This window comes from Prevotella sp. C0026C3 (assembly GCF_056590795.1).
Genome location: NZ_JBWPWW010000005.1, coordinates 57,672 through 115,342, shown reverse-complemented (window position 1 = coordinate 115,342; position 57,671 = coordinate 57,672). Strand labels below are relative to the sequence as shown.

The following is a 57,671-nucleotide window of genomic DNA, read 5'->3' as shown; positions in this document are numbered from 1 at the left end:
CCGCGACGTAGCGCCCTTCTTCCTCGCGTCGGTGGTGGTGATGGGGCTGACCTATGTCGTTACGCTGCCTATCCGTCCTCTTCTGCTTTTGCTTATCGTCAGAATCGTGCTGGCAGGTGGTCTCTATTTCGCCGTCATGAAAGTGGCTCATGTCGCCATTCTGGAAGAGAGTATGGGGTATTTGAGGAAAAGGCGGTAAGAATAAGAGGTTTTATGTCTTATACATAATAAAGGTGAAAAAGTGGAATCATGCTGTTATGCACGATTCCACTTTTTGTGTTCGGTCGCTCAATAGTGCTTTTTATCTGATAAACATGAGTTCGCGGAACTTCGGCAGCGTCCAGAGTTCGTCGGCGACAATCAGTTCCAGCTTGTCTATCTGATAGCGTATCTCCTCCATTTTGGGAGCTATGTTGTCGTGATAAGCGATGGCTTTCTCGCGCTCGCAGTCTATCTTGTTGGCCACTTTGCGCTCGTTGATGAGTTCTTCCACCTTTGTTTCGATGGCTTGGGTGCGCTCTGCTATCTCGCGGATAATCTTCAAGTTGCGCTCAGAGAGCTTCAAGGCCTCCTCGCGCCCGAAGATGTCGATCATGTTCTGCACGTTCTTAGCCAACTGGCTCTGGTAATGTGTGGCCACGGGGATGATATGATTCATGGTCAAGTCGCCTATGACGCGCGCCTCTATCTGTATTTTCTTGGTGTAGGTTTCCCACTTCACCTCGTTGCGTGCTCCCAGTTCGTTGCGTTTCATCACGTTCATCGACTCGAACATCTTGATGCTCGAGTCGTCCATGTAGCGGTCGAAGACCACCGGGCAAGACGTCTCGCAGTCCAATCCGCGCTTTTTGGCCTCTTCCACCCATTCGTCACTGTATCCGTTTCCGTCGAAGTGAATAGGCTTGCAAGTGCGTATGTCCTCGCGAATCACGTCGATGATGGCTCCGTTCTTGCTCTCGCCCTTGGCGATGAGGGCGTCCACGCGCTCTTTGAAGTTGGTCAATGCCTCGGCCACAGCTGTGTTCAGCACAATCATAGACGACGCACAATTGGCTTCGGAACCTACTGCGCGGAACTCAAAGCGGTTTCCGGTGAAGGCAAAGGGGCTTGTACGGTTGCGGTCGGTATTGTCTATCATCAGTTCGGGTATTTCCGGAATGTCGAGCTTGAAGCCTTTTTTGCCGGCTACGGTGAACAGTTCGTCCTTGTCGGCTTTCTCGATATGCTCCAGCAGATCGGTGAGCTGCTTGCCCAAGAAACTGGAGATGATGGCGGGGGGAGCCTCGTTTCCGCCCAGTCGATGGGCGTTGGTGGCACTCATGATGCTGGCTTTGAGTACGCCGTTGTGGCGATAAACGCCCATCAGCGTCTCTACGATAAAGACCACGAAACGCAGGTTGTCTTCCGAATTTTTGCCTGCTGCATGCAGCAACACGCCCGTGTCGGTGGTCAGGCTCCAGTTGTTATGCTTGCCCGAACCGTTGACTCCGGCGAAAGGCTTTTCGTGCAGGAGGGCACGGAAACCGTGTTTGCGAGCCACACGTTTCATGAGCGACATGAGTAGCATGTTGTGGTCGACAGCCAGATTACACTCCTCAAAGATGGGTGCCAGCTCAAATTGGTTGGGAGCCACCTCGTTGTGGCGTGTCTTACAGGGAATACCCAGTTCGAGAGCTTGTACTTCCAAATCCTTCATGAAGGCTTGCACGCGCTCTGGAATGGTTCCGAAGTAGTGGTCTTCCATCTGTTGATTCTTTGCGGAGTCGTGTCCCATGAGGGTGCGACCGGTCAACATAAGATCCGGACGAGCCAAGTAGAGGCTGTCGTCGACGAGGAAATATTCTTGTTCCCAGCCAAGATTGGTCTGCACTTTCTTCACTTTCGGGTCGAAATACCGGCACACGGCCGTGGCAGCCACGTCGATGGCGTGGAGCGAGCGCAGCAGGGGAGCCTTGTAGTCGAGCGCCTCGCCGGTGTAAGAGATGAAGATCGTCGGGATACAGAGGGTGTCGTCGATGATGAAGACCGGCGATGTGGGATCCCAAGCCGAATATCCGCGAGCCTCGAACGTATTGCGGATACCGCCGTTGGGGAATGAACTGGCGTCGGGTTCCTGCTGTACGAGCAGCTTGCCGGAGAACTCTTCGAGCATACCACCCTTGCCGTCGTGTTCCACAAAGGCGTCGTGTTTCTCGGCAGTACCCTCGGTCAGGGGTTGAAACCAGTGGGTGTAGTGGGTTACACCGCACTCCTTGGCCCATTTCTTCATGCCGTGTGCCACCGCGTCGGCGATGCCACGATCCAGTCGTGCGCCGTTGTCCATCACGTCGATGAGCTTATTGTATACGTCGGTGGGCAGATACTTGTACATCTTGGCACGGTTGAAGACGTACTTGCCGAAGTACTCGGAAGGGCGTTCTTTGGGTAACTCTACCTCGACCGGCTTCTTTCTGAAGGCCTCGGCCACAACCTCAAATCTTAAATTCGTCATATCCTCTTATTGCTATTTGTTTCCTATTCGGTCTCTATCTCTTGATACTTGGTGGCAGAAAACGAAAAAGGATTCTCATGGGCGCATGAGAATCCGTATCCGATATTTACCAGAATTTATTGTTTACTTCGCTATATTCGAAACCGGCTGTGGCCAGTTTGGCTACCAATGCTGTTCGATCTACGTCCATGTCGTCGCATAGCTCGTCGAGCGAACTGTAGTTGTCGCGCAACAACATGTTGACCGTACTGAACAATATCATTGGATCTTGGGGTAATTTATCCATCTTTCGACAGTATGTTAGAATCAGATGCAAAGTTACAAAATAAAGATGAGATTTGTTGTTACTGTCACCAAAAAACGTTATGCATGTTTTTCTAGCTCTAAATAAAATCCTGCCATGTGTGTGGGCGAAGGGCATCCGACCGTATGACTTGTCACTTTTCCCTCCCAACTCGTCAGTTTGTTTACTTTTTGTCCATTTCCTTGGAACTTATCGATGTTTTTCCTAACTTGCGTCATGAATTGGGCAAACAGTATTTTTCGACCTTTATATAACCGTAATCAGTATGAATGTGATACTGACCTGTCTGATATATTTATCAGGCTGTCCATTATCGCAGCCTGTTCATGGTCTCTGTAATTTTCTGAAGACTCCCTACGCCGTCGATAGACTTTAATCGACCGGTAGACGACTCTGCCGTCTGATTGAGATATTCTATATACTTACAGTAATTATTTTCCGAAAAATTGAAACACAGAAATAATGAATAAATAATGATAATCCTTTTTATATCCAGCTTGTTAAGTGGGTATCAGGGGAGAGTAGAAGTTAAAGGGAAAAGGAATCAAAGCAAAGAAATACATTCTATAAGAACAAGGTGTGTCCGTAGAAAAATGAAAAAAGAGAACTTTAATTTCTTTATCAAGCGATTTATGAAGGATTCTACCTTTCAGAGGAGTCGTTTTGTTTTTCCACTTATAATTAAGACGTACGATCCTGATACCGATAGTTTTGCTGTCGAAGTAATCAGCGAAAAAAAGTGGAAGTTTAAGGATTTGTCAAATTTGCCCGACAATTACTTTGTGACGATAAATCGTATTTAGTGGAAATAATAGATGAAAGTACTTGATGCAACAGACTGTGTATGAAGAGAATAATAAGAAATTGAAGAAAAGAAAGAGGCAGATGGGAAATCGCACGTCAAGTTTTGTTTGTGAAATCGCATGTCGCCTTTAGCTATATATAATTCTAAGAGTTTGTTAAAACCGCTCGATAAAGTTATATATTGAATCGGCATGGATATAGCAGGAAAGGAAATGGTTAAAGATCTTGCCAAGCCTAATGTTGACGGCGAAGGACATTGGGTAAAGAAGATGGGCAAGTTACCCTTCGGATACTTAATTGTACGCATTACACATTTTCTTGATAAATCAATCGAACAACATGTTTTTTCTGAATATTGCTTACACACGGTGTCTGGATACAGCTTTTACCATGCAGTAACAACAGCACATTCGAGATGCACCGAGGACAAAGTCGTGATAAAATACCTATTTTAAGGTATTGTAAGCAAAATTCCTTTTAGGTAGTTTTGCACTTGTAAAAAAAATAAAAATATTCAAACATGTTTTTTAAAATTATTACTGCTATTCTTCTCTCAGCAACAATCACTTCGTACGCGATGGCGAATGACCAGACGCACAACATGATAGAGAAAGACAATAAGGAAATATCAATTTCTGGAAAAATCGTTGATTATGAAGGTAGACCTGTGATCGGTGCCAGTATCACGCTCAACGGCAAAAAAGCTGTTGCAACGAGCGACACTGATGGCAAATTCCATTTTCATGCCATCTCATTACCTGCCCCGTCTTACATACAAGTAACTTACTTAGGCATGGAAGCTAAAAAAATAACTCTGCAACCTCCATATCACGATCTTTTGATTAGGCTAAATGACAAAACCAATATGTTGGACGAAGTGGTTTCCACAGGATACAACAGACTTTTAAAAAGACGTTCGGCCGGTTCTTTTGCCGTAATCACACACGAGCAAATAGAAAATCAAGTATCTACGTCGATTGACAAGATTCTGCAAGGACAAATTGCTGGCATGCACGTAAGCGTTCCAAACGGGAAACCCGGAGAAAGCGCTCAAGTAAGGATACGCGGAATTAACACCGTCAATGGCTCGGCTGAACCACTGTGGGTGGTTGACGGAGTCATCATGCAGGACAACTTGCCGAAAATATTGGGAACTGGCATGATGGATGCAAGTGATTTCAACAATATCTTTCGAAACGGAATTGGAGATATCAATCCTAACGACATAGAAAGTATAACCATCTTGAAAGACGCCGTAGCCTCGGCTATCTATGGCTCAAGGTCAGCAGGTGGCGTAATCTCTATCACTACCAAGCATGGAAAAGTCGGTAAGCCACGTGTGAACTACTCCACTCTGTTTACCATCGGATTATACCCCCAACGGCAGGAAAATATTATGAATACGGAAGAAAAGATACGATGGGAGCAGGAATTATGGAACGAATTTTCAGCGAAACCTTTCAAATCGGGCAATGGCTGGTACCCCGTGATCGGTATTGTGGGGATGATCCATGCAGACAAAATTGGTAAAAATGGGAAATTATGGACTGAAAACGGTTTCGAAAAAATGACAGAGGAAGAAAAGAGTGCTTATATAGAAGGACTTAAAAGAAATAATGTCAACTGGTATGACGAGATCTTCAGGAATTCCCTATCGCAAAATCACAACCTATCGTTGTCAGGAGGAACAGGCAAGATGGATTATTATACCTCGCTATCGTACACAAAGAATATGGGATTGGTCAAAAGAAATGACTATCAACGTTATACCTTTAACATGAAAATCAACGTGAATCCCACTTCAAAGTTAAAGCTCGGGTTCAAGTCAACAGTTTCCTTTCAAAAAAGCGGCGATTTCGTATCAAGCGTCGACCCGTTTAGATACGCCTATTTTGCCAATCCTTACGAAACGCCATACAACGCTGACGGAAGCTATCGGGCAGATATGACCTATTTCAATCTCACCGAAATAAATGCAGGCGACGCATCACTCCCCTACATCCCTACAAATGGTTTCAACATACTGAGGGAGATGAATGAAACATCAAGTTGCAATACCAAATTGGGAATCAACATCCAAGGAACCTTCGATTATTTTCTTACCGATAATCTTAAATTTACGGGAATAGCAGCATACGGACGAAACAACATCAATGGTACTGACGAATTGGGCAAGAATACTTATGCTGCGTTCAAGAATCGGCTGCCATGGGACATGCAAAATAGAGAATGGAATGGTTATGGAATTCTGAGACAGAACTTCAGCGAAGGGAATAATTTCATGGGAAGGCTCATGCTTCGTTACGCACAAGACTTTCGGAAATTGCACCACATAGTCATGATCGGAGGCAGCGAAATCCGATCCTCTAAAAACCAAAGGTCTATTATGATGCAATATGGATATGATCCGGAGACAAAAATAACAGGTATGCCCGAACCTCCTGAGAATGGAAATATGTCTTACTCGAAGTGGATACAGTTGATCAATAATCTTTCCTCCTCGCAGTGGAACGAGCAAAAATATGCCTCTTTTTTCGCTACCGTGGACTATGACTTCAATAATACTTACACCCTCAATGCAGCTTTGAGAACTGATGGGTCAAATAACTTCGGTGCCAAGGAACAATTTAATCCAACATATTCTATAGGCGCGGCATGGAACATTGACAACGAAAGATTTTGGAGAAGCATAAAGCCTGTAATCAACCGACTAACCATGCGCGTATCCTATGGCTTTACAGGAAACGTAGTTCAAGGCATGTTGAAAAGCTTAGTCATAAGCACAGGGCGAAAAAAATGGAACGATCATATAACAGGAACGGTGAAAAACGCCCCAAATCCACATTTGCGGTGGGAACGGACACGCGACATGAAACTGGGCATCGACATGGGACTGTTCAACAACAGATTGAACATTAATACCGAGATTTATGAAAAACTCAGCTCCGACATCATCACCAGAGTGGGAACAGTGTCCACCACTGGATTCACGGCATACAGTTTCAATACTTCAAAAATACGGAACAGAGGCTTGGAAATATCCATCTATGGAACTCCCATAAAGACGAAGAAACTAACTTTATCGACATCGGTCAATCTATCATGGAACAGAAACGAACTCGTGAAATTTGTAGCACCTCTTTTTGGAGTCAGCGATGGGAAATATCAAGGTTACCCGCTTGACGCCATTTTCAACGGTATATCAACGGGAATAGACAAGGAAACAGGATATTACAACATGAAGACAGTTCCTAATGCAAAGTTCGAAACAATTGCCGACAAGAAGAACGTGGCAAACTACAAGTTCTATCTCGGTACCCGTAACGCTCCCTATTCAGGAGGCGGAAGTATAAATGTATCCTATGAAAGATTCACGTTCAGTGTACAAGCCGCCTATTCAATAGGGGGAAAGGCACTCAACGAAATTAATTCTCCTGTCAACTATTCCATGGTAGGATATTCTAGAAACAACACTCCCCAAACATCTTTCAGCGACATTTATACCAACCACCTCAACGTGGCGCGAGACAGGATGGACAGATGGACAACAGAGAATCGCGAAGGAACGAAATATCCTCGCATTGTAGATGCGTTCGGAGCACCCCTAAACCTTGAAGGCAATATGGTTACTGGTTCAAACATCATGGACGGAATTTATCTACAGGAAACATCATTCCTGCGCATAAGAAACATTTCTTTGAGCTACCTTTTTAATAAAAACGTGACAGAAACATTGGGACTTTCAAATCTTGGCATCACCTGCTCGGCACAGAACTTCTTCACTTTCACTAATTTTCGAGGCATTGACCCAGAACAACCGGGGCTTACCTATCCAATTACGAGATCAGTAACTTTCGGCTTGCAAATAGGTTTCTAACATCATTCAAAAAGATATATATATGAAGAACTATTATCACACGGGGATCTTAATTGCGATCACGCTAATCGTATCCTCATGTAGCGAATATCTCAAAGAGAACAATTATAACAACGTTTTGCCTAAAACACCAGAGGATTACGGCACATTAATATATGCGCAACTGTCATCATTGGAGACTACCCCCTCGTCCGTTACGCTGGAATCCTACAAGCGTGCCATCGAAAAGGAATTATATGCCGACAATCTGAACGCTTCCATGAATAAAGGTAGAAGTTTGAAAGTCTTTTATGTAGGCGACGGAGCCATAGGAAACATGTATGTTTTAATGAGAGGATACAAGGAAATCAAGGATTACAACATTGTTCTTGACGCACTGAATGCATCGGACTCCATCTCACGTACACTCAGCGTTACAGCTCGTATCATGCGTGCAGTCGCATACTATAACCTGATGCGCGATTATTGCGATCCATGGAATGCAAATTCACCGGAGAAACAGATGGGACTGCCTCTTGTTACCGAGTTCAATATGGAATCAAGACCCGGACGAAGCAGCTTGCAAAAAACGGCAGAATTTATCATCAAAGAATTACAGACCGCCATCAATGACAAGCAAGAGAATGAAGAGATGTACTTTACCACCGATGTAGCAAAAGCTTATTTGGCACGGACCTACTTTTGGAGTGAGAAATGGGAGAAAGCTTTGCCAATATGCTTAGAATTGCTCAATAAATATCCTTTGCTACAAGGCAAGGAATACACCAATATGCTTGAAAATAAACTACAACGCTCGGGAAATATATTAATCATGTCAAATACAGGCTATTCCGTTTACGCATATGACAGAGACGTGAACAAACTGAAGGAGCGTCCACTTTCCATCGGCTTTTATAAGTTATTTTCCGAAAAAGAAAAGGATATTAGATTCAAATACATAGACAAGAAACTTAGAACCACAAAAGCTGCATTTACAGGGATACGAGGTGCCGAGTTCGCACTAATGGGCATGGAATGTCTAGCTCATTTAGGACGCCTAGATAAGGCTCTAAAAATGCTTAACGACTTTCGCTCACATCGTATCACCGACTATTCACCTTATATAGTAGCCACTCTTCCATCCGTTGACCATTCCGCCCTTATAAAGATTGATGCCGAGGGAAAGCCTCTGACGCCACTGATGCAAGCCATACTGAATGAGCGCAGAAAGGAACTGATGCTAGAAAACGATCGATGGTATGAACTCAAGCGCAATGGAATGCCAGAATTTTGGGTGACAGACGGAAGAACAAAAAAGATTACCAAAAAGTATCTTTACAACTTCCCGTTCCAACTACGCGACTATTTAATAAATCCTGAATTGGAAATAAATCAGGGATATGTATATCAAAATTGACAGACCATTCAAAAAGGAAACGAACATGAGATTTTTACATTGCATTTACACTTTTTCGAGCATCCTTATTTTGGCTGCCATGTCATGCACCAGCATAGAAGAAGGTGTCGCACCAGAAGGACTAACTGAGGCTCACGACAAGGGGATGGGAAATATCTACATCAAACAAGACCCTCTGTCTGAGGAAGAAAAAGATTCCATAGAACGGCTCAAGCTACAATATGAAAAAATTGAACAACAGGAGCCACATGCCATCATAGATATCAATCAACGATAACGGCCATGATAGGCCCCCAACTCTATCCTCCTTGTTTAAGGTTAGTTGGTCATCGTCAGATCAAACAGCCCCTTTTCTCTCAACTCGATCAGCCAATCGATTGGAATCCCATCTGTGGACTAGTTGAGATTGCTTATACCAAAGATGACCGTCCCACCGGTCGTCCGAGCTATGACAGCCTTGTGTTATTCAAGACCGAACTCCTTCGTACATGGTACAGCCTGAGTGACGGCGGGGGCGAGGAGCAGGTCAATGCCCGCTTGTCTTTCAGTTGATTTGTCGGCTTAGGATTGGACGACTGCGCTCCAGATAGTACGACGGTGTGTCGTTTCCGCAACATTCTGCTTGAAACCGACCTTTACGACGATGTGCTGGAAGAGATTGATCGCCAGTTAGAGTCGGCCGGTGTTTTGGTTAAGCGTGGCACCATAGTTGACGCCAGTATCACGGACATCCCTCGTCATCCCCGCGGGCGTAAGGAATACGAAGTAGTCGAGGAACGCAATGAGGAGACAGGTATGGATATAGCAGGAAAGGCTATGGTTAAAGGCCTTGTCAAGCCTAATGTTGACGGCGAAGTATATTGGGTAAAGAAGATGGGCAAGTTACACTTCGGATACAAGCGACATTTGGTTACGGGCGAGATGGGTTTGGTGATTGCCTAGGAAACTACATCGGCTAACAAAGTGACATCAAACATTTGGAAAGGCCGTTAGCAAAAGCCAAACTTCCGCAGGGTACACCTGTTTATGCCGACAAGGGACATGACTCTGCGGGGAACAAGGGTGTACTTAAGCGTGTGAAGTTCAAGAGTCGTATCATGCACAAAGGAGTAAGAGGATGCAAGCTGACTGAAAGAGAGCAGCGTATCAATGTAGCCACCAGCAAGACAAAATACAAAGCGAAACGTACCTTTGGCTCTATTCGCAGGCGGTTTCATGGTGGCATTGCCAGATATGTACATTTTAATTCCGCCAACGGGTTATCCTTTTTATATCCAGCTTGTTAAGTGGATGTCAAGGAAAAGTAGAAGTTAAAGGAAAAAGGGGTCAAAGCAAAGAAATAATTTCTATAAGAAAAGGAGTATCTGTGGAGAAATAAAACAGACTAAGAAAGAAGTCATTTATGACTTTCAAATAGATGATACGGGAGTGAGCATCAAATATGTCTTTAGAATTTGTGACGATAAATGGTATTTAGTAGAGATAATAGATGAAAGTACTTGATGCAATAGATTGTATATGAAGAGAATAATAAGAAATTGAAGAGAAGGGAAAGGCAGATGGGAAATCGCACGCCAAGTTTGTTCGTGAAATCTCATGTCGCCTTTAGCTATATATAACTTTAAGAGTTTGGCAATATCGCTCAATAAAGTTATGAAAAGTGCGGCAGTGCAGACTGACGGTACGGTGGGGCAGATGAGTCTTTGTTTTCTCTTCATGCTCTATATATAATATGGTGGAAGTCTTGGATTATGAGTAAGGGGAGGGATGGAAGGGAGTCTGTGTTTGTTAACTATATTGTTTGGCAATTTACAAATTCAATAAGTTATAGGCTCATAAAACTCAATAACTCATAAGCTAGTACTTTTATATGATAGTTACAAATAACTTACTAAAGTTATATTTTGTTAAATATTTAATCTGTAAAAATATCGCGGCTTATATATGTTAGGTAATTCAAATAATTGTTCGTACCTTTGCAGCCCGAAATAGCATGTTGTATTGTGTCTGTTTCGTAACGGTTTGATAATAAACAAAATATATATAATTAAAAAGTAAAATTATGCCTACTATTTCACAATTGGTAAGAAAAGGCAGAAAGGACATCGTAGACAAGAGCAAGTCTCCGGCTTTGGACAATTGTCCTCAGCGCCGTGGCGTTTGTGTTCGTGTTTACACTACAACTCCTAAGAAGCCTAATTCGGCAATGCGTAAGGTTGCCCGTGTACGTTTGACAAACTCTAAGGAAGTGAACTCTTACATCCCCGGAGAAGGTCATAACTTGCAGGAGCACAGTATTGTGTTGGTACGCGGTGGTCGTGTAAAAGACCTCCCTGGTGTTCGTTATCACATCGTACGTGGTACTCTTGATACCGCAGGTGTAGCTAACCGTACCCAGCGTCGCTCTAAGTATGGAGCTAAGCGTCCTAAGGCAGCTAAAAAGTAATAAGCTGTAAAAGACATTGCGAGTAGGCTTGGTGCTAGTGTTTTTGCTAGCCTTCTTGTCTACTTGTTATTTAAAGAAAAATCGTTTTGCTGGAGAATTGTTAACGACAGGTTGAGTAAATGTCCGAGTGAGGATGTTGAAGAAGACAGAAGTACAGCCCCAAGCAGAATTTTATTTTAAAAACAAAAATGAGAAAAGCAAAACCAAAGAAGCGTGTGATCTTACCAGATCCAGTCTTCAATGACCAAAAGGTCTCTAAATTCGTGAATCATTTGATGTATGATGGTAAGAAGAATACATCTTATGAAATTTTCTACAAAGCTCTTGATGTGGTAACAGAGAAGATGGCTAAGGAAGAAAAGTCAGCTCTTGAAATCTGGAAGCAAGCTCTTGATAACATTACTCCTCAGGTAGAGGTAAAGAGTCGCCGTATCGGTGGTGCTACATTCCAGGTACCTACAGAAATTCGTCCCGATCGTAAAGAGAGTATTTCTATGAAGAATCTAATCCTCTTTGCTCGTAAGCGTGGTGGTAAGACGATGGCAGAGAAACTCGCTGCTGAGATTGCAGATGCTTACAACAATCAGGGTGGTGCTTATAAGCGTAAGGAAGATATGCATCGTATGGCTGAGGCTAACCGTGCATTTGCTCACTTCAGATTCTAATCATATTAATCAGGAAAAGAAAAAATGGCAAATCGCGATTTACATTTGACTCGTAATATCGGTATTATGGCTCACATTGATGCCGGTAAGACAACAACATCAGAGCGTATCCTTTTCTACACAGGAAAGACTCACAAGATTGGTGAGGTACATGATGGTGCTGCAACCATGGACTGGATGGCTCAGGAGCAGGAGCGTGGTATCACTATTACATCTGCTGCTACTACTTGTAACTGGAATTACAATGGTAAGTCATTCAAGATAAACCTGATTGATACTCCGGGACACGTTGACTTTACAGCAGAGGTTGAGCGTTCACTTCGTGTGCTTGATGGTGCTGTGGCTACATATTCTGCAGCTGATGGTGTTCAGCCTCAGTCTGAAACTGTATGGCGTCAGGCAGATAAGTACAATGTGCCTCGTCTCGGTTACGTAAACAAGATGGATCGTTCTGGTGCAGACTTCTTTGAGACTGTTCAGCAGATGAAGGATATCTTGGGTGCTAATCCATGTCCTGTTCAGATTCCTATTGGAGCTGAGGAAAACTTTAAGGGTGTTGTGGACTTGATCAAGATGAAGGCTATTCTGTGGCATGATGAGACCATGGGTGCTGAATATTCTTTGGAAGAAATTCCTACAGACCTCGTAGATGAAGCTAATGAGTGGAGAGAGAAGATGGTAGAAAGTGCTGCCAACTTTGACGACGAGCTGATGGAACTTTATCTTGAGGGTAAGGATATTCCTGAAGAGATGTTGATGAAGGCTATCCGCAAGGGTACTATCTCTATGGAGTTGACTCCGATGGTGCTCGGTTCTTCTTATAAGAATAAGGGTGTTCAGCCTTTGCTCGATTATGTTTGTGCTTTCCTTCCTTCACCACTGGATACAGAGAATATCGTTGGTACCAATCCTGATACTGATGAAGAAGAAGATCGTAAGCCTTCGGATGACGCTCCTACTTCTGCACTCGCATTTAAGATTGCTACTGATCCGTTTATGGGGCGTTTGGTATTCTTCCGCGTTTACTCTGGTAAGGTTGCAGCCGGTTCTTATGTTTATAACCCACGTTCGGGTAAGAAAGAGCGTATCAGCCGTCTGTTCCAGATGAACTCTAAGCAGGAGATTCCAATGGAGTCTATCGATGCTGGTGATATCGGAGCAGGTGTAGGTTTCAAGGATATCCGTACAGGTGATACACTCTGTGATGAGAATCATCCTATCGTATTGGAATCTATGACATTCCCTGATACTGTAATCTCTATTGCCGTAGAACCAAAGAGTCAGGCTGACGTAGCTAAGATGGATAATGGTCTTGCTAAGCTTGCAGAAGAAGACCCAACATTCACAGTACGTACTGACGAACAGAGTGGTCAGACTATTATCTCTGGTATGGGTGAGCTTCACTTGGATATTATTATCGACCGTTTGAAACGTGAGTTTAAGGTAGAATGTAACCAAGGTAAGCCTCAGGTTAACTATAAAGAAGCAATTACCAAACCTGTTACACTTCGCGAGGTTTATAAGAAGCAGAGTGGTGGTCGTGGTAAATTCGCTGACATCATTGTTACAATCGGTCCTAAGGACGAAGACTTTAATGAGGGCGATTTGCAGTTTGTTAACGAGGTGAAAGGTGGTAACGTTCCTAAGGAATTCATCCCCTCAGTACAGAAGGGTTTCCAAGATTCATTGAAGAATGGTGTACTTGGTGGTTATCCTATGACAGGTTTGAAGGTTACTTTGACCGATGGTAGCTTCCACCCGGTAGACTCAGACCAATTGTCGTTTGAACTTGCTGCACACAACGCATTCAAGAACGGATGTCCTAAGGCAGGCCCTGTTTTGATGGAGCCTATCATGAAGGTAGAAGTTGTAACTCCGGAAGAGAACATGGGTGATGTCATTGGTGACTTGAATAAGCGTCGTGGTATGGTTCAAGGTATGGATGAGGCTCGTAGCGGTGCTCGTATCGTAAAAGCTATGGTTCCTCTAGCAGAGATGTTCGGCTATGTAACAACTTTGCGTACCATCACTTCTGGTCGTGCTACTAGCTCTATGGAGTATGATCATCATGCAGCTCTTTCTTCAAGCATTGCTAAGGCTGTACTTGAGGAAAGTCACGGACACGCAGAACTTCTGTAATAAATAGAATAGGTGAGGAGAGACGTTGCTTAGCGAATGACTCTTAAGCAATGTATCTCTCTTCCTAATAATAACAACAATTATCATTTAAAGAAATGAGTCAGAAAATCAGAATTAAGCTGAAGTCTTACGACCACATGTTGGTAGACAAGTCAGCAGAGAAGATTGTTAAGGCCGTTAAGGCTACCGGTGCTATCGTGAGTGGTCCTATTCCATTGCCAACACGCAAGCGTATCTATACTGTAAACCGTAGTACTTTCGTTAATAAGAAAGCTCGTGAACAGTTCCAATTACAGGACTTTAAGCGTCTTATCGATATCTATAGCTCTACAGCTAAAACTGTTGATGCTTTGATGAAACTTGAGTTGCCTAGTGGTGTAGAAGTAGAGATTAAGGTATAAGAAAGGTTGACAGGCTGGGATGTAGCTGGATGATTTGTCGATAATTCGAGAGATAAAGGTTCTCCTAAGTCTACAAACTCATAAATCATTTTAAAATAAAAATTGAAATGCCAGGATTAATTGGAAGAAAAATCGGAATGACATCCGTTTTCAGTGTCGACGGTAAGAATGTACCGTGCACTGTTATCGAAGCTGGTCCTTGTGTTGTAACCCAGGTTAAGACCGTAGAAAAAGATGGTTACAAGGCTGTTCAGTTAGGTTTCGCAGAAGCTAAGGAGTCTCGTACTTCTCAGCCTATGAAAGGAATCTTTAAGAAAGCTGGCACAACACCGAAGAAGCACTTGGCCGAGTTCAAGTTTGACGAGGAATACAACCTCGGCGACACCATTACGGTTGAACTGTTCAACGGAGCAGAATTCGTTGACGTGGTCGGTACATCTAAAGGTAAAGGTTTCCAGGGAGTTGTTAAACGCCATGGATTTGGTGGTGTAGGCCAGAGTACTCACGGTCAGGATGACCGCGCTCGTAAGCCGGGTTCTATTGGTGCTTGTTCTTACCCTGCAAAGGTATTTAAGGGTATGCGCATGGGCGGCCAAATGGGAGGCGACAGAGTTACTACTCAGAACCTCAAAGTGTTAAAGGTAATTCCAGAGCAGAATCTTATCATTGTAAAAGGTTCATTCGCTGGATGCAAAGGTTCAACCGTATTAATAGAGAAATAATGGAAGTTAGCGTATTAAATATCAATGGTCAGGAGACCGGGAGAAAGGTTACGTTAAACGAATCTATCTTCGGAATTGAACCTAACGATCACGTGCTTTATCTTGATGTAAAGCAGTATCTCGCTAATCAGCGTCAGGGTACCGCTAAGTCGAAAGAGAGAAGTGAAGTTAGTGGTTCTACCCGTAAGTTGGGACGTCAGAAAGGTGGTGGCGGTGCTCGTCGCGGTGATATCAACTCACCTGTACTTGTTGGTGGTGGTCGTGTATTCGGTCCTAAGCCACGTGACTATCGTTTCAAATTGAACAAGCAAGTAAAGGCTCTTGCTCGTAAATCTGCTTTGTCTTACAAGGCTCAAGATAATGCGATTGTTGTTGTTGAGGACTTCAATTTTGATGCTCCAAAGACAAAAGATTTCGTAAACTTTGCTAAAAATATCAAAGTTGACGGTAAGAAGACACTCGTTCTTTTGCCAGAAGTAGATAAAAATGTATATTTGTCAGCTCGTAACTTGCAGCGTTCTGAAGTTATGCTCGCGTCTACACTCAATGCCTATAAAGTTTTGAATGCAGATGTTGTAGTCATTACTGAGAATTCACTGAAGACCATCGACGAGATCTTAACAAAGTAATCAAGGAGAAGTAAATTATGGCATTTATTGTAAAACCTCTGGTCACCGAGAAGATGACCAAAATTACAGAGAAGCGTCCGAACCGTTTCGGTTTTATCGTGCGCCCTGAGGCAAACAAGCTCCAAATCAAGAACGAGGTCGAAGGTCAGTACAATGTGAAAGTAGTGGATGTGAATACCGCTCGTTATGCTGGTAAGCGCCAAAGTCGTTATACCAAGGCCGGTCTTGTGAAAGGACAGAAGAACGCATTCAAGAAGGCAGTCGTTACGTTGAAAGAAGGCGACACAATTGATTTTTACAGCAATATTTAAATAAAAAATGGCAGTACGTAAATTAAAGCCCGTTACTCCGGGTCAAAGACACAAAGTTATTGGCACGTTCGAGGATATTACTGCATCCGTGCCAGAGAAGTCTCTCGTTTACGGTAAGCGTTCTACCGGTGGTCGAAACAACACCGGTAAGATGACCGTACGCTACATTGGCGGTGGCCATAAGCGTAAGTATCGTTTGATCGATTTCAAGCGAGAGAAAGATGGTGTTCCAGCTGTAGTAAAGACAATCGAATACGATCCGAACCGTTCGGCTCGTATCGCTTTGTTGTACTATGCTGATGGTGAAAAACGTTACATTATTGCTCCCAATGGACTGCAAGTGGGTACAACCTTGATGTCAGGTGCAGAAGCTGCTCCTGAGGTTGGTAACTCTCTGCCTTTGGCAAACATCCCCGTGGGTACTGTAATTCATAATATTGAGTTACGTCCGGGTCAGGGTGCTTTGCTCGTTCGTTCGGCTGGTAATTTTGCTCAGTTGACTTCTCGTGAGGGTAGTTATTGTGTAATCAAGCTCCCTTCTGGAGAGACTCGTAAAGTCCTCTCTGCTTGTAAGGCTACTGTAGGTAGTGTAGGTAACTCCGATCACGCATTGGAGCAGTCTGGTAAGGCTGGGCGCTCACGCTGGTTGGGTCGTCGTCCTCACAACCGTGGTGTTGTTATGAACCCTGTTGATCACCCAATGGGTGGTGGTGAAGGTCGCCAGAGTGGTGGTCACCCACGTTCACGTAAGGGCTTGTACGCTAAGGGTCTCAAGACTCGTGCACCTAAGAAGCTCTCTAACAAGTATATTATTGAAAGGGCTAATAAATAATTAAGTTAACTAAGAGTAAATTATGAGTCGTTCATTAAAAAAAGGTCCATATATCAACGTATCACTCGAGAAGAAAATTCTCGCCATGAATGAGAGTGGTAAAAAGAATGTCGTAAAGACATGGGCCAGAGCATCAATGATTTCCCCCGATTTCGTGGGACACACTGTTGCAGTTCATAACGGAAACAAATTTATCCCTGTTTACATTACTGAGAACATGGTAGGACACAAGCTCGGCGAATTTTCTCCGACACGTCGCTTCGGTGGTCACTCAGGTAACAACAAGAAGTAAGCGGGTTTAATCCATTTAAAAATTAGAAATAATAATGGGAGCAAGAAAACATATAGCAGCTGAAAGAAATAAAGAAGCTCGCAAAAATCTGTACTTCGCTAAGCTCAATGGCGTCCCCTCATCTCCCCGAAAGATGCGCTACGTGGTAGACATGGTTCGTGGTATGGAAGTGAATCGCGCCCTCGGAGTACTGAAGTTCTCTAAAAAGCAGGCTGCTGCAGACATTGAGAAATTGCTGCGCTCAGCTATCGCTAACTGGGAGACTAAGAATGACCGCAAGGCTGAAGACGGTGAACTCTATATCAGCAAAATCTTCGTAGATGAAGGTGTTACTATGAAGCGTATGCGCCCTGCACCTCAGGGTCGTGGTTATAGAATCCGCAAGCGCTCTAATCACGTGACATTGTTTGTTGATGCCAAAACTAACGACGAAAAATAATAAATAGAATGGGACAGAAAGTTAATCCAATAAGCAACCGTCTTGGTATTATCCGTGGTTGGGAATCAAATTGGTTTGGTGGCAAGGACTTCGGAGACAGCCTCGTAGAGGATATGAAAATCCGTAAGTATCTGAACGAGCGCTTGGCTAAAGCTAGCCTTTCTCGTATTGTCATTGAACGTACTTTGAAGCTCGTCACCATCACTATTTGTACTGCTCGTCCGGGTATCGTCATCGGTAAGGGTGGACAGGATGTAGACAAGCTCAAAGAGGAGTTGAAGAAACTTTATAAGAAAGATATTCAAATCAACATCTTTGAGGTTAAGAAACCTGAGTTGGACGCTAACATTGTAGGTTACAACATCGCTCGTCAAGTAGAGGGAAAGATTTCTTATCGTCGTGCCATCAAGATGGCAGTTCAAAATACAATGCGCGCTGGTGCAGAAGGTATTAAAGTTCAAATTACTGGTCGTCTGAACGGAGCTGAAATGGCTCGTAAGGAAATGTTTAAGGAAGGACGTACTCCACTCCATACATTCCGTGCAGACATCGATTATTGTCAGACCGAGGCGCTCACAAAGGTGGGTCTGCTGGGTATAAAGGTTTGGATTTGCCGTGGAGAAGTTTACGGAAAGAAAGACTTGACACCTAACTTCACACAGGAGAAGCAGAGTGCTGGCCGTCAGAATGGTGGCGCTCGTCAGGGTGGTCGCGGTAATCGCAAGAGAAACAATAACCGTTAAAAGTAGAAGCTATCATGTTACAGCCAAAAAGAGTAAAATATAGAAGGCCTCAAGATGGACGTGGCAATAAAGGCAACGCCCACAGAGGGACACAACTGGCTTTCGGTTCTTTTGGTATCAAGACTCTTGAACCAAAATGGATAGATAGCCGTCAGATAGAAGCTGCTCGTGTAGCCTTGAACCGCTACATGAATCGTCAGGGGCAGGTTTGGATTCGTATTTTCCCGGACAAGCCTATTACTCGTAAGCCTGCTGATGTCCGTATGGGTAAAGGTAAAGGTGATCCAGCAGGATGGGTAGCACCGGTAACTCCCGGGCGCATCCTCTTCGAAGTTGAAGGTGTAAGTTTTGACATTGCCAAAGAGGCTCTTCGTCTTGCTGCACAGAAACTACCTGTGAAGACTAAGTTTATTGTTAGACGTGATTACGATAAAAACGCTTAAGCTATGAAGATTAAAGAAGTAAGAGAACTCGAAACCAAGGAATTGGTTGAGAAATTGGAAGCTACCCGTGCCAAGCTTCAGCAGATGAAGTTGAATCATGCGATTGCTCCTCTTGAAAATCCATCACAGATTAAGGTTGCTCGTCGTGATATCGCGCGTATTGAGACCGAACTTCATCAGAGAGAACTTAATAAATAACAATGGTCCAGATGGAAACAAGAAATTTAAGAAAAGTAAGACAGGGTGTCGTTGTCAGCAACAAAATGGATAAAACCATTGTTATCGCTGCTAAGTTCAAGGAGAAGCACCCGATATATGGTAAGTTTGTCCAGAAGACAAAGAAATACCATGCTCATGATGAAAAGAACGAGGCCAATGTAGGCGATACCGTACTCATCATGGAAACTCGTCCTTTGTCAAGAACAAAGAGATGGAGATTAGTACAAATTGTTGAAAAAGCTAAGTAATTATGATACAAGCAGAATCAAGACTTACAGTATGTGATAACAGCGGTGCACGTGAGGCTCTTTGCATCCGTGTTCTCGGTGGTACCGGCCGTCGTTATGCAAGTGTTGGTGACGTGATTGTCGTTTCTGTCAAGAACGTTATCCCATCAAGTGATTTGAAAAAGGGTGCAGTATCTAAGGCTTTGATCGTACGCACAAAGAAGGAGATTCGTCGTGCCGACGGTTCTTATATTCGTTTTGACGATAATGCATGCGTGCTTTTGAACAACGCCGGTGAACTCCGCGGTAGCCGTATCTTTGGTCCGGTAGCTCGTGAGTTGCGTGCAGTGAATATGAAAGTGGTTTCTTTGGCACCTGAAGTTCTTTAATTTTTAATGAGTAGAGTAATGAATAAATTACATATAAAGAAAGGCGATACCGTTATCGTACTTGCTGGAGATCGCAAGGATAAGGGTAAATCAGGGAAGGTTCTTAAGATCTTGGTAGACGAGAATCGTGCCATCGTTGAAGGCCGTAATCTCGTTTCTAAGAGCGCGAAGCCTTCAGCAAAAAATCCTCAAGGAGGAATTGTTAAGCAAGAAGCTCCTATCCATATCTCTAATCTGAGCTTGATAGACCCTAAGAGTGGCAAGCCTACTCGTGTTGGTGTTAAGGTTACAGAGGATGGAAAGAAAGTTCGCATCGCTAAAAAGTCAGGGGAGGAAATTAAGTAATGGATACAGCACAGTTAAAGAAAGTCTATAAAGAGACTATCGCTCCTGAACTTCAGAAGCAATTCAACTATTCTTCAGCAATGCAGATTCCTGTACTGAAGAAGATTGTTATCAACCAAGGACTTGGCGATGCTACACAAGACAAGAAGATTGTTGACGTAGCTGTCAATGAGATTACTGCAATTACTGGTCAGAAGGCTGTGGCAACATATTCTAAGAAGGATATCGCCAACTTCAAACTTCGTAAGAAGATGCCTATCGGTGTGATGGTAACTCTTCGTCGCGAGCGTATGTATGAGTTCTTGGAGAAGCTTGTTCGCGTCGCTCTTCCTCGTATCCGTGACTTTAAGGGTATTGAGAGCAAGTTTGATGGTCGTGGTAACTATACATTGGGTATCACAGAACAGATTATCTTCCCAGAAATCAACCTCGATGAGATTGATCGTATTCAGGGTATGAATATTACATTCGTGACCTCAGCTAAAACCGATGAGGAGGGCTATGCTCTTCTTAAGGCATTTGGTCTTCCATTCAAGAACGCTAAAAAGGATTAAGCAATATGGCAAAAGAATCAATGAAAGCTCGCGAGGTAAAGCGTGCAAAACTTGTTGCTCGTTATGCTGAAAAGCGCGCAGCTCTGAAAAAGATTATAGCTACTTCTGAGGATTATGCAGAAGCTTATGAGGCAGCTCGTAAGCTTCAGGCTATTCCAAAGAATGCAAACCCTATCCGTCTTCATAACCGTTGCAAGGTGACTGGACGTCCAAAAGGATATATTCGTCAGTTCGGTCTCTCTCGTATTCAGTTCCGTGAGATGGCTTCAGCAGGTTTGATTCCCGGAGTGAAGAAAGCAAGCTGGTAATCCTTAAACGATTTAGTTCGTTCAAAACAAGATTATTTAATATTGTCGGGAAGGTCCCGATCAATTAAACTTTTATATAATATGACAGATCCAATAGCAGATTATCTGACTAGACTCAGAAATGCCATTATGGCTCACCACCGTGTGGTTGAAGTACCTGCGTCTAACTTGAAGAAAGAAATCACAAAGATTCTCTTCGAGAAGGGTTACATCCTGAACTATAAGTTCATAGAGGATGGTCCTCAGGGTTCTATTAAGGTTGCTCTTAAGTACAACCCAACAACAAAAGAGAGCGCTATCAAGAGTTTGAAGCGTGTATCAACTCCTGGTCTCCGTAAATATACGGGATACAAGGATATGCCGAGAGTTATTAACGGATTAGGTATTGCTATCTTATCTACATCCAAAGGTGTTATGACAGACAAAGAGGCTGCTGGTTTGAAAATTGGCGGTGAAGTTCTTTGCTACATTTATTAATTGGAGGATTTTATATGTCAAGAATAGGAAAATTGCCAATTAGTATTCCCGCTGGAGTTACTGTTAATTTCGATGAGAAGACAAATGTAGTATCTGTTAAAGGCCCTAAAGGTGAACTTTCGCAGCAGATTGATCCTTCTATCAAGTTTACAAATGAGAATGGCCAGATAATTTTCGATATTGATGAGAATAGCTCTGTAGATGTTAAGCAGAAACAGGCTTTCCATGGTCTATACCGTTCGTTGGTAAACAACATGATTGTTGGTGTAAGCGAGGGTTACAAGAAAGTTTTGGAACTGGTAGGTGTAGGTTACCGTGTTTCTAACCAAGGCAACTTGATTGAGTTGTCATTGGGTTATACACACCCTATCTTTATTGAATTGCCTTCTGAGGTGAAGGTTGAGACAAAGTCTGAAAGAAACCAGAATCCACTTCTTATTTTGGAAACTTGTGATAAGCAGTTGTTAGGACTTATCTGTGCAAAGATTCGTTCTTTCCGTATGCCTGAACCTTACAAGGGTAAGGGTATCCTTTTCCAAGGCGAGGTTATTCGCAGAAAGTCTGGTAAGACAGCTTCAGCTAAGTAATTTTAATTATTTACGATTATGACAACAAAGAAAGTTGAAAGACGAATTAAGATAAAGTTCCGTGTTCGTAAAAGAGTAAACGGAACAGCTGAGCGTCCTCGTCTTAGCGTATTCCGCTCTAACAAGCAAATCTACGCTCAGGTTATTGACGATTTGACAGGTACAACTCTTGCTGCTGCTTCTTCATTAGGTCTTGAGAAAATGGCTAAGTGCGAGCAGGCTGCTAAAGTAGGTGAGCTGGTTGCCGAAAAGGCTAAAGCTGCAGGTATAGAGTCTGTAGTGTTCGACCGTAATGGCTATCTTTATCATGGCCGTGTCAAGGAATTGGCAGATGGTGCACGTAAGGGTGGTCTTAAATTTTAAACGATTATGGCAATGAATAAAGTAAAAGTAAATAGTGACGTAGAATTGAAGGATCATCTGGTTGCTATCAACCGTGTAACCAAGGTTACTAAGGGTGGTCGTACATTCACATTCGCTGCTATCGTCGTTGTTGGTGATGGCAAAGGTGTTATCGGCTGGGGCCTCGGCAAAGCCGGTGAGGTAACTACTGCTATCGCTAAAGGCGTAGAATCTGCAAAGAAGAACCTTGTAAAAGTTCCTGTACTTAATGGAACCGTTCCTCATGAGATTGAGGTCTCATTTGGCGGAGCTCAAGTATTCTTGCGTCCGGCTGCTGCCGGTACAGGAATGGTTGCAGGAGGTGCTATGCGTGCCGTACTGGAATCAGCAGGTGTTACAGATGTTCTTGCAAAATCTAAGGGTTCATCAAATCCTCATAACCTTGTAAAGGCTACAATTCTAGCTTTAAGCCAGATGCGCGATGCCTATACAATTGCAGGTGCACGTGGTATCAGCATGCAAAAGGTGTTTAATGGTTAATAGGAAAGACAATGGCAACAATTAAGATCAAGCAGATTAAAAGTAAGATTGGTTATCCAGTTGACCAGAAGCGTACCCTCTTGGCTTTAGGACTTCGTAAAATCTCTCAGATTGTAGAGGTTGAAGATACCCCTAGCATCCGTGGTATGATCCGCAAGGTGCATCACCTGGTAACCGTAGTTGAATAATGAATCTTTAATATCGAATCGATTATGAAATTAAATAATTTGAAACCAGCAGAGGGTTCTACTCATTCTCGTCGTCGAATCGGTCGTGGTACCGGTTCTGGACTTGGTGGAACTTCTACCCGTGGTCACAAGGGTGCTAAGGCTCGTTCTGGTTATAAGAGAAAGATTGGTTTCGAAGGTGGTCAGATGCCACTACAGCGTCGTGTTCCGAAGGCTGGTTTCAAGAATATCAACCATAAGGAATATTTGGCAGTGAACTTGTCTACTCTTCAGAAGATTGCTGAGAGCAAGAATCTGGCAAAGATTGGAATCGCAGAACTCAAAGAAGCAGGACTTACCAATGGTAAGGAACTCGTTAAAATTTTGGGTAATGGCGAGTTGAAGGCTAAAATTGAAGTTGAAGCAAATGCTTTCTCTAAGACTGCCGAAGAAGCTATCAAGGCAGTTGGTGGTAACGCAACTATAATCTAACAAATGAAAAAGTTTATTGAGACACTAAAGAACTGTTGGAAGGTGGAGGACTTGCGTCAGCGACTCCTTATCACTCTTCTGTTTACGGCTATCTACCGTTTTGGGTCGTTCGTTGTACTTCCCGGTATCAATCCGGCTATGTTGGACAAACTTCAGTCGCAAACCTCAGGTGGCCTTATGTCACTTTTGGACATGTTCTCTGGTGGAGCATTTTCCAATGCATCTATCTTTGCACTTGGAATCATGCCCTACATCTCAGCTTCTATTGTTATGCAGCTGCTTGCTGTCGCTGTTCCTTATTTCCAGAAGATGCAGCGTGAAGGTGAAAGCGGTCATAAGAAAATTAACTGGTATACACGTGTGCTTACAGTAGCTATCCTGCTATTCCAAGCACCGTCTTACCTGTTGAATCTAAAGATGCAGGCAAGCCAAGCTTTGGCTTCCGGCATCTCTTGGACCGTCTTTATGATTCCTGCCACAATTATATTGGCAGCAGGCAGTATGTTTATCCTCTGGTTGGGTGAGCGTATCACGGATAAAGGTGTCGGAAACGGTATCTCTTTGATTATTATGCTCGGTATCATTGCACGTTTGCCACAGGCATTCGTACAGGAAATCGGCTCTAGATTCACTGCTATCTCTGGTGGTGGTCTAGTAATGTTCATTGTTGAGCTGTTGATACTGTATTTTGTGGTATGTGCATCTCTTCTGTTGGTTCAAGGAACTCGTAAGGTTCCTGTTCAGTATGCAAAGCGTCTTGTAGGAAACAAACAATATGGTGGTGCTCGTCAGTATATTCCTCTGAAACTTTTCGCAGCTAATGTGATGCCTATCATCTTTGCTCAGGCACTGATGTTCATCCCTTTGGCTATTGTTCAGTATCAGTCTGAAAGTACTTCTTGGGTTATCAGTTCTTTGATGGACAACCACAGCTTGTTGTACAATATCATTTATGTGACTTTAATCATCGCATTTACATATTTCTACACGGCTATTACATTGAATCCAACCCAGATGGCTGAGGATATGAAGCGTAACAATGGATTCATTCCGGGAATCAGACCCGGAAAGGAAACCGCTGATTATATAGACACCATAATGTCTCGTATTACTTTGCCGGGTTCATTATTCATTGCGTTCATTGCCGTCATGCCAGCTCTTGCTGGACTGTTGAATGTTCAGAATGCGTTTTCTCAGTTCTTCGGAGGAACATCATTATTGATTCTTGTCGGTGTGGTTATTGATACGCTACAGCAGATTGAAAGCCACTTGATGATGCGTCACTATGATGGATTGTTGAATTCTGGGCATACGCGCAATAACGGAGGTGTCTCAGCATACTAAGCTGTAAGATGAAGATATCTCTGAAAACGGATGATGAAATAGAACTGATGCGCAAGGCAAACCGACTCGTCGGGGAGACGCTTGCGGAATTAGCAAAACATATTAAGCCGGGTGTAACGACTCTCCATTTGGATAAGATTGCAGAAGAGTTCATTAGAGACCATGGGGCTGTCCCTACGTTCAAGAACTTTCCTAATCCTTATGGAGAGCCTTTTCCCGCCTCTATCTGCACTTCGGTGAATGAGGTTGTTGTTCATGGGATTCCCAATGAGCAAACTATATTGAAAGATGGTGACATTATATCAATAGACTGTGGCACGTTACTTGATGGATACAATGGAGACTCTGCCTATACTTTTTGTGTAGGTGAGGTCGTAGAAGAGACTAAACAATTGCTAAAGATTACAAAGGAGTCTCTTTATTTGGGTATCGAACAAGCAGTTGCTGGGAATAGAGTGGGAGACATTGGATATGCTGTTCAACATTATTGTGAAACCCAAGGATATGGAGTCGTCAGGGAATTGACTGGGCATGGAATTGGAAAGGAAATGCATGAACACCCTTCAATTCCAAACTATGGTTCTCGTGGTTCCGGTATCTTGCTGAAAGCAGGGATGTGTATTGCGATAGAGCCCATGATTACTCAGGGTGATCGACATATAGGGCTGTTGCCCGATCGATGGGGAATTATGACTCTTGATCGTAAGCCGGCAGCTCATTTCGAGCACACAATTGCAATTTGTAAGGGCAAAGCAGAGATTTTATCAACGTTCGAAGATATTGAACATTTTGAAAGAGATTTAAATTAGTTATGGCAAAACAATCCGCTATCGAACAGGACGGAACCATTTTGGAAAGTCTTTCCAATGCAATGTTCCGTGTGGAACTTGAAAACGGGGTTCAGATTATAGCGCATATCTCAGGTAAGATGAGAATGCATTACATTAAAATCCTTCCCGGAGACAAGGTTAAAGTAGAGATGAGTCCCTACGACCTGACAAAGGGCAGAATAGTTTTCAGATACAAGTAATATTTCAAGATATGAAGACAAGAGCATCATTAAAGAAGCGTACACCCGACTGCAAAATCGTTCGTCGTAAAGGTCGTTTGTTCGTTATCAACAAGAAAAACCCTAAGTACAAGTTGCGTCAGGGTTAATGTTAAAGTATTGTAAAAGTAAAAAGATATACAATTTTATCTTTAACTTTGCAAACTCTTTAGCAAGAAATCAGATTTTATTAATTTATTTTTATTCAATTAAGAATGGCAATAAGAATTGTTGGAGTAGATTTGCCCCAGAATAAGCGTGGCGAAATCGCATTGACCTATATCTATGGTATCGGTCGAAGTAGTTCAGCAAAGATATTGGATAAAGCCGGCGTAAGCCGCGACCTGAAGGTCAGCGAATGGACTGATGATCAGGCAGCTAGTATCCGTGAAATTATCGGCGCTGAATTCAAAGTAGAAGGTGATCTCCGTTCTGAGATCCAGATGAATATCAAGCGACTGATGGATATTGGTTGCTATCGTGGAGTTCGTCATCGTAATGGTCTTCCTGTTCGTGGTCAGAGCACCAAGAATAATGCACGTACCCGTAAGGGAAAGAAGAAGACTGTTGCTAACAAGAAGAAAGCTACTAAGTAAAATTTAGTTTTCGGTTCTTTAGTTTTTTTGTCGATTGCTTCATAAGCTAAACTCAAAAACTCAAAAACTTAAAACTCAAAACTAAAAAAGATTATGGCAAAAACAAAAGCAACATCTAAGAAAAGAAATGTAAGAGTTGACGCTATCGGCCAGCTCCATGTGCACAGCTCTTTCAATAATATCATTGTGTCTTTAGCAAATAGCGAGGGTCAGGTTATCTCTTGGTCTTCTGCTGGTAAGATGGGATTCCGTGGCTCAAAGAAGAATACTCCTTATGCTGCTCAGATGGCAGGTGAGGATTGTGCGAAAGTAGCTTTCGATTTGGGTCTACGCAAGGTGAAGGCATACGTTAAAGGTCCGGGTAATGGACGTGAATCAGCTATCCGCGCCGTACATGGTGCAGGTATCGAAGTGACAGAGATTGTCGATGTTACTCCATTACCACACAACGGTTGCCGTCCTCCCAAGCGTCGTAAGGTCTAATCCTTCTTGAGAAGATTGCACTATCACAGATACAATTAAATTATAAGCATATTTTTATTTTATGGCTAGATACATAGGTCCGAAATCTAAGATTGCACGTCGATTTGGTGAACCCATCTTCGGCGCTGACAAAGTTTTGTCCAAGAGAAACTTCCCTCCTGGACAGCATGGCAACAACCGTCGCAGAAAAGTTTCTGAGTACGGTGTCATGTTGGCAGAGAAGCAAAAAGCCAAGTACACTTATGGAGTACTTGAGCGTCAGTTCCGTAATATGTTTGATAAGGCAGCTAAGGCTGAGGGTATTACCGGTGAGGTTCTGCTCCAAAACTTGGAGAGCCGTCTCGACAACGTAGTGTTCCGTTTGGGAATCGCTCCTACTCGTGCTGCTGCACGTCAGTTGGTTGGTCACAAACATATCGTTGTTGACGGTCAGGTAGTAAATATTCCCTCTTACGCTGTAGCACCGGGTCAAGTTATTGGTGTTCGTGAGAAGTCTAAGTCACTCGAAGTTATCGAAGCAGCTCTTGCTGGTTTCAACCACAGCAAATATCCATGGATGGAGTGGGATGATAATACAAAGAGTGGTAAGTTCCTGCACAAGCCGGAGCGTGCTGACATTCCAGAGAATATTAAGGAACAGTTAATCGTTGAGTTGTACTCTAAATAAATCATTAAATTAATGGCGATATTAGCATTTCAAAAACCTGATAAAGTTGTAATGCTGGAGGCTGATGATAAGTTCGGAAAGTTTGAATTCCGTCCTTTAGAGCCGGGCTTCGGAGTTACCATTGGTAACTCTTTGCGCCGCATTCTTCTTTCATCCCTCGAAGGCTATGCTATCAATACCATCCGTATCGCTGGTGTTGAGCATGAGTTCTCTTCGGTACCGGGGGTCAAGGAGGATGTTACCAACATTATCTTGAATTTGAAACAAGTAAGATTCAAGCAAGTAGTAGAAGAATTCGAGAACGAGAAAGTTAGTATCACTGTTGAGAATTCAACCGAGTTCAAGGCAGGAGATATAGGCAAGTATCTGACTGGATTTGAAGTGTTAAACCCTGATTTGGTGATTTGTCATTTAGATGTCAAAGCTTCAATGCAGATAGATCTTACTGTTAACAAGGGGCGTGGCTATGTGCCGGCTGACGAGAATCGTGAGTTCTGTACAGACGTCAACGTCCTTCCTATAGATTCTATCTACACCCCAATCCGTAACGTAAAGTATTCAGTTGAGCCATATCGTGTTGAACAAAAGACCGACTATGATAAACTGGTTATCGAAGTTACAACAGATGGTTCCATATCTCCTAAGGATGCACTGAAAGAGGCCGCTAAGATTTTGATTTACCATTTCATGCTCTTCTCTGATGAGAAGATTACTTTGGAAAATCCTGATCAAGATGGTAACCAAGAGTTCGACGAAGAAGTTCTTCACATGCGCCAGCTTCTCAAGACAAAGTTGATTGATATGAACCTTAGTGTTCGTGCTCTTAACTGCTTGAAAGCAGCTGATGTTGAGACGCTCGGCGACTTGGTACAGTACAACAAGACCGACCTCTTGAAGTTCCGCAACTTTGGTAAGAAATCGCTTTCTGAGCTTGATGATTTGCTCGAAGGTCTGAATCTGTCATTTGGAACCGACATCACAAAGTATAAACTGGATAAGGAATAAAGACAGTTTTGAGTTCTTTAGTTTCTGAGTTGACGAGTAATAAGCTCATAACAGAGCTAGTTGACAAGTTAATAAATAGACTAGAACAATATAATTTCTAAATTCCATCCATCAAAGTAAAAAACAAAAATGAGACATAATAAAAAATTCAACCACCTAGGTCGTACTGCATCTCATCGTGATGCCATGCTCGCAAATATGGCTATCTCTTTGATTATGCACAAAAGAATCACTACGACCCTTGCTAAGGCTAAGGCCTTGAAGAAGTATGTAGAACCCCTTATCACCCGTTCAAAGGATGATAGCACAAACTCTCGTCGTGTAGTCTTCCGCTATTTACAAAATAAGGAAGCTGTGAAGGCATTGTTTGGTGAGGTAGCTGCAAAGGTGGCTGATCGTCCCGGTGGTTATACACGTGTTATCAAGTTGGGTACTCGTCAGGGTGATGCAGCTGAGATTGCTTTCATCGAACTCGTAGACTTCGATGAGAACATGGCAAAAACTCCTGCAGCAGCTAAGAAGACACGTCGTAGTCGCAAGTCTACTGCTACCGCAACAGAGGCTGCTCCTGTAGCAGAAGAAGTTAAGGCAGAGTCTGCAGCAGAAGAAACCAAGACAGCAGAATAATCACACGCTGATTATTACAACAATAAAGCGCTTCCATTCGAAAGAGTGGAGGCGCTTTTTTATTCTATGTCTCATCTCTTTATTTCTTTTTATTGCTGTCCGCTAAAAAAATATGATTCTGGGCTAAGTGCTTAAAGTACAAGGTTCTGCGATTAAATGCAGGTCGTATAGGTAACGATTTAGAAATGAGCGATATGCTTGAAAGTTCATTGCTTTGTATAACCAAAGAACGCTCACTATTTCAGTTGCAAAGGTAACACTTTGCGTGGAAAAGTGAGCGTTATTTCGTGTTTTTCTTCTTGCCAGTGAAAGAAAAAAGCAATCTATCTACCTTATAGTGGAAGTCTGATTTTTGAATATTTTCTAGATATTATTGTTATATGGTGCTTTTTTGTTTCTTAGTTATTGATAGTCTGTAACTTTTTTGCTTTTAAATATAAAAAAAAACATTCGACGATTTGTTGGTATCAATTGAAAATATTATTTTTGCTACGATTGAGTGAGAATAATAGCGGTGGGAATAACCCTCAAAAACGTTTCTTAAGTGAATATTCCCAGCGATGATACAAACCTTTTAATCAAGGAAAGGAGGTCAATACCATCAGAAAGATTCTATGAGCGCATGCGAAAATGCGCTATATCATTGATGAACACTTAGAGCGTCATGTTGTTATTATTAAAGTCTAATTATAATCTAATAATGTAAAACCTAATATACTATGCTTCATTACAAAATCAAAAGGTATGGTTTGTTAGCACTTTGTGCGGCCGGTGTCATTACGCCATTCGGTCAAAACCAAAACAATCTGTTGGCCGGAAACACCCGTGTGGGCGTTCTTCATTCGCAAAATATGCGCTATGAAGTTCGTAAGGGAGCCGATGCCATTCTTGCGAACAATATAGAAAGTGAGAAAATACAGACTCACTCTGTCAACAATACACAACAAACGAAAAGAATCACCGGTCGCGTGGTCGACTCAAAAGGAGAACCGCTGATAGGGGCAGCTGTCAAAGTGAAAGGCGGAACAGCTGCTGCTGTGACCGATATTGATGGTAATTTTGTCCTAACCGGTGCTCCCGACAATGCTACGCTGGTCATCACTTATGTGGGATATACTGCCAAGACTGTGGTTGCCAAAGCCGGTTCAAATCTGGAAGTGGTTATGGATGAAGATTCACAATCGCTCGAAGAGTTGGTTGTTGTGGGGTATGGTACACAGAAGAAAGCCAATCTGACCGGTGCCGTGGCTCAGGTTAATGGCAAGGTGTTGGCCGATCGCCCCATCACTAATATCGGTCAAGGACTTCAAGGTGTGGTTCCTAATTTGAATATCACGATGAATTCGGGTGGTGCTCCGGGTTCTAGCTCGGCTTTCAACATCCGTGGTACCACGTCATTGAATGGTGGTGGGCCACTCGTATTGGTCGACAATGTTCAGATGGATGCCAATTTGGTGAATCCGGATGACATCGAATCCATTTCAGTATTAAAGGATGCGGCCTCGGCAGCCATCTATGGTGCCCGTGCAGCTTATGGCGTTATCTTGATTACTACCAAGAAAGGACATTCCGGTAAGCCCACAGTTTCATTGAATGCAACGGGCTATTGGCAGAATCCGGCGCGTTCTATGCACAATATTAACTCTGTAGATTTCCTGAAAATGAAAGATCTTGCCAATGAGGGAAACGCCTATTATCCTTCGCAAATCTACAAGTACACCAATGATTATTTCAACGGGAATTACGACTCTCCGGTATTTTTCGATCCCTCTATGGGCGGTGATGCTACTTATAAGTATCAGTATTGCGGTAACACCGACTGGTGGAAAGAACTTTATAAGACTTCTTTCTCACAGATTTATAATGCCAATATCAGTGGTGGCAGCGAGAAGACCACTTATTATATGTCTGTCGGTATGAACGATCAGGGTGGTATTCTCAAGGCAGCCAATGACCAATACAAGAAGTACAACGCCAATATCAATGTGTCTACGCAGGTTACTCCTTGGTTGAATGTATCCGGAAAGATTGCTCATACTTATACCACGGAGTTGCATCCAACCGGTGGTACCACTGCCATGAACTCTACTGCTTACAGTGGATTGTCGGCTTATAGCGGCATGTTGAAGAGCGACTTGAGTCCATTGATGCCGGTTAGGCATCCCGATGGGCACTATGCTGGACAGGGTAGCTATACCAATCCGGTGGCTTTACAGGCTCAAGGTGGTAACGCCAATTACAGGAATAACGACCTTTGGATGACCGGTGCCGTGCGAATCACGCCAATAAAAGGGTTGGTCATTAATGCCGATTATACTTGGAACTACTATGGATATTCTTCTCAAGAGCATGTCAGAAACTTCTACGACTATACGGCTGTTGCCGGAACAGAGAATTATTATCCTTGGACTAATCCAAGTAGTGTCACCTTGGCCAATGAAGACGATTACTACAATGCCTTCAATGCCTTTGCCGAGTATTCTTTCTCATTGCAAGATGTGCATAATTTTAAGGTGATGATGGGTTATAACCAAGAGAAGAAACACACCAGATATCATTATACAGGGCGCGCTAATCTGATTGATGCAGAGAATCCATCGCTTAATTTAGCGACCGGTGACATGCGTATGAGTTCTAAAGAGAGCCAGTGGGCGGTCAATGGTATGTTCACAAGAATCAATTATGACTATCGTGGTCGTTACTTGCTGGAACTCGATGGTCGTTACGATGGTTCCTCTAAATTTGCTAAAGGTAACCGCTACTCTTTCTTCCCCTCGGCATCAGCAGCTTGGCGTGTATCCGAAGAAAAATTCTGGGAACCGCTCCGTAGTTGGTGGGATAATTTGAAGGTTCGCGTTTCCTACGGCTCACTGGGTAACCAAGTGGTCGATGGCGACTTTCCTTATTTGGCTACGTATGGTGTCAATAGCTCTTATGGTATTTTGTTGAACGAGGTTCGCCCGGTTGCTATTACGGCTCCGGGGCTTGTAAGTCCTACCTTCACATGGGAGACTGTCAATCAGATAGATTTCGGTTTCGATGTCAATATGTTCCGTAATCGCTTCAATCTCTCTTTCGATTGGTATCGCCGTAACACCAAAGATATGTTGACCACTGGTCAGGTTCTACCCGCAACTTTGGGTGCTGCCGTTCCTCGTGAGAATGCTGCCGACCTGAAAACTGTGGGTTGGGAACTCTCAGCAGGGTGGCAAGACCAGTTGAAGAATGGCTTGAGTTACCACATCAAGGCTGTTCTTTCCGACTATCAGTCTACCATTACGCGCTTCTCCAATCCTACCGGTTTGATTAGCAATTACTATGTTGGCCACAAGATAGGCGAAATTTGGGGATACGTCTCTAACGGTTTGTTCCAGACAGATGCTGAAGCAGCCTCTCAAGACCAGTCTTACCTCTATGGTGGTAAATGGCAGGCCGGCGACGTGAAGTACGAAGATTTGAACGGCGATAAGAAGATTAATGTGGGTAAGAATACTATCGACGATCCGGGCGACCGTAAGATAATTGGTAATAACACACCTCGTTATGCCTTTGGTATCACAGCCGGTTTGGAGTATAAGGGCTTCGACTTCGATATGTTTTGGCAGGGTATAGGCAAGCGCGACTATGCCGTGGGTGGTTCAGCATTCTGGGGATTCACCGACGAATGGCAGACTCCGCTTACCACCGCACTCGATTATTGGACCAAGGACAATCCGAATGCTTACTTCCCACGTCCAAGTTGGCGTAATGGTGGTAACCGCCAGACAAGTTCACGCTATCTCCAAAATGCCCGTTACGTGCGATTGAAGAATATCGTTCTCGGCTATACGATTCCGCGTACCATCACTTCCAAGGTAGGTATTCAGCGTCTCAGAGTATTTGTTCAGGGCGAGAATTTGCTTACATTCACTCCGTTGATTAAGGCGTTCGATCCCGAAACGTTGAGCAATATGACCTATCCTATCAACAAAAAAATCTCTGTTGGATTGAATCTTACTTTCTAATCTTAAATATCAAATACTGAAATGATGAAACTAAAATATATAATCCTTGTGGCATCAGTCGTTTCGGGAACGATACTGACTTCATGCAACTATACGGACTTATCGCCTATCGACTCGTTCACCGACGAATCTTATTGGCACACGCCCAACGACTTGAAGCTTTATGCCAATGGTCTTTATGGGTACTTGAGTAGTCCTACGGCTACCGGAGATAATACTAGTGACAACTTCGTAACCAATAGTTATGTGGGCTATTTGTTCGATGAATATACGATACCTACCGATGCCAACTCTGGTAATGGATGGTATTGGAATGATATTCGTTCTTGTAACTACTTCTTGAAGCGTTATCATACAGTCACCGGGACAGAAGCCGAAATCAATAAATATGTAGCCGAAGTGAGATTCTTTAGAGCACTTCTCTATTATGATAAGCTGCGTATGTTTGGCGATGTGCCTTGGTACGATGCCGACTTGACGACTACCGACACCGAGCAGTTGTACAAAGCACGCGATAAGGCTGACTTTGTATTGGGCAAGGTGATTGAAGACTTGGAGTTTGCCGTGACCAATTTGCCTGAAGCAGGTAATGAGGAGAAAGGGCGTTTGAATAAAGAAGCAGCCCGTACACAGTTGGCTCGTGTGTGTCTCTTCTTTGGTACTTATAAGAAATACCACAAACAGTCGGGCGACCTTACAGCCGAATCGCTTCTCAAGAAAGCTGCCGATGTCACCGATGCTATCATGGCTACCGGTAAATTCGATATTGTTAAGGGAGCTGATAATGGCGCCGGACAGTTGGCATTTGAAGGTTATCCGCTGTATTATGGCAACCAGTTTGTACAAGAAGATCTCACAGGTAACAAGGAGGTAATTCTTGCTCGTTATTATGCATCGGGCGTATTGACTCATGAGACAGGCCGTCAGGTATCGCAAAATGGTATGGGGTTGTCTAAAGATTTCGTGGAATCGTTCTTGATGAAAGACGGTACTCCTATTTATAATAGTGGTTCAGGCTACCAAGGCGACGACGATCAAGAGAAAGAGTTTGCTAATCGCGACCCACGTATCTACCAGATTATCGACAACGTCCATCGTCCGTTTACCGTACAGAATGGTGTCCGTGAATCGCACGTTGGCAACGTTAATTCCAACAGTGGCGTTACGGGTTATCCCTGTGTGAAGTATCGTTCGGCCAATACCAAGCAAGCCGAGGCTCGTAATACGTCTTACGATTGGTTTGTATATCGCTATGCTGAAGTCTTGTTAATCAATGCCGAGGCTAAAGCCGAGCTTGGTACTTGTACCCAAGATGTACTCGACAAGACCGTCAACAAACTTCGCGACCGTGTGGAAATGGCTCATTTGACAGTGAATCCGGTGGCTGATGCCAAACCTGTCGCTTATGGTTATGCCCTGTCTAACCTTCTTTATGAGATTCGTCGCGAGCGCAGAATAGAGTTGGTAGCAGAGGGGCAACGCCTCGATGACCTCAAGCGTTGGAATGCCATGAAGTTGTTGGAGAATCCCAAGACCATGTTTGGTTTGAAGATAACAGACGCAGTCAAGACTACTTATGCTAAGCAGAATGTGACCTTTGGTGGCGAGAATGGGCGTCCGGTTATTAACTATGATGGTGCTACCTACCTTTATCAGTATGCTTCTTCCAAAGCTCTCGATGACAAGGGACGCAAGTGGACCGATACCGACCGACGTTGGTTCTATCCGATACCGACCAACGAATTGACGCTGAACAAGAATCTGATACAGAATCCGGGTTGGAAATAGAGTGCGGTATATGTATGAATACGAGAGAGCAGGTGACCATGTCCCTGCTCTCTTTTTGTTAGATGACTCCCAATCTCTAGTATCGGGTATGTGCAATTAACGTATTTCTCGCTTCAAACACGCCCCTACTTCTCACTCTAAACTCGTCTACTTATCCACTTAAAACCATCTCCCTCCCCTTTTGGGGAGGGCTGGGGTGGGGCTGTTGCAACGGCTTCTCAGCATCGCTGCCTCGACTTTTCAGCATTTCGGAATAGGCTTGGCAGTAGAGCTGCTGAGCCCTTGCAGTAACCTCACCTCAACCCTCTCTCAAGGAGAGGGAGATGGTTTTAAGTTGACAAGTAGACGAGTTTAGAGTAAGAAGTGAGGAGTTATGAGTGATGAGTAGGGGCGAATTGTATTCGCCCAATAACAGTTTTGATTGAGGGGGAGTACCTAAAGGCATTCAATTTTTGTATCCCTATTAGTCCGCCAGCCGTCATTTCATTCCGGCAAGCGGCTAACGCAGAGGGTAGCCATGTTGTGGCTGGTTGCTGTAGTGAGGAGTTTCTTATCCTCATTACTTGGTATTTTTCCTTAATGTGTATGTCATATATTCTTTGATATGAAGAAATGGTGTTACCTTTGTAGTTCGATTTCCTGTCGGATGAAATCTTTACAGAGGATAAAGATGCTTCTCGGACAGATGAGATGACATAACTATAGAGGTATACAGATTTTATTTTTTCACTCAATAATATTAAGGATAATGAAGAATGAATGGAGAAGTTTCGTAGGACATCAGTGGACAACCGAAGTCAATGTGCGAGATTTTATTCAAAACAATTACACAGGCTTTGACGGAAACGAAGATTTCTTGGCGGCTCCAACGGCTGCTACGGATAAGCTTTGGGGTATTTTGCAGCAGTTACAGAAAGAAGAACGTGCCAAAGGTGGTGTACTTGATATGGAGACTGAAGTCGTTTCGAGTATGACAGCTTATGGTTCGGCTTATATAGACAGCCAATTGAAAGACCTTGAAAAGGTGGTTGGACTTCAGACAGACAAACCTTTGAAGCGTGCTTTCATGCCTTATGGCGGTATTAAGATGGCAGAACAGGCTTGTACCACCTATGGCTATACACCGTCTGAGAAGTTGCACGAAATCTTTACGAAATATTGTAAGACTCATAATGATGGAGTTTTCGATGCGTATACCGACGAGATGAAGTTGGTACGCCACAATCATATTCTTACAGGATTGCCCGATACGTACGGTCGTGGACGCATTGTGGGCGACTATCGCCGTGTAGCTCTGTATGGTGTTGACTTCTTGATAGAAGAGAAGAAGAACGATTTGAATCTCTGTGGAGACGGTACGATGACCGATAATGTCATTCGTCAGCGCGAAGAAATATCAATGCAGATAAAGGCACTCAAAGAGATGAAGGCTATGGCTGAACTCTATGGGTATGATATTTCACAACCTGCACAGAATGCTCGTGAAGCTGTTCAATGGCTTTATTTCGGTTATCTGGCTGCCATCAAGACGCAGAATGGTGCAGCAATGTCTGTAGGTCGTATTTCAACATTCCTTGATATTTATATTGAGCGCGACTTCCGTGAAGGTACTCTTACCGAAGATGAGGCTCAAGAATTGATAGATCACCTTGTGATGAAGTTCCGCATGGTGAAGTTTGCTCGCATTCCTTCATACAATCAACTATTCAGTGGAGACCCCGTATGGGCTACATTAGAGGTGGCAGGTATGGGTATGGACGGGCGTTCGATGGTGACGAAGAGCGACTTCCGCTTCCTTCACACGCTTGAGAATATGGGACCATCGCCCGAACCTAACCTCACTGTGCTCTATAGTCCGCGTTTACCCGAAGGTTTCAAGAAGTATACAGCTGCTATTTCGGTGAAGACAAGTTCTATTCAGTATGAGAACGACGAGGTGATGCGTCCGGTATGGGGTGACGACTACAGTATTTGTTGTTGCGTATCTGCTACCCAGACCGGTAAGGAAATGCAATTCTTTGGTGCTCGTGCCAACTTGGCTAAATGTCTCACTTATGCAATTAGCGGTGGTGTAGATGCTAGAACACGCGAGCAATGTGGTCCTGCTTTGCGCCCAATAGAGGGTGACGTGGTGACTTACGATGAGTTTATGCCTCGCTTCATGGATATGATGGAATGGTTGGCAGGTGTATATGTGAATACCCTCAACCTCATTCATTATATGCACGATAAATACTTTTATGAGGCAGCGGAGATGGCTCTTATTGATACCGATGTACGTAGAACATTCGCAACAGGTATTGCTGGCTTCAGCCATGTGGTCGATTCTATCAGCGCTATCAAGTATGCCAAGGTCAATATCCTGCGTGATGAGACTGGATTCCCACTCGAATTTAAGACCGAAGGCGACTTCCCCCGTTACGGAAATGATGACGATCGTGCGGATGATATTGCTGTATGGTTGCTCAAGACGTTTATCGGCATGATTAAGAAGCACCATACCTATCGTGAATCCGAACCTACTACCAGTATCCTTACCATTACTTCTAATGTGGTTTATGGTAAGTTTACCAGTAATATGCCGGATGGTCGTCCGGCCGGAACACCCCTTGCGCCTGGTGCAAATCCATCGTATGGTGCCGAGAAGAACGGATTGTTGGCATCGCTCAATTCTGTGGCTAAGTTGCCTTATGAGTATGCGCTCGATGGAATTAGCAATACACAGACTATCAGCCCCGATACATTAGGACACGATGATGAAGAACGCGCTCGTACACTTGTGGGTGTCATGGATGGTTATTTCAGTCGTGGTGCTCATCATCTCAACGTAAATGTATTTGGTGTAGATAAGTTGAAAGATGCCATGGAGCATCCTGAGAAACCTGAATATGCTAATTTTACCATTCGTGTGAGTGGTTATGCCGTGAAATTCATCGACTTAACGCGCGAGCAACAAGAAGATGTGATAGCACGTCAGGCACACGACAAGATGTAAAAACGAGAAAAACTGTAGTTTACTCTATATCAAATGAGGGAGCTATGGTCATATGCTCGGATATGAAAAAGAAACGGAGCGCCTCAACAGCGCTCCGTTTCTAATTGGCAAATAGAGAGGATAAGAAATGGAAAAGAACAAGTTAAATATACAAGAACAGAAAAAATGTATGTCGGCGAATGGCGATTTGCATGGCATTCCGGATGATATGGACAGTCCGAAAGTGGGCTTTCTGCATTCTACCGAGTCGTTTGGTTCGGTAGATGGCCCCGGTATTCGCTTCGTCATCTTTTTACAGGGCTGTCCCATGCGTTGTCGCTATTGTCATAATCCGGACTCTTGGAAAAAAGAAAAGCAGCAGAGCGTTACGGCAGAAGAGTTGCTTGGCCGTGCCGAACGCTACCGAAGTTATTGGGGAAAAGACGGGGGGATTACGGTGAGTGGGGGTGAGGCGTTGCTCCAAATCGATTTTCTGATAGAACTGTTTAGCAAAGCTCATGAGCGAGGTATCAATACATGTCTTGATACTTCTGCCCAACCATTCTCTCGACAGTCGCCCTTTTATGATAAGTTTGTACATCTCATGGAGCATACCGATTTGGTGTTACTCGATATCAAGCATATTGATAGCGAGGCTCATCGTATGTTGACAGGGCATCCTAATGAGAATATTCTTGATGCAGCTCGTTGCCTTTCAGACATGGGTAAGCCTGTATGGATTCGTCATGTATTGGTTCCGGGCATTACCGATGATGAAGATGCACTTCGAAGATTGGCTGCTTTTATTCAAACATTAAGCAATGTGCAGCGTATAGAAGTGTTGCCCTACCATGCATTGGGCATTTATAAATGGGAGAATCTGGGTATTCCCTATAGCTTGAAAGATGTGTCTACGCCTGCGAAAGAGCAGGTAGAGTGGGCTGGGAAGATACTTCGTGGTGAGCAGTAAACGTAGGTTGTGGATGCTTATCGAAGGAAGTCATGAGCCAATCTTATGCTTTCTTGGAAAGCAGATTCTTGCCCTTTAACGGTAATAAACAGGTGGACGCTACCTGGTAATACTTCTCGTCGGGCATCGACGCCTAATTGTTGAATGCGCCCGACGAAGGTTTCCCCTTGAGAACATAGAATATCGCGCTCGGCAGCAACCAATAATAGTTTTGGCAATTGTGCCAGTAATGTGTCTGAAGCCATAGAGGGTGAAACCAACGGATGGCATTCCCGACCCTTGGCGTAGGCTTGGTTGAATGCTTCCATGATACTTCCGTCTAAGGCAAATCCTTTTTGATAGGCCTTCCACGATGCCGACTGATCGTTCCAAGCAGATATTACGGGATAGAAAAGGAGCAGCGAATGGAGAGGTGATGTTCCTTTTTGCAAGAAGTTTAATGTGGTGGTGAGGGCTAAATTTCCCCCTGCGCTGTCGCCACCGATAGATATTCGGCAACTATCTGCGCCCCATTCAGAGGCTTTCTCTTTTGCCATACGCACCGCATTGATACAGTCTTGCAGTCCGGCAGGGAAGGGATGTTTGGGTGCTAACCTATAGTTGAGAGCCAATACCATCACTTCGCCTTGGGCAACCAGTTGCTGACAGAAGCGAGCACAGCTGTTGATACTGCCGAATGTCCATCCACCACCGTGCAGATAGATGAGGAGTGGGAGCGTCTTTTGTTTCTTGTTACGGGGAGTATATAGACAGAGTGTATTGCTGATGTAAGATGTTATGACCTCATTACATACTTCTGGAACTTGGTTGCGTGAATTTCTAATAGCGGCAAGTGGGGCAGTATTGCCTTCTATGGCTTTACGAATAGCTGCTGTTTGTTTTACTTGTAGTCCTTCAGGCATCTGTTGCAAGAACAAATCGGCTTCTTTCTTGAAATTATATTCAGTAGTGATATTCTTTTGTTGTGCAAAAGATGGGAGGTTGGATATCATTATCAGACAGCTTATAAATAGTAAGATACGTTGCATGATGAAACTGTTTTGAACTTCGGAATGCAAAACTACAATAAAAAGAGAAGCCAGCAAAGCTTTCATATAAATTGCCTGTAAATTTCGTTATTATCTTCTATTTACGTTATCTTTGCCTATGACTAAAGTAACAATTATGAGCGGAGATACCGAGCAAAAGAAGTTTCTGAATAAGTTTTATCTCAAAGATGTGACGTTTGTCAACCTGATGATGCGTCGTATTTATAATGTTCTCATTGTGGCCAATCCCTATGATGCGTTCATGTTGGAGGACGATGGACGCGTAGAAGAGAAGATATACAATGAGTATATGCAGTTGGGATTACGTTATCCGCCTACGTTTACGCAGGTGAGTACGATAGAAGAAGCTTCAAAAGTGCTACAGACAACGAACATAGACTTGGTGATCTGTATGCCGGGTAACGCCGATAATGATGCTTTCACCGTGGCTCATGCCATCAAAGATGAATTCCCCGCCATTCATTGTATCGTACTGACGCCTTTCTCTCACGGTATTACCCGTCGCATGCAGAATGAAGATTTGAGTATCTTTGATTATGTGTTTTGCTGGTTGGGCAATACCAATCTCATCCTTTCTATCATCAAATTGATAGAAGACAAGATGAACATAGAGCACGATATACGCGAGGGTGGGGTGCAGATGATTCTCTTGGTGGAAGACAGTATCCGTTTCTATTCGTCTATTTTGCCCAATCTCTACAATTATATATTGTTGCAGAGCCAGCGGTTCTCTACCGAAGCGTTGAACAAACACACGGCTACGTTGCGTATGCGAGGTCGTCCGAAGGTGGTATTGGCACGAACTTACGAAGAAGCGTTGGCCATGTATGAAAAATATAAGGACAATACGTTGGGCGTTATCAGCGACGTTCGTTTCCCACGAGGCGGTGTGAAGGATGGCGAGGCTGGTCTCTCATTGTTGAGAGAAATCAGAAGCCGTAACGAGTATGTGCCGCTTATCATGGAGAGTTCGGAGTCGGCAAACCGCCAAATGGCTGAGGCTGCAGGCTTCCACTTTGTAGATAAGAATTCGAAGAAGATGAGTATAGACCTCCGTCATTTGATGGAAGAGCACATGGGATTTGGAGATTTCATCTTCCGTAACCCGAAGACACATGAAGAAGTGATGCGTGTGAGCTCGCTCAAGGAACTGCAAGACAACATTTTCAAGATTCCCGATGACTCCATGCTCTACCATGTGAGTCGCAATCACATGAGTCGTTGGCTCTCGGCGCGTGCCATTTTCCCGGTATCGGCGTTCCTTAAGAATATCACTTGGCACGAGTTGCAGGATGTAGAAGCACACCGTCAGATTATATTCGACGCCATTGTGCAGTATCGACACATGAAGAACATCGGTGTGGTAGCCGTGTTCGACCGTATGAAGTTCGACCGTTACGCCCATTTCGCACGTATCGGTGAAGGTTCGTTGGGTGGTAAAGGGCGCGGACTTGCATTCTTGGACAATGTTGTGAAGATGCATCCGGAGTTTAATGCCTACGAGAATATAAAGGTACAGATACCCAAGACGGTAGTATTGTGCACCGATGTGTTCGACCAATTCATGGAGCAGAACAACCTATACCAAATAGCTTTGAGCGATGCAACGGACGAAGTGATACTTCAACACTTCTTGCGAGCGCAGTTGCCCGACTCGTTGATAGTCGATTTCTTCACATTCTTCGAGGCTACGAAACGCCCTATTGCTATTCGTTCGAGTTCGTTGTTGGAGGATAGTCACTATCAACCATTTGCCGGAATCTACAGTACTTACATGATACCTTACTTGGATGACAAGTATGCCATGCTGCATATGTTGGCCGCAGCCATCAAGAGTGTGTATGCATCTGTGTACTATCGCGATTCTAAAGCGTACATGACGGCCACCAGCAACGTGATAGACCAAGAGAAGATGGCCGTGATATTACAGGAAGTAGTGGGAAAACAATACGGTACTCACTATTATCCGAATATCAGTGGAGTGCTGCGTTCGCTCAATTATTATCCCATTGGCGACGAAACGGCCGAAGAAGGAATCGCCTCTTTGGCTCTCGGACTGGGTAAGTATATCGTGGATGGAGGGCAGACTTTACGTGTATCTCCTTATCATCCCGACCAAGTGTTGCAGATGAGTGAATTGGAAATAGCCCTGCGTGAGACGCAGACGCAGTTCTATGCACTTGATATGGCGCACGTAAGCGACGACTTCAATGTAGACGATGGGTTCAATATCAGTCGTCGGAAAGTGAAAGAAGCCGACAAAGATGGCTCGCTTTACCTGATAGCATCGACCTTTGATCCCTACGATCAAGTGATACGTGACGGGCTATATGAGGGTGGACGAAAAATCATTTCGTTTGCCGGTGTATTGCAACAAGGAGTGATTCCGTTTGCCGAAGTGATGCAAATGTCGATGAAGTATGGCTCTGAAGCCATGCGAAGGCCGGTAGAAATAGAGTTCGCCTGCAATATCTCGGAAGATAATGCTGCCGAATTCAACCTGTTACAGGTACGTCCAATCGTCGACGCCAAGCAAATGTTGGATGAGGATGTGTGTGGTATTACCGATGAGGAATGCCTGTTGCGCTCGCATCACTCGTTGGGACATGGTATTTCGGAAGATGTTGTCGACGTGGTATACGTGAAGTACGACGACACGTTCTCGGCCATGAACAATTATTATGTGGCCGACGATATAGAGCGAATCAACCGCAAGTTCCTGACAGAAGGGAAGAACTACATCCTTGTAGGACCCGGTAGGTGGGGTTCAAGCGACCACTATCTAGGCGTACCGGTGAAGTGGCCGCATATCAGTGCAGCCCGTGTTATTGTGGAAGTGGCGCTCAAAGATTATCGGGTAGATCCTAGTCAGGGTACCCATTTCTTCCAAAATCTGACAAGTTTCGGCGTAGGCTATTTTACCATAGATATGAATACAGAGGATGGCGGACTCATTCGGAAGGAGTTATTGGATAGCTTGCCTGCCGTGGAAGAGACGCCGTATGTACGCCATGTACGCTTCGGCCATCCGCTACGCATTCTCATGGACGGTAAGAAACAAGAGGGAGTGGTGTTGAGGTAAGTAACTGTTAATAAGCCTTTTGAAGACAATAAAAAACTAAAGAAACAGACCTTTTATCACAAAATATTTGGAAGCAATTTGTTTTCATATTATCTTTGCATCGTGTTTTTCATGGTATTAGATTTAAGGTTAACAAAGGTTGGGACTCAGCGGAGCCCCTTTTTTTATGCCCTTACGTTTGTATGGCGATTTTCTAGTATCTTATTGGCTTGGTTAGGCTTGTGAATTTCAGTTTTTTTACTTACTTTTGCTGTCAATAATACAATACGGATTGTAGTATGATAATGCTGTGCTTAATCCCTCATCTACACGGATATAATGACCGATTTTGAAAGACTTTATATCACATGGTATGCTCGTGTGAAGAACTTCGCACTTGTCTATGTGAAGCGTGAAGCCGATGCGGAGGATATAGTGCAGGATGTTTTCGCGAGAATATACGAACGTGAAGACTTGTTTAATAAGGATATAAACATCACAAGTTATCTGTTTATATCGGTCAAGCATGCTTGCTTGAATCATTTGCGCGAACGATTGACGGTGTCGGAAGCTTATTCCAAGTATTACGAAACGCAACGACTGGAGATGCAACTCATGTATGACTCGTTGGAACAGTTGGATATGAACTTCTCGGACGAGTCTATAGAGACGATGTTGGAAAATGCCATTAACCATCTACCGGATAAATGTAGGCAGATATTTATCATGAGTAAGCTCAAAGGCACGAAGCAAAAAGCCATCGCACAGGAGTTAGGTGTGTCGGTAAATACGGTGGAAGTGCAGATGAGCATTGCTTATAAGAAGCTACGAGAAGAACTCAAAAACTGCATTCCTTTGTTGGCGTTCCTGTATATGATGCCTTAGAATGGTAGCCTCGTGCCTTAGTTTGAATGTCTTACTCAGATTTCATAACTTGGTAGTCAACGGATTTTGAATTTCACCAATACGCCTTTATGGTCGGTGGGCCATAGTCCTGTGGGAAGCACAAAAGAGTCTTTGGTATCTTCCTTGAGAGCTGTTGAGCGGTAGGCAGACATGTCGGGACCGAATATCTGAGCCGATATGGGCGTCACACCTTTACCTTTATAGTAGATGAAGTCGATGCGTTCGCGCTCGTCGGCCTTTGGTGCCCACGTTAATTGTTCCATCTTTACAGCCGGATTATAGCTTGGATAAGTGAAGCCGGGATGCGTGATGGCACTGGGATAAACCTCGCGATAGGCATCTCGGAAGCCGTTTTTGTAGAGCATGGTAGACACGGTCCAAGGTACGATCATGCCATGATGGTCGTAAAGGTCTTTGGTTTGGGCAGTCCAATCCAAATGAGACGGTTCGTTGAAGTCGCCTCCGAAGACTACACAATGACCTGCTTTGATGTCATGGCGAGCCTCGTTGATAAACGTCTGTACCTCATTGTCACGCCAAGAGAGGTCGTTCAACTTCAAAAGTTCGGCCACCGACTGTGGTCGTTCGCACTCCTTCCATGTGCAACCATCGTATCCGTAAACATTGTAATAAGCACAATCAAGGTAGTCTAAATGTCCTGTATAGACGCTGACCTTGCGCCCTTGCACCTCGGCTGTGAGTTTATAGATGCTCCCATGATCCTTGTTGAGGGTTGAAACGTAAACAGAATCAAGGATAGGATAGCGACTCAAAAGGCCAGAATCGTCTGTGCGGAAAGAATAATAGGTTAGTCCTTTGGCCTTCAAATCGTTGACGAGTCGGCGCGTAAAGTTTACGTTATGGTAGTTACGCACTTCACTCAGCGTGACGAAGTCGGGTTTCAGACGGCACAACTCGTTGACGATGGCATCGTAACCGCCCGGTACCACCGTGCCTTCCTGCCATATATTCCATTGCAATACGGTAATCTCAACATCCTTACGAGCCTGAACGTTGAGGCTCATCAGTACCACTAAAAGGGTAAATAAAATCTTTTTCATTTTGTTATTTCTGCTTTGTAAGTATTAGTTTCATGGTTTATGTCGAAGCAATTGTAACCCTTGCTTCGCAGATAGGATTCGATATGGAGCACGCGTTTCCTAAAGTCGGTATAGGATGACTTGGTTCCCCAAGCTGTTTCGGCAATGGCTAAGAGACGTGGATACATCATGTATTCAACGTGAGAGGGTGTTTCTATATATTCCGCCCATAGGTTTCCTTGTATTCCATCAATGTATTTCTCTACGTTGCTTCCTTTTAGTTCGGCAGGAATAGGGTCGTAAGAATAGACCTTTTCCAAAGGTGAATAACCGCCAAGAGCCTTTGGCTGTGTTTCAGGCTTATCTTGATAATGGTCTAGATAGTAGTATTTAGATGGACATATCACAACATGATGTCCCATTTTGGAGGCTTTGATGCCACCTTTTTCGCCACGCCATGACATGACAAGTGTTTGTGGCGAAAGTGTAGTACCATCGAGAATTTCGTCCCAACCTATCATTCTGCGACCGTGAGCCGTAAGGAAACTGTCGATTCTACTGATGAGATAGCCTTGTATCTGTGCCGTATCGTTCATGTTCATACGATTGTATAGTCCGATACATTTGGGACATTTCTTCCAATAACGCATCGTCGCTTCATCGCCACCGATATGGATTACTTTTGAAGGGAAGACACGCATCACCTCTTGTAAGATGTCGGTAAGGAACTTAAACGTATGCCCATTGCCCACACAAAGGTCGAACCCATCACCTTGTCCGGTACAAGACAGGTCTTTAAACACCTGCATCACCTCGTAGCTATGGCCGGGCATCTCGATTTCAGGGACGATATTGATGTATCGACTGCGTGCATACGCTACGATTTCTTTTAAATCTTTTTGTGTATAATAGCCTCCGTAAGCCCCCGGTGTGTCTTTTTTACAAAACTTACGTCCTTCGTCTATCCACTGGTCGCGACTGCATTGCGTGCGATAAGCCGCCCCGTCGGTGAGTTGTGGATACTTCTTAATCTGCATTCGCCACCCTTCGCAATCGGTAAGATGCAGATGTAAGGTGTTCAATTTGAAGTAGGCTAGAGCGTCAATCTGTTTCTTGATGAAGTCTTTTGACCAAAAATGGCGCGATGTATCAAGCATGAATCCGCGATGAGCAAAGCGCGGGCTGTCGGTTATCTCGGTACATGGAATATGCTTCTGCTGCTCCATTTGGCGTAAAGTCTGTATTGCATAGAATATACCGGATGCTGTGGAAGCCTCTATCCGAATTGTATCGAGCCCCACATTCAGTTTATATCCTTCGGCGCGAAAGGCTCCTTGGGTGAGCCGAAGTACAATGACGCCTTTTGGTTGTGCTTGTGTTGTCTGTTTGGGCGTGCCCATCAACATTGCCACCTGTTCTTTAATGTACTTCGAGTCCTTACCTTTTAAGTTGCTCACTATCTTGTAATGTCTATCGACTGCAAAAGTTCCATTACCTATTTGTTGCTGTACGGGCAATGGCAGTAGCGTCTGTGCATTGAGACCAAGGCAGTAAAAGAGACCGAGATAAAATAGAAACTGTTTCATGTTAGTATATTTATTGTACGGTAGGCGGCTTACTTAAGATGCCACCCTCATTGTATTGCTGATTATTGGGGAGTCCTTGACCTCCTATCCCTTTCTTCATAAGCTGCTTTAGGAGACTGAGATACCGTGTATAAATGTCGCGTGGAAGTGCTTGATGCTGTTTGCAGAGCGATGCTGCCATTCCTACAACCTCGCCCATCATGCCCGTTGTGCGCATGACACGAACCGAACCGAGGGCTATATGTGTCACGCTGATGTCGCGACCAGCCATAAAGAGATTGTCAATATTTCTAGAATATAGGCATCGATAAGGTACGCCATAAGGATAAATTACCTTTTGTTTCGATATGGCTTTATACTCATTGCCGGGGAAATAAATGCCGTTGAGTGAGTCGGGATAATGCAAATCAATACTCCACGTGGTGGTGAACGATGCATCTTCGTGCGAAACATGTTTTATAAGATCTTGTTCACTCAGTACATAGTCGCCTAGTAGACGACGCGACTCGCGTTTTCCGGCAACATAAGCCACCCATCCCAACTGTTCTTTCTCAAACTTTTTTCTCTTTGAATATTGGTTTTTCAGGTAGCTCCAGTTAGAATATACCACCATCAGACCGTAGTCTCTGATTCGTTCAAAGTCGGTTATCTGATTTTTGTTGAGCCCTGTCTCCCATGTCCATTCGCCCTTTTTGATGGGTTCACAACTCTCTTCGGTGAATGAGATACCATAGTTGAATGGGCGGAATGTATTGGTTTTCTTCGTTGGTTGGGCATACCATTGTACCGAAGCCCCCATGGTCATCTCGTCGGCCTGCTTCGGTGCTAATGGCTCTTCGAACTCATTGTAGGCTTCACGTCCCATCTTATAGTCGGCTCCGGCTAAATATCCCACTGTAGCATCGCCCGTACAGTCGGCAAACAGTGGCGCCTTGAAGATCAGTGGTTGCGATGTCTGTGTGTTTAGGGCTATGACACAGGCTATTTTATTACCTTCCATCTGCACCTTGTTCACGTGGTAATTGGTAAAAAGAGAAATGTTTGGTTCACGCTGAACGATGTCCATCTTCTTGTGGTCGGCATAGTTTTCGGCTGGCATGGCATTGCCCTCTTCCGTTGGGCCAAACTCTTTTTGGAGTCCACCGAGGTTTGGAAACTTTCCTGTTTCGATTCTTCCACCTAGATGGACTCGTACTTCTGAACTGTTATTGCCACCCAAGATGGGGCGATCTTGCACCAAAGCTACTCGCATTCCTAGTCGGGCTGCTGATACAGCCGCGCTGATTCCGGCCACACCACCACCTACAACAACAAAATCGAATGTTCCTGCCGAAGAGGCAACGCTAGGTAGTTGGAGCAGTCGTTGGCGCATATTGGCTAATGCTAGCGAATCATCGGACGGTAAGTTGTTGCCAGTTGTGAGATAAATGGCATCACAGCGACCGTCAAATCCAGTTAGGTCTTTTAGTCGGAGCGTTGCTTTTCCTTTTTTCAGAGTCACCTTACCGGCCTTTTGCCACATCCATTGTGTGCCGATATTTCCAAGTGTTGGCGACAATCTCTTACCATTAATCCATAGCGAGAAAGCCCCTGCACCCTGCCCATGATGCCACGGTGATGTCCAGTTATAGGTTCTAACGAATGCATAGTATGTGCCATCGTGTGGCACGGTGATGTGGGTTGATGCGTCGGCAACAGGCACTCCCATGCCGTGGGCGATGAGATAAGGCGACCCCATTTGGTCCATAAACTGTTGGTCGACCGCCCATCCGCCTTTTACTTCAAAGCTCTCTGCCTCTACAAGTATGTCTGCGGCTAGTGCTGAAGTTGTGACGAGTAGGGGTAATAAAAGGGTTGATAGAATTTTTATCATGCGTATGTATTAGTATAATATGATTTCGTTTTTCTCGGCATTGTGGCTGATATGGAACGGATATACCTTCGAAATAAGCTGTAGAATCGACGTAACACCATCGTGTAGACGGAATTTTCCTGTGTATTCTTGTTTGGCAATATCGTCGTTTTTGATGATGATGTCGACATGGTAATACTGGTGTAGGCGTTCGGCCACTTCTTGCATGCTGGCCGACTTAAACGAGATGATGCCATCGCGCCATAGTATATCGTCTTGGTCTACGGCTAGAATCTTTTGTTGGTTGCCGGCTATAATGAGTTGCTGATGGGGCGTTAGTATTGTTCCTTGAGCTTCCTTGCTAGGTTGATAGACTCTGACCGAGCCTTCATAGAGGGATACGTCTAGTGTAGTGGGGGTATAGCAACGCACGTTGAATTCCGTACCAAGCGCTTTTACCTGTCTATTGCCTGCTTGAACAATGAATGGATGACTCTCGTCTTTGGCTACATCGAAGTAAGCTTCGCCATGCAGCAAGACGGTTCGTTCGTCCCCAAAGGTCGATGGATAAGTGATAGTAGAACCGGAGTTGACCCATACCGAGGTGCCGTCGGGAAGTGTAATCTGTGCCCGTTGTCCCTCCGGTACATTTAGTTTCTGATAAGCTATGGGTTGCTGAGAACCTATGTGGTATTTGAAGATAGCGGCTGTACCGATGATGCCAAGTATCAATATGGCTGCGTAGCGAAGCAGTTGTCGAGCCAGCAATTTCATGGTATCTCTTTTTTGAGCCTTCTGTCTCTGTAGTAGACTTTCTCTGCCGGCTTCCTCATTGGTGAGATCGGGGTGGAGAGATATCAGTGCTTTCATATTGATAGCACGGGTTAGTTCGGCCTTTAATGTTGTCGACGACTGTGCATCTTGTAATAGCTGTTCGGTATCTTGGCTATTGAGAGTTCCTTCCAAATATTGATTGATGCGTTCATCCATTTGTTCCTGTTTTTATGATATAGACAAGCAAATATAAGAAAACCACTAAACAAAAGAGCTAGAAAATGTATCTAATTTGCTATAATTTACTCTTTTGTGGGTAGATTGGGTGTTTTAGACGAATATAGTTTACCTTAGCGACATGAGATAATTGATACTTTGAGTATTTAAATGAGTCATGAGTTATCTCAAGTGTCCATCTTCTTAAATTGCTGCAAGGCTCTTGCAGTAATGTTGAATGGGCCATGCAGCATTACTGCCAAGTTGAGACAGAAATGTTGCCTAGCCTAGGCAGTAAACACAAAAAAAGAGAGACAGCGTGTCACCACGCCATCTCTCGTGTCTAATATAACCTTAACGTCGTATATTTGAGTTCAAAGAGGCATCGTCGGCAGGGTAAGGTAGGTAGATGCTCTTGTCTCCATTCCATGTCACATTATCAGGAATGAGGACGTTTTCTTTTTCCATTACACCTGTTGTAATTTCGATAGGAGCATTCTTCTTGCGATAGTTGAAGAGCGATTCCAAGCGGTTGAGACGGAACAAGTCTTGACGTCGGCAAACCAAAGCAGGCCAATATCCAGCAATTTCCCAACCATGCTCCTTCACACAAGCTTCGGCAAACTCGTTTCCTGACATGCCTGTTGGGAGATTCTCCAGACCTGCTCTATGCCTAACTTGGTTGATACAGTCGTAAGCTAAAGCGTTGGGAGTACCCTCTGAACGGGCTTGTGATTCGGCATACCACAGCAATACTTCAGCGTAACGAACCAAGCGATGGCGATGGCTATTGGTGCTTTTGCCACCTGCTGGTTTTGTATAGTCATAGTCGGTGAAGCCGGTTCCAGTGAGTAGATTGCAGTACATGGGGTGCTTCTCCTCTACTTCCCACCAGTCTATCAGTTCTGTTTCGCCGTTTCGCCCGTTATTTTTAACTATTTTCGGACTAATGGTGGCGTCTTTACGAGCGCCTGCGGGGAAGTCTTTCCAGAACTTGTATTCGCTCCAACCATCGCCCCATCCACCGAGAGATTCAAACAAATCGCTGACAGCCATCTCGGAATCTTCGTCCCAAACATACGAGCCATTGTAGTTGATACCTACGATGGTCTCGTTGGTATAGTTGTGGCTGGGAGCATAGACCATGTTGTAGCTAGGCTCAAGCATGTATTCATACTTGCCGGCTTTTACTCCGTCGATGACTGCTTTTGCACTGGCGGCCGCTTCTTTGTAATATTCGGTCTTGTTAAGGGGCCATCCTGCCATTCCCATATAGACTGCTGCGAGTACAGATTGTGCTGCTTGCTTGGTGATATAGATATTGGCTCCATTCATCTTCCGGGGTGCTTTGGCGTAAGAGGTGGGCAATATCTCGACACAATCTTTCAAGTCTGCGACAATTTGATTATATATTTCTTCGACCGAAGCAAGAGGACGCGAATAGTCAACTTCACCGCTTAGGTTCATAGGAACGGGGCCAAATACTCTTACAAGTTTGAAGTAGCTCACGGCACGCCAAAACTTTGCTTGTCCGATAGCAATGTTTACTTCCTCTTGAGTAGTCGGAGTTTTCTCTGCATTGTTGATGAGATAGTTGGCAGCCTTAATCACTTTATATCCCGAATTCCATACAGCTGCAGCGCCTTTATTGCCGTCTGTGGGGTGGAAAGCATCTACATCAGCATACGCTTGCTTGTTGCTTCCGGGGTGTGTAGTGATGTCGTCGCCTTGCCAAGCAATGATTAATGGGTTGGTGTTGTTTTGAGAATTCATTACTTGGCGGTACAAAGCGTAGGTGCCCATGTCTAGTTCTTCTTGGGTAGAAAAGAATGTATCGGCAGTCAACCTACCCTTAGGATCTTCGTCAAGGAAGTTTTGGCATGAAGTCATCAGTGCCAAGCAGGCACTTAATCCGGCTATAATATAAGTCTTTTTCATATTGTCTGTGTCTATTAGAAGTTAACTTTCAATCCAAATGTTACGGTTCTTGATAAGGGGTAAGCACCCATATCGATACCATCATTGAGGTCGGTGCTGCCCAATTCAGAACTCATGAATGAGACACCGGCAGGATCCATACCTTTATATTTGGTAATGGTAAACAGGTTTTGAACGCTTAATGAGAGGGTGGCATCGGCAAAACGAAGCACCTTCTTGGGTAGGGCGTACGACAGAGATAGATTGTCCAACCTGAGATAATCGGCGTTCTCCAGCCATTTAGTAGATGCTGCCTCGTAGTCGTTGTCGGTGACTGTGACTGATGGGTATATGGGGTTAGCGCTCTTTCCAAATGAGTTGTAGTAGGCATCACGCAGAGTGATGAATTTAGAGTTGCCATTGAAGGAGGCTGCCGTATAGCGAATGAGGTTTAGGCGCTGTACACCAATGGCTCCGGTGAAGAACGCGCTGAGAGTCCAGTTGCGCCACGTGACGATGTTGTTCCATCCGAAACTGAAGTCGGGAGTAGCTTTGCCGGTCACAATTTTGTCGCCTTCGGAGAGCGTACCGCTGTTATCATAGTCGGCATACGTATCATGTCCATTTGCATCGATGCCTGTCCAGTCGTAAAGGAAAAACGAACCGATGGGGTAACCTACCTTTACGCGCGATACAGCTCCGACCAAACCATAGGCTGGAGTGTTTCCGGCGATGAATGGGATGTTGTCTAATGAAGTGACCTTATTCTTCAAGAAGGTGCCTGTAAAGGCTGAATTCCATGAGAAATCTTTCGATCTGAGGATATCGGCATCAATAGTAAAGTCCAAACCACGGTTGGTTACCTCGCATGCATTGACCCAGTAAGAACCTCCACCGTCGTAGTTGGGCATGTTCTTGCGTAGCAATCCATCTTTCGTAAACTTTACAAAGTAATCGAATGTGAATCTTATGCGACTATCAAGGATACCGAAGTCAAGACCAGCGTTGAATTGATGAGTTTTCTCCCAAGTCAAGTCGGGCGTAGGAACATTGGTTCCAGTCCAGTAACCGGTGTACTTGGAGTCGCCACCAAAAGCGATAGTGGTTTGAGACATTAAGCCTAATGTCTCGTACGGATCAATAGCCTGACTACCTACGATACCATAACTGAGTCGTAGTTTGGCATTCTGGATAACGTTCTGGTGTTGCATGAAATTCTCATTACCAAGTTGCCAAGCCAAAGCAAGAGATGGAAAATAGCCCCATTTCTGATTAGAGAACTTGGAAGAACCGTCGGCACGGAATGTTCCGGTGACCAAGTAGCGATCGTTGTAGTTGTACATCAAACGGCTCACATAAGAAAGAAGCGACCACGAAGAGTAACTGTTGTTGTCTTGACGACTTTTGGCTAGTGTAGAATTCCACCAACCTACGCTCTCTGTTAAGAGATTATCGCCTGAAATTTTCATGAATCTGGTTTTGGAGAATGAAGATTCAAAGACACCGGTAGCTGTGAGAGAATGCAGTCCCCATTGCCCATGATAAGTCATGTTGTTGGTGGTTTGTAATGCCATTCGTTGGGTATCGGCATTCGACATACCGTTATTGATGTTGACGGAAATCTTCTTTGAGTTGAAATAATAATATTTATAGTCGTTGTAGTCTACTCCATTAGTAGAGGTGAACGTAAGGTTTGGCAGGATGGTAAACTTTAAATCTACTCGCGCATTGAGAATGTCGCGACGATTTTGCGACCTACTTTCCTTCAAAGTTGCAACAGGATTATACTCTGTAATAGCGCAATAACGGTCGGGATTGTAGCCTCCGTTGGCATCGTATATGTCTGTTACGGGAGAGTAGTTGAGCATAGCCCACAGCACATTGTTTTTAGATGCGGTGAAGTTATGGCTCTTATCAGCACTGTGAGAGAAGTTGATGTCGGTGGTAAGACTTAGCCACTTCGATACGTCGGAAGTCATATTGGCTCTGAACTGGTAGCGATTGTAGTTGTTTTCGATGACGGTGCCTGTCTGACCTATATAGTTGGCAGAGACATAATATTGTGTCTTATCGTTGCCATTAGACAATGCTACTTTGTAATCTTGGGTGATACCGGTCTTGAAGACTGCATCTTGCCAGTCGGTTCCAGTTGTTCCGTTTTGGAAAGAAGATAGCTGGTTGCTGTCGAAAGTATTGGGATGAGCTTCGTTGTAAGCCACTGCGAACTCATAAGGACTAAGTGTATCGTAACGTTTTGCCACATTGCTGACACCCAGTTTGGCATCGAAAGTGATGAGTTGTTGGTTGGCTTTACCGGTTTTAGTTGTGATTAAGATGACACCATTGGAGCCTCTTGAACCGTAAATGGCTGTTGCCGAAGCATCTTTGAGGACTTGCATGGACTGTATATCTTCCGGATCTAGACCGGCAACACCACTCTCTCTCACGATACCATCGACTACATATAGCGGGTCGTTGCTACGATTAATGGAACTGGCACCGCGTACCCTGACTTTGATAGTGCCTCCGGGAGCGCCACTATTGGTAACCGAAACACCAGCAACACGACCTTGTAACGCATCTGTGGCATTGACAATGGGCTGATCTCTGTACGATTTGCTGTCGAGCACAGCGATAGAACCGGCCAAATCTGCTTTTTTTACGGTGCCATAACCGATGACGACGACTTCATCGAGGGCCTCTATATCGTCGGTCATTGTTATCTGCATACTTTCGCTAGCTTTGATTTCTTTATCCTTGGCACCTATATATGAGACGAGCAATGTGCTTCCTTTGGGGGCATCGATTTCAAAGTTACCATCCATATCGGTAATTGTTTTGTTCTGTGTACCTTTCTGTATGATGGTAGCACCGATGAGTGGTTCCCCTTTTTCATCTGTGATATGTCCGGTAAGTTTACTTCCTTTAGTACTTTGTTGGTGTGTTTCGACAGCCTTCTTTCTAAATACTACATATTTATTTTGTGTAATATCATAATTGAGATGAAGTTCAGAGGCGAGGTGAGAAAGGAAATATTTCAGGTTGCCCTTGGTTTGTGTAAACGTAATCTTGGCGTTTACATCGACGTCTTTATCGCTGTAGACGAGCAAAAATCCTGTGGAATGTTCGATTTGAGCAAATAGTTTACCCACAGAAAGGGTTTTGGTAGGAATCTCAAGGCTTTTGTTTTGGGCAAAAGTTTGTGGTGTTGATAAGAGTAAGAAAAGGAAGAGTAGGAGTCTCATCGGATGTAAATAAGAAGAAGGTGAGCTCTTCCGACATTTAGATAAATAACGATTCATAGGTTTTATAGTTAGAATTAATAAAGTCTTTAATGGCATATTGGTGCATCGCCCTTATTGCATGGCGTGCATAGATTGTTTCTCTGGTCATATTCTCATAGGCGTTTTTCTTATAAGTTTTGTTATTATAACACAGCAGAATAAAAAATCCACTAAGAGCAAACAGAAAAAAATAGGATATATTGCCATAAACTTTATTATTGTTTTAAATCTTTTTTGACATTGTGATTTGGCACTTATGTATAAAAACTCTATATTTGCAACATAACCAAGGGTGTTGGTTCGCCTGCCCTTTTAATCGATACTAGTTATGGAAGTAAGTAAAATCTTGAATGATTTGGAGCGAAGGCATCCGGGTGAAAAGGAGTATTTGCAAGCAGTAAGTGAAGTCCTTATGTCTATTGAAGACGTGTATAACAAGCATCCGGAGTTTGATCGCATGAAGATTATGGAACGTTTGGTGGAGCCGGAGCGCATCATTACGTTTCGTGTACCATGGGTTGACGACCGTGGAGAGGTTCATGTGAACTTGGGCTACCGCGTGCAATTCAACAGTGCCATAGGTCCTTATAAGGGTGGACTGCGCTTCCATCCGTCGGTAAACCTGTCGATTTTGAAGTTCTTAGGGTTTGAACAGACATTCAAGAATGCGCTCACCACGTTGCCAATGGGTGGCGGTAAAGGCGGAAGTGACTTCTCCATACGTGGTAAGAGTGATGCCGAAGTGATGCGATTCTGCCAATCTTTCATGCAAGAACTCTATCATTATATCGGCCCGGACGAGGATGTTCCCGCCGGCGATATAGGTGTTGGAGCCCGCGAGATAGGCTATCTCTTCGGCACATATAAGAAGCTGACGCATCGTTGGGAAGGTGTGTTGACCGGTAAAGGCGTTGAGTGGGGCGGCTCGCGTATTCGTCCTGAGGCAACTGGATTTGGTGCTTTATACTTCGTCAATCAAATGTTGCAGATCCACGATATAGACATCAAGGGCAAGACTGTGGCTATTTCGGGTTTTGGAAACGTGGCTTGGGGAGCTGCTAAGAAGGCTACTCAACTCGGTGCAAAGGTCATAACGATTAGCGGACCGGATGGATATATCTATGATCCGGACGGTATTTGCGACGAGAAGATAGCTTATATGCTTGAGCTAAGAGCCTGTGGCAACGACGTATGTCAGCCCTATGCCGATGAATTTGAGAGTGGTCGGTTCTTCGAAGGACGCAAACCTTGGGAGCAAAAAGCCGATATTTATCTGCCATGCGCTACCCAAAATGAACTTAATGGAGAAGATGCCGACCGCATATTAGCTCATAAACCGCTCTGTGTGGCAGAGGTATCGAATATGGGATGCACTGCCGAGGCGGTGGAAAAGTTTATCCAAGCGCGACAACTATTTGCTCCCGGAAAGGCCGTAAACGCCGGTGGTGTGGCCACATCGGGACTTGAAATGACGCAAAATAGTATGCGCCTATCATGGCCGGAAGAAGAAGTAGATGCACAATTACATCGTATCATGCACTCTATACACGACCAGTGTACGCTCTATGGTAAGCAGGCCGACGGCTATATGAATTACGTGAAAGGAGCTAACATTGCTGGATTCATGAAAGTAGCCAAAGCTATGATGGCGCAAGGTGTTGTGTGATAGCATGTGGTGTTAGTAGGAGTTAATGAGAGTTAGGCTCGCGTTGCTCATTGGGAGTTAGGTCAAATGTCTATAGATGAGGCAAAAAAAACAAATGGCTTTTAACTCCGAGGCTGTCGAAGATAGCCTTAACTCCTGCTAACTCCTTTTAATAACTTAATATATAACGAGTGGAATATCGAAGAAGCGTAATCCTTTTAATATGGTTATGTGCCTTTACCACGATGTTTGCACAGCAAACCGGGAAGGCATCCTACTACTCCAAGAAGGCTACAGGAACCCGTACGAGTAGTGGAGAGAGGCTACATCATGATAGCCTTACGTGTGCTCACCGTACTTATCCGTTCGGTACGTTGCTGAAGGTGAGAAACCTTAGCAACGACAAAACGGTCATTGTACGAGTTACCGATCGTGGCCCATATGGTCGCGGCCGTGTTATTGACCTATCATGGGCAGCAGCCAAAGAGCTGGGAATGCTTGCCCAAGGAGTGACCGGCGTTGTTGTTGAAGTGTATGCTGAGGCTCCTGCTATTCCTTACAAGCCCGATGAAGAGGTGTATATGCCGAGTTTAGATTTCGGAGTTGCTGAAAGTGGCTCTAGTTTTGTGAGCGATTGGGTTGAAGATGCTGCCCAAGAAGCCAAGAAACTTCCCCAGAAAGCTAAGGCTGTCAAACCTGTACGGCGTAAGCAGAAGGTGCAATATGCTCCCTCTAAGCAAGCTCCCAAGACTAATAGTTGGAAGAATATATTCAATAAATTCTTAGAGTAGAGCAAAAAACTCTACTCTTTTTTTGTGCCATCAAACAGCCTTTAAAGAGTTGGAACTAGCAATAAAAATGTCGACAGAAACCCCGCCTTCACCGTTATGGCTGTGACTCTTTAGTAAGAATCAGCTGAGTATCTGTCGACAAATATATGGAATTGTACGCTTATGTACTCTTTCCAATGTTTTTAAGACAAAGCTATCATTATTTCTGTGTGGGAATATTAAATTCGCTTACTTTTGAGATAGCTTTGTTACCCTGTACCACCGAGATACAGATTTTGGCCGTTCCTGCTTTCAACTTGTTATCAGCTTTCACTACGGCTGTATATCTTATGCCCTTTCCGGGGAGTATTTTCTCGATATGGATGCTAGGCGAAACGTAGAGATGTCGGTTTCCGTCGGCCTCCACCACCATCGGTTGAACGTCTGATATAGTTTCTTTACCACGGTTGTAAACCTCAAAGAT

Annotated in this window: 56 protein-coding genes and 1 pseudogene (2 of these 57 cut by a window edge); 47 read left to right on the top strand and 10 right to left on the bottom strand. The window is 44.1% G+C overall.

The genetic code is table 11. The annotated features are described in order from the left end of the window. On the top strand, positions 1 to 199 hold the 3' end of the coding sequence (locus AC1EK4_RS04680) for a lipopolysaccharide biosynthesis protein (RefSeq protein WP_036896849.1). Its footprint begins 1,235 nt before the window's first position; the window shows 199 of its 1,434 coding nt (coding positions 1,236-1,434); the start codon falls outside the window, past its left edge; its stop codon occupies positions 197 to 199. A gap of 102 nt (positions 200 to 301) precedes the next feature. On the opposite strand, the gene AC1EK4_RS04675 is transcribed toward AC1EK4_RS04680, so the two are convergent. Continuing rightward, positions 302 to 2,491, bottom strand: a complete 2,190-nt coding sequence (locus AC1EK4_RS04675) for a glutamine synthetase III family protein (protein ID WP_036896535.1) — start codon at positions 2,489 to 2,491, stop codon at positions 302 to 304. Positions 2,492 to 2,597: 106 nt separating this feature from the next. Then, positions 2,598 to 2,777, bottom strand: a complete 180-nt coding sequence (locus AC1EK4_RS04670) for a DUF4250 domain-containing protein (protein ID WP_036896537.1) — start codon at positions 2,775 to 2,777, stop codon at positions 2,598 to 2,600. Between the two features lie 1,013 nt (positions 2,778 to 3,790). Between AC1EK4_RS04670 and AC1EK4_RS04665 the strand changes: the two genes are divergently transcribed. The 42 genes and pseudogenes from AC1EK4_RS04665 (at position 3,791) to pflA (ending at position 39,087) form a co-directional block, all read left to right on the top strand. Continuing rightward, complete coding sequence (locus tag AC1EK4_RS04665; RefSeq protein ID WP_036896539.1) at positions 3,791 to 4,054, top strand: hypothetical protein; 264 nt, start codon at positions 3,791 to 3,793, stop codon at positions 4,052 to 4,054. 122 nt (positions 4,055 to 4,176) lie between these two features. Next, complete coding sequence (locus AC1EK4_RS04660) at positions 4,177 to 7,476, top strand: SusC/RagA family TonB-linked outer membrane protein (RefSeq protein WP_198025879.1); 3,300 nt, start codon at positions 4,177 to 4,179, stop codon at positions 7,474 to 7,476. Positions 7,477 to 7,498: 22 nt separating this feature from the next. After that, a complete protein-coding gene (locus AC1EK4_RS04655) occupies positions 7,499 to 8,872 on the top strand; it encodes a RagB/SusD family nutrient uptake outer membrane protein (protein ID WP_036896541.1) in 1,374 nt (457 codons plus the stop codon). Between the two features lie 25 nt (positions 8,873 to 8,897). Continuing rightward, positions 8,898 to 9,149, top strand: coding sequence for a hypothetical protein (locus AC1EK4_RS04650; protein WP_156431035.1), 252 nt, complete (start codon positions 8,898 to 8,900; stop codon positions 9,147 to 9,149). 5 nt (positions 9,150 to 9,154) lie between these two features. Further along, a pseudogene (locus tag AC1EK4_RS04645) lies at positions 9,155 to 10,110 on the top strand (IS5 family transposase); the annotation flags it as partial. Positions 10,111 to 10,934: 824 nt separating this feature from the next. Continuing rightward, on the top strand, positions 10,935 to 11,318 hold the full coding sequence (rpsL, locus tag AC1EK4_RS04640) for a 30S ribosomal protein S12 (RefSeq protein WP_036896543.1): 384 nt from the start codon (positions 10,935 to 10,937) through the stop codon (positions 11,316 to 11,318). A 188-nt stretch (positions 11,319 to 11,506) separates the two neighbouring features. Then, the gene (gene rpsG / locus AC1EK4_RS04635; RefSeq protein WP_036896544.1) at positions 11,507 to 11,983 is read left to right on the top strand and encodes a 30S ribosomal protein S7; all 477 of its coding nucleotides are present in this window, start codon (positions 11,507 to 11,509) and stop codon (positions 11,981 to 11,983) included. Between the two features lie 24 nt (positions 11,984 to 12,007). After that, complete coding sequence (fusA, locus tag AC1EK4_RS04630) at positions 12,008 to 14,122, top strand: elongation factor G (RefSeq protein ID WP_036896545.1); 2,115 nt, start codon at positions 12,008 to 12,010, stop codon at positions 14,120 to 14,122. A 95-nt stretch (positions 14,123 to 14,217) separates the two neighbouring features. Beyond that, positions 14,218 to 14,523 (top strand): 30S ribosomal protein S10, encoded by a 306-nt coding sequence (rpsJ, locus tag AC1EK4_RS04625; protein ID WP_036896546.1) that lies wholly within the window; start codon positions 14,218 to 14,220, stop codon positions 14,521 to 14,523. 107 nt (positions 14,524 to 14,630) lie between these two features. After that, entirely contained in the window at positions 14,631 to 15,245 is a 615-nt protein-coding gene (gene rplC / locus AC1EK4_RS04620; RefSeq protein WP_036896547.1) for a 50S ribosomal protein L3, read from the top strand. Beyond that, complete coding sequence (rplD, locus tag AC1EK4_RS04615; RefSeq protein WP_036896573.1) at positions 15,245 to 15,874, top strand: 50S ribosomal protein L4; 630 nt, start codon at positions 15,245 to 15,247, stop codon at positions 15,872 to 15,874. The genes rplC and rplD overlap by 1 nt, the downstream gene beginning before the upstream one ends. Before the next feature lie 17 nt (positions 15,875 to 15,891). Then, positions 15,892 to 16,185: a 50S ribosomal protein L23 gene (gene rplW / locus AC1EK4_RS04610; protein WP_036896548.1), complete on the top strand. Its 294-nt coding sequence runs from the start codon at positions 15,892 to 15,894 to the stop codon at positions 16,183 to 16,185. A gap of 7 nt (positions 16,186 to 16,192) precedes the next feature. Further along, positions 16,193 to 17,017 carry a 50S ribosomal protein L2 gene (gene rplB, locus AC1EK4_RS04605; RefSeq protein WP_036896549.1) on the top strand — a complete coding sequence of 275 codons (825 nt, stop codon included), beginning with the start codon at positions 16,193 to 16,195 and terminating at the stop codon, positions 17,015 to 17,017. Positions 17,018 to 17,039: 22 nt separating this feature from the next. Then, positions 17,040 to 17,309 carry a 30S ribosomal protein S19 gene (gene rpsS / locus AC1EK4_RS04600; protein ID WP_036893606.1) on the top strand — a complete coding sequence of 90 codons (270 nt, stop codon included), beginning with the start codon at positions 17,040 to 17,042 and terminating at the stop codon, positions 17,307 to 17,309. A gap of 34 nt (positions 17,310 to 17,343) precedes the next feature. Then, positions 17,344 to 17,748: a 50S ribosomal protein L22 gene (rplV, locus tag AC1EK4_RS04595; RefSeq protein ID WP_036896550.1), complete on the top strand. Its 405-nt coding sequence runs from the start codon at positions 17,344 to 17,346 to the stop codon at positions 17,746 to 17,748. Positions 17,749 to 17,756: 8 nt separating this feature from the next. Continuing rightward, complete coding sequence (gene rpsC, locus AC1EK4_RS04590) at positions 17,757 to 18,491, top strand: 30S ribosomal protein S3 (RefSeq protein ID WP_036896552.1); 735 nt, start codon at positions 17,757 to 17,759, stop codon at positions 18,489 to 18,491. A 14-nt stretch (positions 18,492 to 18,505) separates the two neighbouring features. Next, positions 18,506 to 18,934 (top strand): 50S ribosomal protein L16, encoded by a 429-nt coding sequence (gene rplP / locus AC1EK4_RS04585; RefSeq protein WP_036896554.1) that lies wholly within the window; start codon positions 18,506 to 18,508, stop codon positions 18,932 to 18,934. Between the two features lie 3 nt (positions 18,935 to 18,937). Continuing rightward, a complete protein-coding gene (gene rpmC / locus AC1EK4_RS04580; RefSeq protein ID WP_036896555.1) occupies positions 18,938 to 19,132 on the top strand; it encodes a 50S ribosomal protein L29 in 195 nt (64 codons plus the stop codon). A gap of 2 nt (positions 19,133 to 19,134) precedes the next feature. Then, positions 19,135 to 19,401 carry a 30S ribosomal protein S17 gene (rpsQ, locus tag AC1EK4_RS04575; protein WP_036896556.1) on the top strand — a complete coding sequence of 89 codons (267 nt, stop codon included), beginning with the start codon at positions 19,135 to 19,137 and terminating at the stop codon, positions 19,399 to 19,401. A gap of 2 nt (positions 19,402 to 19,403) precedes the next feature. Next, positions 19,404 to 19,769: a 50S ribosomal protein L14 gene (rplN, locus tag AC1EK4_RS04570; RefSeq protein WP_004369535.1), complete on the top strand. Its 366-nt coding sequence runs from the start codon at positions 19,404 to 19,406 to the stop codon at positions 19,767 to 19,769. 18 nt (positions 19,770 to 19,787) lie between these two features. After that, entirely contained in the window at positions 19,788 to 20,114 is a 327-nt protein-coding gene (gene rplX / locus AC1EK4_RS04565; RefSeq protein ID WP_480357190.1) for a 50S ribosomal protein L24, read from the top strand. Further along, a complete protein-coding gene (rplE, locus tag AC1EK4_RS04560) occupies positions 20,114 to 20,668 on the top strand; it encodes a 50S ribosomal protein L5 (RefSeq protein ID WP_480357188.1) in 555 nt (184 codons plus the stop codon). Before rplX ends, rplE begins: the two co-directional genes overlap by 1 nt. 5 nt (positions 20,669 to 20,673) lie before the next feature. After that, positions 20,674 to 20,976: a 30S ribosomal protein S14 gene (gene rpsN / locus AC1EK4_RS04555; protein WP_036896558.1), complete on the top strand. Its 303-nt coding sequence runs from the start codon at positions 20,674 to 20,676 to the stop codon at positions 20,974 to 20,976. Positions 20,977 to 21,057: 81 nt separating this feature from the next. Then, positions 21,058 to 21,453, top strand: a complete 396-nt coding sequence (gene rpsH, locus AC1EK4_RS04550) for a 30S ribosomal protein S8 (protein ID WP_036896559.1) — start codon at positions 21,058 to 21,060, stop codon at positions 21,451 to 21,453. A 14-nt stretch (positions 21,454 to 21,467) separates the two neighbouring features. Next, entirely contained in the window at positions 21,468 to 22,040 is a 573-nt protein-coding gene (gene rplF, locus AC1EK4_RS04545; protein WP_036896560.1) for a 50S ribosomal protein L6, read from the top strand. An 18-nt stretch (positions 22,041 to 22,058) separates the two neighbouring features. After that, a complete protein-coding gene (gene rplR, locus AC1EK4_RS04540) occupies positions 22,059 to 22,403 on the top strand; it encodes a 50S ribosomal protein L18 (RefSeq protein WP_036896561.1) in 345 nt (114 codons plus the stop codon). Positions 22,404 to 22,409: 6 nt separating this feature from the next. Continuing rightward, complete coding sequence (rpsE, locus tag AC1EK4_RS04535; RefSeq protein ID WP_036896562.1) at positions 22,410 to 22,922, top strand: 30S ribosomal protein S5; 513 nt, start codon at positions 22,410 to 22,412, stop codon at positions 22,920 to 22,922. An 11-nt stretch (positions 22,923 to 22,933) separates the two neighbouring features. Continuing rightward, on the top strand, positions 22,934 to 23,110 hold the full coding sequence (gene rpmD, locus AC1EK4_RS04530) for a 50S ribosomal protein L30 (RefSeq protein ID WP_036896563.1): 177 nt from the start codon (positions 22,934 to 22,936) through the stop codon (positions 23,108 to 23,110). A gap of 24 nt (positions 23,111 to 23,134) precedes the next feature. Beyond that, positions 23,135 to 23,581: a 50S ribosomal protein L15 gene (rplO, locus tag AC1EK4_RS04525; RefSeq protein WP_036896564.1), complete on the top strand. Its 447-nt coding sequence runs from the start codon at positions 23,135 to 23,137 to the stop codon at positions 23,579 to 23,581. 3 nt (positions 23,582 to 23,584) lie between these two features. After that, positions 23,585 to 24,925: a preprotein translocase subunit SecY gene (secY, locus tag AC1EK4_RS04520; protein ID WP_036896565.1), complete on the top strand. Its 1,341-nt coding sequence runs from the start codon at positions 23,585 to 23,587 to the stop codon at positions 24,923 to 24,925. An 8-nt stretch (positions 24,926 to 24,933) separates the two neighbouring features. After that, entirely contained in the window at positions 24,934 to 25,734 is an 801-nt protein-coding gene (map, locus tag AC1EK4_RS04515) for a type I methionyl aminopeptidase (RefSeq protein ID WP_036896566.1), read from the top strand. A 2-nt stretch (positions 25,735 to 25,736) separates the two neighbouring features. Beyond that, positions 25,737 to 25,955 (top strand): translation initiation factor IF-1, encoded by a 219-nt coding sequence (gene infA, locus AC1EK4_RS04510; RefSeq protein ID WP_036896567.1) that lies wholly within the window; start codon positions 25,737 to 25,739, stop codon positions 25,953 to 25,955. Positions 25,956 to 25,966: 11 nt separating this feature from the next. After that, positions 25,967 to 26,083: a 50S ribosomal protein L36 gene (gene rpmJ / locus AC1EK4_RS04505; RefSeq protein ID WP_006950529.1), complete on the top strand. Its 117-nt coding sequence runs from the start codon at positions 25,967 to 25,969 to the stop codon at positions 26,081 to 26,083. Positions 26,084 to 26,188: 105 nt separating this feature from the next. Beyond that, positions 26,189 to 26,569 (top strand): 30S ribosomal protein S13, encoded by a 381-nt coding sequence (rpsM, locus tag AC1EK4_RS04500; protein WP_036896568.1) that lies wholly within the window; start codon positions 26,189 to 26,191, stop codon positions 26,567 to 26,569. Between the two features lie 93 nt (positions 26,570 to 26,662). Then, positions 26,663 to 27,052, top strand: a complete 390-nt coding sequence (gene rpsK, locus AC1EK4_RS04495) for a 30S ribosomal protein S11 (protein WP_036896569.1) — start codon at positions 26,663 to 26,665, stop codon at positions 27,050 to 27,052. 61 nt (positions 27,053 to 27,113) lie between these two features. Then, positions 27,114 to 27,719 carry a 30S ribosomal protein S4 gene (gene rpsD / locus AC1EK4_RS04490; RefSeq protein WP_036896570.1) on the top strand — a complete coding sequence of 202 codons (606 nt, stop codon included), beginning with the start codon at positions 27,114 to 27,116 and terminating at the stop codon, positions 27,717 to 27,719. Between the two features lie 12 nt (positions 27,720 to 27,731). Next, positions 27,732 to 28,724, top strand: a complete 993-nt coding sequence (locus tag AC1EK4_RS04485) for a DNA-directed RNA polymerase subunit alpha (RefSeq protein ID WP_036896571.1) — start codon at positions 27,732 to 27,734, stop codon at positions 28,722 to 28,724. A 129-nt stretch (positions 28,725 to 28,853) separates the two neighbouring features. Continuing rightward, positions 28,854 to 29,351, top strand: a complete 498-nt coding sequence (gene rplQ, locus AC1EK4_RS04480) for a 50S ribosomal protein L17 (protein WP_480357180.1) — start codon at positions 28,854 to 28,856, stop codon at positions 29,349 to 29,351. Between the two features lie 719 nt (positions 29,352 to 30,070). After that, on the top strand, positions 30,071 to 33,355 hold the full coding sequence (locus AC1EK4_RS04475; RefSeq protein ID WP_480357179.1) for a SusC/RagA family TonB-linked outer membrane protein: 3,285 nt from the start codon (positions 30,071 to 30,073) through the stop codon (positions 33,353 to 33,355). A 24-nt stretch (positions 33,356 to 33,379) separates the two neighbouring features. Continuing rightward, positions 33,380 to 35,143, top strand: coding sequence for a RagB/SusD family nutrient uptake outer membrane protein (locus AC1EK4_RS04470; RefSeq protein WP_480357278.1), 1,764 nt, complete (start codon positions 33,380 to 33,382; stop codon positions 35,141 to 35,143). 748 nt (positions 35,144 to 35,891) lie between these two features. Then, the gene (gene pflB / locus AC1EK4_RS04465; protein WP_480357165.1) at positions 35,892 to 38,138 is read left to right on the top strand and encodes a formate C-acetyltransferase; all 2,247 of its coding nucleotides are present in this window, start codon (positions 35,892 to 35,894) and stop codon (positions 38,136 to 38,138) included. A gap of 208 nt (positions 38,139 to 38,346) precedes the next feature. Further along, positions 38,347 to 39,087: a pyruvate formate-lyase-activating protein gene (gene pflA / locus AC1EK4_RS04460; RefSeq protein ID WP_480357276.1), complete on the top strand. Its 741-nt coding sequence runs from the start codon at positions 38,347 to 38,349 to the stop codon at positions 39,085 to 39,087. A gap of 17 nt (positions 39,088 to 39,104) precedes the next feature. Here pflA and AC1EK4_RS04455 read toward each other — a convergent pair whose 3' ends face one another. After that, positions 39,105 to 40,079 carry an alpha/beta hydrolase gene (locus AC1EK4_RS04455; protein ID WP_231725605.1) on the bottom strand — a complete coding sequence of 325 codons (975 nt, stop codon included), beginning with the start codon at positions 40,077 to 40,079 and terminating at the stop codon, positions 39,105 to 39,107. Between the two features lie 154 nt (positions 40,080 to 40,233). On the opposite strand from AC1EK4_RS04455, the gene AC1EK4_RS04450 reads away from it, so the two are divergent. Further along, entirely contained in the window at positions 40,234 to 43,218 is a 2,985-nt protein-coding gene (locus AC1EK4_RS04450) for a PEP/pyruvate-binding domain-containing protein (RefSeq protein WP_480357164.1), read from the top strand. A gap of 318 nt (positions 43,219 to 43,536) precedes the next feature. Then, positions 43,537 to 44,082, top strand: coding sequence for an RNA polymerase sigma-70 factor (locus AC1EK4_RS04445; RefSeq protein WP_036896588.1), 546 nt, complete (start codon positions 43,537 to 43,539; stop codon positions 44,080 to 44,082). 56 nt (positions 44,083 to 44,138) lie between these two features. Here the strand turns inward: AC1EK4_RS04445 and AC1EK4_RS04440 are convergent, their stop codons facing one another. The 6 genes from AC1EK4_RS04440 to AC1EK4_RS04415 form a co-directional block, all read right to left on the bottom strand. Beyond that, entirely contained in the window at positions 44,139 to 45,164 is a 1,026-nt protein-coding gene (locus tag AC1EK4_RS04440) for an endonuclease/exonuclease/phosphatase family protein (RefSeq protein ID WP_036896589.1), read from the bottom strand. Then, on the bottom strand, positions 45,161 to 46,729 hold the full coding sequence (locus AC1EK4_RS04435; RefSeq protein WP_480357161.1) for a beta-N-acetylhexosaminidase: 1,569 nt from the start codon (positions 46,727 to 46,729) through the stop codon (positions 45,161 to 45,163). The genes AC1EK4_RS04440 and AC1EK4_RS04435 overlap by 4 nt, the downstream gene beginning before the upstream one ends. Before the next feature lie 10 nt (positions 46,730 to 46,739). Next, the gene (locus tag AC1EK4_RS04430) at positions 46,740 to 48,602 is read right to left on the bottom strand and encodes an FAD-dependent oxidoreductase (RefSeq protein ID WP_480357160.1); all 1,863 of its coding nucleotides are present in this window, start codon (positions 48,600 to 48,602) and stop codon (positions 46,740 to 46,742) included. A gap of 9 nt (positions 48,603 to 48,611) precedes the next feature. Then, on the bottom strand, positions 48,612 to 49,571 hold the full coding sequence (locus tag AC1EK4_RS04425) for a FecR family protein (RefSeq protein ID WP_062433529.1): 960 nt from the start codon (positions 49,569 to 49,571) through the stop codon (positions 48,612 to 48,614). 354 nt (positions 49,572 to 49,925) lie between these two features. Next, positions 49,926 to 51,509: a RagB/SusD family nutrient uptake outer membrane protein gene (locus tag AC1EK4_RS04420; RefSeq protein ID WP_036896591.1), complete on the bottom strand. Its 1,584-nt coding sequence runs from the start codon at positions 51,507 to 51,509 to the stop codon at positions 49,926 to 49,928. A gap of 14 nt (positions 51,510 to 51,523) precedes the next feature. Beyond that, the gene (locus AC1EK4_RS04415) at positions 51,524 to 54,790 is read right to left on the bottom strand and encodes a SusC/RagA family TonB-linked outer membrane protein (RefSeq protein ID WP_480357157.1); all 3,267 of its coding nucleotides are present in this window, start codon (positions 54,788 to 54,790) and stop codon (positions 51,524 to 51,526) included. A 310-nt stretch (positions 54,791 to 55,100) separates the two neighbouring features. Here AC1EK4_RS04415 and gdhA point away from each other — a divergent pair, with 310 nt between their 5' ends. Further along, positions 55,101 to 56,438 carry an NADP-specific glutamate dehydrogenase gene (gene gdhA, locus AC1EK4_RS04410; protein ID WP_480357156.1) on the top strand — a complete coding sequence of 446 codons (1,338 nt, stop codon included), beginning with the start codon at positions 55,101 to 55,103 and terminating at the stop codon, positions 56,436 to 56,438. 224 nt (positions 56,439 to 56,662) lie between these two features. Beyond that, positions 56,663 to 57,208 (top strand): septal ring lytic transglycosylase RlpA family protein, encoded by a 546-nt coding sequence (locus AC1EK4_RS04405; protein ID WP_062433538.1) that lies wholly within the window; start codon positions 56,663 to 56,665, stop codon positions 57,206 to 57,208. A 199-nt stretch (positions 57,209 to 57,407) separates the two neighbouring features. Here AC1EK4_RS04405 and AC1EK4_RS04400 read toward each other — a convergent pair whose 3' ends face one another. Next, positions 57,408 to 57,671 carry the final stretch of a glycine zipper family protein gene (locus tag AC1EK4_RS04400; RefSeq protein WP_036896594.1) on the bottom strand. It continues 582 nt past the right edge of the window, so 264 of the gene's 846 nt are visible here — the last part of the coding sequence; the start codon falls outside the window, past its right edge; its stop codon occupies positions 57,408 to 57,410.

Bases quoted from the DNA above. Each gene is read 5' to 3' on its own strand.
- rpsM (WP_036896568.1), top strand. From the start codon at position 26,189: ATGGCAATAAGAATTGTTGGAGTAGATTTGCCCCAGAATAAGCGTGGC.
- rpmC (WP_036896555.1), top strand. From the start codon at position 18,938: ATGAAGATTAAAGAAGTAAGAGAACTCGAAACCAAGGAATTGGTTGAG.
- AC1EK4_RS04470 (WP_480357278.1), top strand. From the start codon at position 33,380: ATGAAACTAAAATATATAATCCTTGTGGCATCAGTCGTTTCGGGAACG.
- AC1EK4_RS04445 (WP_036896588.1), top strand. From the start codon at position 43,537: ATGACCGATTTTGAAAGACTTTATATCACATGGTATGCTCGTGTGAAG.
- AC1EK4_RS04670 (WP_036896537.1), bottom strand. From the start codon at position 2,777: ATGGATAAATTACCCCAAGATCCAATGATATTGTTCAGTACGGTCAAC.
- rplO (WP_036896564.1), top strand. From the start codon at position 23,135: ATGAAATTAAATAATTTGAAACCAGCAGAGGGTTCTACTCATTCTCGT.
- rplV (WP_036896550.1), top strand. From the start codon at position 17,344: ATGGGAGCAAGAAAACATATAGCAGCTGAAAGAAATAAAGAAGCTCGC.
- rplC (WP_036896547.1), top strand. From the start codon at position 14,631: ATGCCAGGATTAATTGGAAGAAAAATCGGAATGACATCCGTTTTCAGT.
- rplW (WP_036896548.1), top strand. From the start codon at position 15,892: ATGGCATTTATTGTAAAACCTCTGGTCACCGAGAAGATGACCAAAATT.
- rplR (WP_036896561.1), top strand. From the start codon at position 22,059: ATGACAACAAAGAAAGTTGAAAGACGAATTAAGATAAAGTTCCGTGTT.
- AC1EK4_RS04415 (WP_480357157.1), bottom strand. From the start codon at position 54,790: ATGAATCGTTATTTATCTAAATGTCGGAAGAGCTCACCTTCTTCTTAT.
- rpsJ (WP_036896546.1), top strand. From the start codon at position 14,218: ATGAGTCAGAAAATCAGAATTAAGCTGAAGTCTTACGACCACATGTTG.
- rpsL (WP_036896543.1), top strand. From the start codon at position 10,935: ATGCCTACTATTTCACAATTGGTAAGAAAAGGCAGAAAGGACATCGTA.
- rplF (WP_036896560.1), top strand. From the start codon at position 21,468: ATGTCAAGAATAGGAAAATTGCCAATTAGTATTCCCGCTGGAGTTACT.
- rplP (WP_036896554.1), top strand. From the start codon at position 18,506: ATGTTACAGCCAAAAAGAGTAAAATATAGAAGGCCTCAAGATGGACGT.
- AC1EK4_RS04675 (WP_036896535.1), bottom strand. From the start codon at position 2,491: ATGACGAATTTAAGATTTGAGGTTGTGGCCGAGGCCTTCAGAAAGAAG.
- AC1EK4_RS04435 (WP_480357161.1), bottom strand. From the start codon at position 46,729: ATGAAACAGTTTCTATTTTATCTCGGTCTCTTTTACTGCCTTGGTCTC.
- rpmD (WP_036896563.1), top strand. From the start codon at position 22,934: ATGGCAACAATTAAGATCAAGCAGATTAAAAGTAAGATTGGTTATCCA.
- pflA (WP_480357276.1), top strand. From the start codon at position 38,347: ATGGACAGTCCGAAAGTGGGCTTTCTGCATTCTACCGAGTCGTTTGGT.
- rpsK (WP_036896569.1), top strand. From the start codon at position 26,663: ATGGCAAAAACAAAAGCAACATCTAAGAAAAGAAATGTAAGAGTTGAC.
- rpsH (WP_036896559.1), top strand. From the start codon at position 21,058: ATGACAGATCCAATAGCAGATTATCTGACTAGACTCAGAAATGCCATT.
- rplX (WP_480357190.1), top strand. From the start codon at position 19,788: ATGAATAAATTACATATAAAGAAAGGCGATACCGTTATCGTACTTGCT.
- rpsS (WP_036893606.1), top strand. From the start codon at position 17,040: ATGAGTCGTTCATTAAAAAAAGGTCCATATATCAACGTATCACTCGAG.
- rplD (WP_036896573.1), top strand. From the start codon at position 15,245: ATGGAAGTTAGCGTATTAAATATCAATGGTCAGGAGACCGGGAGAAAG.
- rpsG (WP_036896544.1), top strand. From the start codon at position 11,507: ATGAGAAAAGCAAAACCAAAGAAGCGTGTGATCTTACCAGATCCAGTC.
- gdhA (WP_480357156.1), top strand. From the start codon at position 55,101: ATGGAAGTAAGTAAAATCTTGAATGATTTGGAGCGAAGGCATCCGGGT.
- AC1EK4_RS04430 (WP_480357160.1), bottom strand. From the start codon at position 48,602: ATGATAAAAATTCTATCAACCCTTTTATTACCCCTACTCGTCACAACT.
- AC1EK4_RS04475 (WP_480357179.1), top strand. From the start codon at position 30,071: ATGCTTCATTACAAAATCAAAAGGTATGGTTTGTTAGCACTTTGTGCG.
- AC1EK4_RS04420 (WP_036896591.1), bottom strand. From the start codon at position 51,509: ATGAAAAAGACTTATATTATAGCCGGATTAAGTGCCTGCTTGGCACTG.
- AC1EK4_RS04450 (WP_480357164.1), top strand. From the start codon at position 40,234: ATGACTAAAGTAACAATTATGAGCGGAGATACCGAGCAAAAGAAGTTT.
- AC1EK4_RS04440 (WP_036896589.1), bottom strand. From the start codon at position 45,164: ATGAAAAAGATTTTATTTACCCTTTTAGTGGTACTGATGAGCCTCAAC.
- rpmJ (WP_006950529.1), top strand. From the start codon at position 25,967: ATGAAGACAAGAGCATCATTAAAGAAGCGTACACCCGACTGCAAAATC.
- rpsD (WP_036896570.1), top strand. From the start codon at position 27,114: ATGGCTAGATACATAGGTCCGAAATCTAAGATTGCACGTCGATTTGGT.
- AC1EK4_RS04485 (WP_036896571.1), top strand. From the start codon at position 27,732: ATGGCGATATTAGCATTTCAAAAACCTGATAAAGTTGTAATGCTGGAG.
- rpsQ (WP_036896556.1), top strand. From the start codon at position 19,135: ATGGTCCAGATGGAAACAAGAAATTTAAGAAAAGTAAGACAGGGTGTC.
- AC1EK4_RS04425 (WP_062433529.1), bottom strand. From the start codon at position 49,571: ATGGATGAACGCATCAATCAATATTTGGAAGGAACTCTCAATAGCCAA.
- infA (WP_036896567.1), top strand. From the start codon at position 25,737: ATGGCAAAACAATCCGCTATCGAACAGGACGGAACCATTTTGGAAAGT.
- secY (WP_036896565.1), top strand. From the start codon at position 23,585: ATGAAAAAGTTTATTGAGACACTAAAGAACTGTTGGAAGGTGGAGGAC.
- AC1EK4_RS04655 (WP_036896541.1), top strand. From the start codon at position 7,499: ATGAAGAACTATTATCACACGGGGATCTTAATTGCGATCACGCTAATC.
- AC1EK4_RS04660 (WP_198025879.1), top strand. From the start codon at position 4,177: ATGGCGAATGACCAGACGCACAACATGATAGAGAAAGACAATAAGGAA.
- rplN (WP_004369535.1), top strand. From the start codon at position 19,404: ATGATACAAGCAGAATCAAGACTTACAGTATGTGATAACAGCGGTGCA.
- AC1EK4_RS04665 (WP_036896539.1), top strand. From the start codon at position 3,791: ATGGATATAGCAGGAAAGGAAATGGTTAAAGATCTTGCCAAGCCTAAT.
- rpsE (WP_036896562.1), top strand. From the start codon at position 22,410: ATGGCAATGAATAAAGTAAAAGTAAATAGTGACGTAGAATTGAAGGAT.
- rplE (WP_480357188.1), top strand. From the start codon at position 20,114: ATGGATACAGCACAGTTAAAGAAAGTCTATAAAGAGACTATCGCTCCT.
- fusA (WP_036896545.1), top strand. From the start codon at position 12,008: ATGGCAAATCGCGATTTACATTTGACTCGTAATATCGGTATTATGGCT.
- map (WP_036896566.1), top strand. From the start codon at position 24,934: ATGAAGATATCTCTGAAAACGGATGATGAAATAGAACTGATGCGCAAG.
- rplQ (WP_480357180.1), top strand. From the start codon at position 28,854: ATGAGACATAATAAAAAATTCAACCACCTAGGTCGTACTGCATCTCAT.
- AC1EK4_RS04405 (WP_062433538.1), top strand. From the start codon at position 56,663: ATGTTTGCACAGCAAACCGGGAAGGCATCCTACTACTCCAAGAAGGCT.
- AC1EK4_RS04650 (WP_156431035.1), top strand. From the start codon at position 8,898: ATGAGATTTTTACATTGCATTTACACTTTTTCGAGCATCCTTATTTTG.
- rpsC (WP_036896552.1), top strand. From the start codon at position 17,757: ATGGGACAGAAAGTTAATCCAATAAGCAACCGTCTTGGTATTATCCGT.
- rpsN (WP_036896558.1), top strand. From the start codon at position 20,674: ATGGCAAAAGAATCAATGAAAGCTCGCGAGGTAAAGCGTGCAAAACTT.
- AC1EK4_RS04455 (WP_231725605.1), bottom strand. From the start codon at position 40,079: ATGATATCCAACCTCCCATCTTTTGCACAACAAAAGAATATCACTACT.
- rplB (WP_036896549.1), top strand. From the start codon at position 16,193: ATGGCAGTACGTAAATTAAAGCCCGTTACTCCGGGTCAAAGACACAAA.
- pflB (WP_480357165.1), top strand. From the start codon at position 35,892: ATGAAGAATGAATGGAGAAGTTTCGTAGGACATCAGTGGACAACCGAA.